Origin of the sequence: Nonomuraea sp. GTA35 (genome assembly GCF_041950525.1) — a bacterium.
Taxonomy (GTDB): domain Bacteria; phylum Actinomycetota; class Actinomycetes; order Streptosporangiales; family Streptosporangiaceae; genus Nonomuraea.
Map to the genome: position 1 here is coordinate 1 of NZ_JBGNUV010000028.1, position 56,336 is coordinate 56,336.

The following is a 56,336-nucleotide window of genomic DNA, read 5'->3' on the forward strand; positions in this document are numbered from 1 at the left end:
CCCACCGCTCATCGGATAAGTCCGTCGCGTACGGCTTGCGTTCACTCACCCGGCCATCTCAACACGTCCACGCCCACCAGGCAGGCATAACGCTACAGATTCACTCGATCACACTATGACATCAGGGGCATCGACCCGCAGACCGCCCTCTCAGGGCGGCGGAGGTATCGCCTTTGATCGCTGCTCGCTTTGGGTTTGCAGATTGGCAATATGCGCATCTGAACGGCGCCGACCTGAACGGCGCGAACCTGCGCTACGCGGAGCTGTTCGGCGTGGACTTGGGTGGCGCGGACCTGAGACGTGCAGACCTGTCCCACGCGGAGCTGACCTACACGGACCTGTTCGGCGCGGACCTGAGAGGCGCGAACCTGAACGGCGCGCAGTCGGGACTCGCGGACCTGAGAGGCACGGACCTGAGAGGCGCGGACCTGAGAAACGTCAGGGGTATCACGCCGGAAGAGATTCGCAAAGTCGCAAAGATAGACAAAACAACCAAGTTCTGAGTCGCAATCAGGTCGCTCGCAGAGCTTCGGCCACATCTTCGGATAGACGTTCATGGCCGAGGCGGCGACCTGCGGTACGCAGCCACTTTAGCTCCGGCGTAAGCCGAATTGAGTCGATCGGCAGGCACTGCACGCTTCGGGCGTGCGGACCACTTCGCGCGTCCATGCAGACGACTTCCGAAAACGACACTGGAGCTCGGGCTGAAGTTACGGTCACTGACCGATAGAAGTCGGTCGGCCGGTTCGGTGCGCGTCGGCCAGGGTGCGGCCACGCTGCGGGCCGAGCACGCAGGCCGGTACGAGCTGTATGTGCGTGCGCCCGTTGCCCAGCCCGGCGTGTCAGGCGCCCGCATGAAGGTAGGAGGCCCACAGTGAGGGGGCGGCCCGGAGCCGGTCGCGCAGCGTATGGACGGCACGGTGGAGGGCGTGGGCGGAGCGGCCGGTGTCGAGAGCGCCGGTCTCCGTGCGCAAAGCGGTGTAGAAGGCGTCGGCCACGTCCACCGCGATGGCGTCGTTGATCTCCCACAGAGTGCCCACCACATGCCGGAACCCGGCGAGCTGGAAGGCGGAGGCGAGGTGGATGGCTTCGTCGCGCAGCGTGGGATGGCTGGTGAGTGAGGTGCTGCAGGCCGACAGGTAGGCCAGTTCGGCACGGTCGAGATTGACGGGGGCGAGGCTGGCCACCGTCAGCGGGGCGGTGGCGTGGTCGTGAAGCAGGAGCCGGCTGAGGGAGGGCTCGGCGGGGTCGCTCATGGCGTGGCAGGCGAAGTGCGCGATCGAGCATTCGGAAAGGCCGGAGAGCACCTCGGCCCGGACGGGGGCTCGGTCACCGTGGCGTGCCGGGGAGCGCTCGTGCGGGTCCGGCTCGACGAACCGGAGGGCGCCGGGAAGCCGGGTGCTCAGCAGCGCGGCCTCGTTGGCGGCGTACGGCAGTGGGTTCTCGCCGGGGGTGGTGGGCATCGCGACGATCAGGCTTCTTGCGGGCGTGGAGGAGGTGGGCGCCGACGTCCGGGCATGCCGCAGAGCGCGGACGGTGGGAGTGTAGGAGGAGATGACGCGGTCCATGACCGTACGGTCACCTCGCTTCCCCGCCGTCGGACGGTGGTGGCCGGCGGCGTGCAGGGGCAGCAGGCCGAGTGTCCCGCCGGGGATCCACCACACCCGTGGCCATGGCGTTCCCTGGACGTGCGGCCCGTCATGGCCGAGCGCGAGCAGGACTGGTTCGGCGGCGGCGTCCCACAGCCATTCCAGGATGTCGTGGAGAACGGCCTGAGCCTCCATCCGCCGCCTTCCGGTGACGCGCGGGTTCCGGGTGACCGTCAGCGCGTGGTGGAAGGCGTTGACCTTGTCGATCAGGGGACGGACGGCGAGCTCGGGAAGGTGGAGGTGGGTGATGCCCTGCGTGGTCAGCAGCAGGGCGTCGCTGCGCAGGTCAGAGGTGTTGAACGCGACGATCGGCCCCTGCCTCGCCTCCTCGGTGAGTTCCTCGGTCGTCGGCGGGAGCAAGAACGAGGCGAAACCGTCACACGTGCGGATCTCCCTGACGGTCGCCTCCAGTTCGGAGACCAGGCGGTGACGGTCGCTGCCGTCCTGGTGGTCGAGCGGCGTCGTGGTCGCGCTCATGGGGACGAGGGCGGGGTCGGCGGTGTCGAGCCGGTCGCGCAGTTCGACGAACCGAGCCGCCAACCGGGGTTGGCGCGTCCGGAGCTCGGTGAGGTCGCTGCGCGTCTCCAGCGCCTGGGTGAGCAGGAGGGCACGGCCGGCTTCCAGCAGTCGCAGCGCCCGAGCCGCGCTGTTCCGTTCCGGTCCCGCCTGGCCATCTGCGGCGAGGATCTGGGCTGCGGCATCGCTGGCGAGGCCGGCGAATCCCCCCAGGGCGTGCTGCTGGTCACTGCGACGGAGTTGGCGCGGCGCGACCTGCGGCAGCAAGCGTACCGCGGTCTCCATCAGGTCCGCTGCGCGGCCGGGCTGCGCCATCAGGACAGCCAGCCTCGCGGCTGCCCTGGCCGCGCGGATCCGGGTCGACGGCTCGCCCGCGGTCACCTCCACTGCGCCTTCAAGGGCATCTGATGCCGCAGTCAAGCCCTCTCCGGTGCGCTCCAACCGCATCATCAGCGCGATCCCGAGATTGTGCAGGAAGGTCACCCGGTCGGGGTGGTCGGCCAGGCTCGTGTCCACCGCCTGCTGCCGGGCGGAGATGGCCGCATCGAGGTCCGCCTGCTGTCCGGAGCGTTCGAACCGGGTCTCCCGGGCCGCACCCAAGTTGTGCAGGTATTTGGGCCGGGTGGGGAGGTCGGCCGGAGCGATGGCCACGGCCTGTTCGAGGGTCTTGATGGCGGCGTCGAGGTCTGCCGGTACCTCGGTGTGCTCGTACCTCTGAAGCAGGACACCACCGAGGTTGGACAGGGACATCGCCCGGTCGGGATGAGCGGTCGGGGTGGCGGCGGCGGCCTGTTCGAGAGCTTCGACGGCGGCGTCCAGATCGGCTGGTGCGCCGGTGCGGCTGAACCGGGTGGACAGGGCGCTGCCGAGGCCGGTCAGATAGAGGGCCCGGTCGGGGTGGCCGGCGGGCGTGGCGTTGACGGCCTGCCGCCCGATCTTGATGGCGGAGTTGAGGTCCGTCAGCGCGCCGCCGTGCATGAACCGTACGTACAGCGCGAAGCCGAGGTTGAACAGGAATATCACCCGCCGGGGATGGCCCGCGGGAGTGACGTCCACGGCCTGTTCGATGGTCTCGATCGCAGAGTTGAGGTCCGCCAGCGCGCCGGTGCGCCCGAACCGTGCCTGCAGGGCGATGCCGAGATTGGACAGGGAAAGCGCCAGATTGCGCTTGTCTGCCGCGGTGACGTCCGCCACGGCCTGCCGCCCGATGTCGATGGCGGCATCCAGATCCGGCTGCTTGGCAAGGCGCTCGAATCGTTGCCAGAACGCGAGGCCGAGCAGCGACAGGTAACCCGGCCGATCGGGATCATCGGCAGGCGCGGCGGACACGGCCTGCTGCCCCGCCTCGATCGCGGCGTTCAGATCGTGCATCGAACCCGTGCTGGCGAACCGTGTGGACAATGCGCTGCTCAGGAGGGACAGGTGCTTGGCGGAGGCGGGACGGCCGGCGGGAGTGGCGGCCAACGCCTGCTCGATCAGGCGGATGGCGGTGTCCAGATCGGGCAGCGAACCCGCGAACGCGAACCTGGTGCGCAGGGCGGCGCCGAGGTCGGCCAGGTAATCAGCTCGGTGAGGGTGGTCGGCGGCCACGGTGGCCACGGCCTGTCGCCCGGCCTTGATGGCGGCGTCCAGATCGGGCAGCGAACCGGTGCGCGCGGACCGGAACTGAAGGGCGGAGCAGAGGCTCGCCAGGCCTGCGGCGCCGTCCGGCTGCCCGGCCGGAGTGGCGGCCACGATCTGCTGTTTGGCCTCGATCAGGGCGTCCAGGTCTTCGGGGGCGTCGCTGTGCTCGAATCGTGCCTGCAAGGCGGAGGCGAAATTGGTCAGGTAACCCGGTCTGTCAGGATGACCGGCAGGCGTGGTGTCGACGGCCTGCCGTCCCATCTCGATCGCGGCGTCCAGGTCCTCGGGCGTTCCTGTTCGCTCGAAGCGCGTCAGCAGGCTGCCGCAAAGGTTGGACAGCGTCCCGGCCCGGCCTGGATCGCCGGCGGGAGTGGCATCCACGGCTCCCCGCCCGGTCTGGATGGAGGCGTCCAGATCCTCTACCGCTCCGGTGAGCTCGTATCGGTCGCGTAAGGCGAGACCGAGGTTGCACAGGGCCTCGGCCTGTACGGCGTGGTCGGCGCCGGCGTCGACGGCTTGTTCGGTCGTGGCGATGGCCGCGTCCAGATCGGCCGGTGAACCCGTGTGGTGGAACCGCACCAACAGGGCTGCGCCGAGATTGACCAGATGGCTCGCCCGGGCCGGATCTGCGGAGGCAGTGGCGGCCATGGCCTGCTCGAGCAGGCCCACGGCGAGATCCAGGTCGGGCATCCGGCCGGTTGCCTGGAAGCGCAGCCGCAGCGCGTGGCCGAGGTTCGACTGGTAATTCGCCCGGTCGGCATCCGTCGCACCATCCACCGCCTGCCAGCCGGCCCGGATGGCCGTCTCCAGGTCTTCGAGCGCTCCCGTGCGCTCGAACAGCGCCAGCAGCGCGCCGCAGAGCCGTGACAACATTGACGGCCGGCGCGGATCCTCATCATCGACGGCGTCCACGGTCTCCCCCCAGGCAAGGGCCACAGCGCTCAGGTCCGCGGGCGAGCCGGACGCGGCCCGTGCCTGGAGAGCGGCGCAGAGATGGACCAGCATCATCACCCGATCGGGGCCGTCGATGCCGGCGGCCTGCCGCCAGAATCTGATGGCGCTGTCCAGATCCGCCGGGTCCTCGCTGAGACCGAACCGCGCGAGCAGGGCGGTGCCGAGGTTGAACGCGATGGCGGCCAGGTTGTCGTAGTCCGCCGGCGCGACGTCCATGGCCTGCTGCCCGGCCGTGATGGCGGCGTCCAAGTCGGCCGGGACGGCCGTGCGCTCGAACCGTCTGCGCAGGATGGCGCTGAGGTTGGAGAGCGCGCCGGCTCGCATGTGCTGATCGTTCGAGGAGAGATCGACCGCCTGCTCCGCGGCGTGGAAGGCGGCATCCAGATCCGCCGGCACGTCGGTAAGTTCGTACCGCTTGAGCAGTGCGGCGCTGAGGTTCACCTGGATGCCGGGCCTATCGGGGTGATCGTCGCAGGCGAGGTCCAGAGCCTGCTGCGCGGCCTCGACCGCCAGATCCACGTCCTCTTGGGTACCGGTCTTCTCGAACTGGTCCTGCGACGCGGCGGCGAGCCCGTAGAGGGCCGTCACCAGATGCGATTCGTCGGGCTCCGCCCCGTCCGTCCATGCGGTCGCGTCCGTGTCGGCCGGCTCGTCGAGTTCCGCACGTAGCGCCAGCGACACCCCCAGGTTCGCCAGGAACGTCGCTCGATCGGGATGATCGGCGGGGGCCACGGTCACAGCTTGCTTGAGGGCGTCGATCGAGGCGTTCAGGTCCTGCGCTGCCCCCGTACGCTGGAAGCGCCGCCTCAGCGCGACGCCAAGATTGGACAGGCCGCCGGCACGTCCAGGATCGTCGGCCGCGGTGCTCTTCTCGGCCTCCCCCCAGCTGAGGATCACGCCATCCAGGTCGGCTGCGGCGTCGGCGGTCTTGAACCGTCTCCACAGCGCGGTGCCGAGATCGAGCAGCAGGCCCGCCCGTTCAGGGGTATCGGTCCGCAGGGCTGCCAGCGTGCGGTGCCCGGCATCGATCGCGGTGTCCAACTCGGCGTCCGTCCCTGTGAACTGGAGCCTTCTGCGTACGGCGAAGCTGAGGTTGGCCAGGAAGCTCGCGCGGTCCGGGTGGTTGTCGGGCAGGGCCGCGGCGGCCTGCTGTCCCGCGTCGATGGCGGCGTCGAGGTCGGCCGGGTCCCCTGTGCGTTCGAACCGGCTGCGCAAGGCGGTGCTCAGATTGGACAGTGCCCCGGGCCGGTCGGGATGCCTGGCGGGGTAGTTCGCCACGGCCTGCTCCAGCGCGTCGAGCGCGGCTTCGAGATCTCGGCGGTCGGTGTCGAGTTCGTATCGCGTGAGCAGGCGGGAGCCGAGCCCCGCCAAGTGACCTGCCGGCCGCGGATGGTTCGCGGGGGCCAGACCCAGGGCCTGCTCGGTGAGGTCGATGGCCGCGTCCAGATCGGCGCGTACGCCGCCGTGCCGGTAGCGCTCGTGCAGGGAGTCGCCGAGGTTGGCCAGGCACATGGCCCGATCCGGGCCGTGCGCCGTGAGGTCCACGGACAGCCGCCCGGCATCGAGCGCCGCTTCCAGGTCGGCCGGCACGCCCGTACGCTCGAAGCGGCTGCGCAGCGCGAGACCCAGGCTCGACGCGTACATGCCCTGGACATCATGCCCTTCAGCGGCGGTGACGGCGCGCTCCAGGCAGTCCACGGAGGCCGCCAGGTCGTCGGCCGAGCCGTCGCGCGCGAACCGGAGGTGCAGCGCGACGCCGAGATGGAACAGGGCACCCGGCCGGGCGGGATCGTCACCGGGAGCGAGCGCGACGGCCCGCCTGCCCGCCTCGACGGCGTCGTCCAGATCCTGCCTCGCGCCGGTAAGGTCGTAGCGGTTGCGCAGGGCGCCGGTGAGGTTCGCCAGGAGGGCGACGACCTCCGGGTCGTCCCTGGCGATGCTCGCGGCGGCGTCGCGGCCGGCGTCGACGGCGATGTCGAGGTGAGCCGGCGACCCGGAGACCAGGAACCCTTGGAAGGCGGCCGTTGCGAGTGCCGTCTGCATCGCGTTCCGGTACGGGGCGTCCACCGAGGTCCAGGCAACGGATCGGCTGATCCCTCCGATAGCGTCGTCCAGGTCCTCGAAGGCCCTGTTGAGCTCGAAACGTTGGTACAGCAGGGATGCGAGGTGAAACTGCCGGACGCCCCGATCCGGGTCATCGACAGAAGTGGCCGAGAGGGCCTGCCCCGTCACCTCAATCGCCTCGTCGAGGTCCGCCGGATCGCCGGCGCGGTCGTACCGCTCCCGCAGTCCCGCGCCGATGCCGAGCAGCCACTCCGGCCGTTCGGGATCGCCGGCCGCCATGGCGGCGACGGCCAGCCGCTGCACTTCGATGAGCGCGTCGAGATCGTCAGGCGAGCCGGTGAGCTCGAACAGCGCTGCTCTCACGGTCGCCATGGCCTGCGGCCAGTGCGGCGGGATGGCTTCGTCCTCCGGCAAGGAGTCGAGGGCCTGCCGCATCGCGTCGGCGGCGCCGTGCAGATCTTCCAGGGCACCGTACTGATGGAATCGGGTGTGCAGCGCGTGGCCGAGATGGAAGTAGTGGTCCGCCGGTTCGAGATCGTTCTCCATGGCGGCGTCAACGGCCTCGCGGTACGCCTCGACGGCGGCCTCCAGAGGCTCGTGCTCCCCGGTCGTCTCGAACAGGCGATGCAGGGTGATGCCGTACATGGTCAGGCGGTACGCCCGGTACAAGTCGTCGCGCGGGGTGGCGTCGGCGACGCGCCGCCAGGCGTCGGCGGCCGCCCGGGCGACGCCGGGGTCGGGCGCGGCCGCCTGCTCCAGCAGCGCGGTCGCCGCGGGGTCCGCCGCCTGCGCGAGGCGGGCAAGGAGTGGTTCGGGAAGCGGTTCGAGACCTGCGAGCAGGCATTGGGCGAGCAGCGCGATCGCCCTGTCGAGGATCTCCTCGCCCTCCTTCTCCGGCAGGGCCAGATGCTGGTACCAGTACAACCAGCCGAGCGCGTGCACGGCGGCGATCCCGCCGTCCGGTACGTCCGCCAATATGGCGGCGTCGGAGAGGACGTTGGGTGACAGCGCGTGGGCCGGATCCTGGGTCTCGGCGATGCGTTGGAGATGCGCCTGTACCGCAGCGACCTGTTCCATGGCCACAACGTCCCCTCTGGCGTACTGCGAGTGACTTTAGCCGGGCATCTGCCGCCTCGATAGAGCAGACAGCGGATACGGTGATCCGATGGAGGAGAACCAGGCAGCGGCAGGCGCAGACCCGCTGAGCGAGGCGATCGAGTACGTGTGCGAACACCTCGCCGACATCCGCTGGCAGCTGGAGCAGGCCGGCGACACCGGCCCGCTGGACCGGCTGCTTGCCGCGGTGCGCGCCGACGCCGAGGTGAACGACCTCATCCGTACGTTGCACGACGCACTCCAGTCCGGCGGCGACGCGCTGGGCGTGTACGGCCACGTACGCAGCGCCCTCCCGAAGGCCCTCAGCGACTTCGGCCTCGCCCGCCCGAAGCACACCCTCTACCTTTGCCCGGGCCGCCGGTGCACCCGCTACGCCTGGTTCGATCCGGCCGCCTCGCCGCCGGTCTGCGCCATCGACAGCGCGCCCATGGTGCCGGAGCGGCTGTGAAATGGGCGGACTGCTGGCAGAACTCGGGAAGAAGATCGCGGAACGCTGGCTGACGTTACTCGTTCTACCGGGCGCCCTCTACCTGGCGGTCCTGGCCGCCGCGCGGACGATGGGCCACGCGCACCCCTTCGCCATGGACCTGCTGAGCCGCCGAATCGACGGACTCGCCGGCGCGGCCCAGTCGGGCTCCGCCGGCCGGACGGCGATCGTCCTGCTTGCCCTGCTGCTGGCCTCAGCGGCCGCCGGCGTGATCGCGCAGGCCGCCGGGTCCCTGATCGAACGGCTGTGGCTGGCGGCCGACTGGCAGCGGTGGCCCCTACCCGGCCGCCGCCTCGCCGGGTCGCTCGTCGCGCGCCGCCGCGCTAGCTGGCAGGCCGCGAGCGACCGCTACGCCCAGCGCCGCGAGGAGAGCGCCGCCGCCCTGGCCCGCGCCCACCGCGCAGGCGGCAGGCCGCCCCAGACAGGGGACGGCTTGGAGGCCGCGTATGGCTCCCTCGTCCGGATCGCCCACGAACTGCCCGAGCGCCCGACCTGGATGGGCGACCGTCTGGCCGCCGTCGCCATCAGGCTCGACCGTGACTTCGCCCTGGATCTGGCCACCTTATGGCCGTACGTGTGGCTCTACGTCCCGGACGTCATCCGCACCGAGGTGACCGCCACCCGCGACGCCCTCAGCCGCGCCACCACCCTCGCCGGCTGGGGCCTGCTCTACCTCGCCGTCGGCGCCCTGTGGTGGCCGGGACTGCCACTCGCCGCCGTCATCCTCCTCACCGCCTGGCGCCGCGCCCGGACGGCCACGAACGCCTACGCCACGCTAGTGGAGGCCGCCGCCCGGCTCCACACCCCGGACCTGGCCCGTCACCTCGGCCTCGACCTATCAGGTCCGCTGACCCGGCAGGTAGGCGCGCAGCTGACGCACCTCCTGCAGACAGGACAGATCACCGCCGCACCGGGCCGCTGATGCTCCGTCGCGACCGGCTTCAGCGACGGCCCCCTGACGTCCACCGCTCATGTCGACGTCACGAGCTGCTCGCCGTGCCCGGGCCACCCAGGTGCCGGGCGAAGAATCGGATTTAGCAATGCGTCAGGGCGTCATTGGCTACGCCCTGACGTATCATCATGTCATCAGTGGGTAGTGCGACGAGGAAATAACTGTGAAGCAGTATCACAGCATGGACGAGAATGCCTTCTGGACGATGATCGAGGTGTCCGGTATCGAAGAGCAGACAAAGGCTGATCGGGTGAAATGGTTGGAGATCAGCTAGTCGTTAGGCCTTTGGAAGAGATTATCGATTTCCATATGTGGATGTTCTTGTGTGAGAAGCGTGCCGAGACATGGGAGTTGTTCGGTGCGGCAGGACTTCTGTTCGGCATCACCTCCGGCAATCGCTTCCAATATTTCGTCAGGCGGCTCATAAGCCTGGGTAGGCAAGTATATGAAGCTGCCATGGAGAATCCCGACAACCTCATTGAGGTGTCGGCAGTTCGCGAGCGCGTCCAGTATCGTCACTCGGTAGGTGTGCTTCCGGAAGAACTATCTGTTAATTTCGAAACGCTAGGATATGTCTCGATCGACGCGTATAAGCGGGCGACCAGCAAAGAGGCGATCACTCTCTGGGAGGCAGTCGAGGCAAGGGGTGTAGAAATTCGGGAGCCGTTCCGCCCCAGAGGTGAGTATTGGGACGATAACGAGGATGCGCAGTGGCGCCTACCGCGCATCTACAGGTATCTAAGCGACCTGAATGCCTGATTCGCCGCAACTTTTTAGCTGTTATAAGTTTCGACGGTGTGCCGCTCGAATATTGAGTTACGTGGTCTGAGCTGCGGTTACGCGGCGTGGTGGTATTCGTTGATTGTGCCTGTAGCGATGTGGCTTTCGGCGAATGAATTGTAGGTCGTTGAGGCCGGTCATGTGCCGGGCAGGTCGCGTTGTGACATCCGGATGGCGTTGGTTTCGGGACTGGTGCGGTAGGTGCCCGTTGTAGTGGATCTGATACTTCTGGAGCACGACGGTCAGGTGGCGCTCGTTGAGGATCAGGATGCGGTCCAGGAACTCGCGGCGCAGGGTGCCGATAACCCGCTCGCAGATGGCGTTCATCCTCGGCGTCCGCGGCAGCGTGGTGATGGTCCGTAGCCCTTCAGCTGTGAAGACCTCACGAAAGGCAGAGGTGAAGAGCGGGTCCCGATCGTGGATCAAGAACCGCAACTCGACAACGCGGCCACCCAGGTCCATGACCAGGTGGCGGGCCTGTTGCACCGTCCATGCCTGCGCCTGCCGATAATTCCATCCGTGCAGGTCAAGCGGCATGTGAGTATTCGTGGAGGATGCCGCCGAGCCGGTCTCGTCGTCGTATGCTCAGGTCGACAATTTGCTCGGGATCCGTGATCGGATCAGGGACGGCGCGTTGCGGAGCCGCTTGGCCCAGGGCTTGGTGGGCTCGGTGCCGGTTGTAGAAGTGATCGTACTCGCGAAGAGCGTGCCGCAGGTGGTGTTCGTTCCACAGGAGGCAGCGATCGAGGAGTTCGTGGCGGCAGGATTGCACCCACCGCTCCATATGGAATTCATGCGTGGCATCCGGATGCCGGTGAGTACGCTCTGGATGCCTGCATCGGCAAGGATTCCGTCCATGAGGATGGGGAATTTCCCATCCCGGTCTCGGATCAGAAAACGTGCTTGGCAGCCTGCGTCTTCCAGGTCCATCACGAGGGTTCCTGATCGTCTGGATCACCCAGTCGGCGGTCGGGTGAGCGGTGGTGCCCAGTACGCGAACGCGCCTGCTGGGGTGCTGGATCAATGCCTTCTTGCTTGAGGATCTCCCAGACTGTGGACGGCGCGACCTTGATGCCGAGTGTGGCGAGCTCACCGTGTACCCGCCGATAGCCCCAGGCGGGTTCTCCCGAACCAGACACAGGATGAGGGCGCGGATGGAGCGGACCGTGGGTCGGCGCCCACGTCGGTTCGGCTGGCAGGTACGGGCGTGACGACGTCTCATCAGGTCGCGGTGCCAGCGCAGGACGGTGTCCGGCCGGACGAGAAGCCGCAGCCGGCGCAGAACCTCACGCGGCAGTGAGGTCAGAAGCGCGGAGAGAAAGGCCCGGTCCTCGGACGCGAATCTGGCTCTGGTGTCGGCGCCGAGTTGGCGTTCAAGGACGGCGATCTGGTGGCGCAGGGCGAGTACCTCCACGTCCTTGTCCCGATCGCTCAGGGGCAGCAACCGCAGCGCGGCGAACGTGTTCGTGACGGTGAGGTAAGCCAGGCGAAGGAGCACGACTGATCATCCTGTCGCACGCGTTTCCATCCCCCGGGTGGCCCTGAGTTCGCGCCGCCACGTGAAGGCCTCACAGGGTCATGAGCTGGGCGGATGTAATTTTCGGCAGGCGCAGAGATGCTGGAGTTCGTGTACGGCGCCGACGCCCAGGACCTGCCCCGCCGCACCTGCCTGGAGCGCGCCGTCGCCGACTGCATCACCGCCGGCGGCACCCCCCACGGCCGCGTCGGCTGGCTCCCCTTCACCGGCTGATCCGGCTGGGCATCCCGCTGCTGGCCTTCGTGGTGCTGCTCCGGCTACTGATCAACTTCGGCGGGTACCCCGGCGGGCCGTACCTGGAGTTCTCCTTCGCCTCCTGGGACCCGGGTCCCATGTGGTTCGCCGAGGTGCTGATCGTGTTCGCGCTCGGCTGCGTCGCCCACCGGCGCGGCTGGTTCGACCTGCTGCCGGCCCGGGCGTGGCTTCCCGCCTTCTGCGCCGCATTCGTGTCGAGCGTGGTGCTGCTGCCGGCGTCGCTTCCTGACCCACCGGGCTGGTCTCCTCGTCGCTGATGGCGCTCCGGGAGTCGGTCTTCGCGGTCAGCATGATCATCGGGCTGACGGTGACCTTCCGGGAGCGGCACAACGCGCAAGGGCCGCGCGGGCGGTTCCTCGCCGAGCACGCCTTCACCGTGTACGTCATCCACCCCGTCGTGCTGGTCGCGGTCGGCTGAGGGCTGCGGTGGCTGGAGGCGCCGGCGATCGCCAAGTTCGCGCTGGCGATGGCGCTGGCTCTCCCGCTCTGCTGGTCGGTGGCCTATCTGGTGCGGCGGCTGCCGTACGCGAATGCGAGTCCTCTGATCTCGCCTGGGCGTACGGCATTCGGTACGGGCTCACCGGTGGTGAGCCCGTACCGGCCGGTCATGACGCGATGGTGTACGCGTCGTGAATGATCTGTTCGACCTTGTTACCGGTGGTGTCCCAGGTCTCCAGCTTCAGGGTGATGGTGCCGGACTTCGGGTTGTGGACCTTCACCTGGAACGTGTTCTCCGCGGACTTCTTGACCTTGGCCTCCGACCAGGTGCTGCCGTCGTCCGGCGAGATCCAGGCGCGGGCGCCGGCGAGGCCGGCCGCGGTCACGCCGGACTGGGCGCCGACGGTGAACTCGTGCGAGCCGGACGGAGCGGTGTTCGTCGGCGACAGGCCGAGCTGGTAGGTCGGCATGAGCATCGGCTGCCAGGCGCACGGCTCGGAGGTGCCGCTGACGATGTGCTCCAGGCAGCCGATCGGGGCGGCGACAGTCGAGGCGCTCGGGCGTTCCGAGCGGAACGTCCAGGTGGTGTCGATCCTCGTGCCGTGCGTCCGTCCCACGTCGGCGGTGCGGAACGTGCTGGTCGCCCGGTACGTCGCCGCCTCGGCCGGCAGCACGTAGGAGGCCAGGCCGAACGCGTCCCGCACCGGCTGGATCTCCGTCCCGTCAGGACCGTAGAGGTGGGTCTCCTCCACGTCCGGCAGCGGGAACTCCTGGACGATGTGGCCAGGGATGTCGGCCTCGCGGTACTGGCCGAAACTGATGTCGTCCAGCGAACGGAACCGCAGCACGTCGCCGGCCCGGCAGCTGTCGCACGGGAGGGACTCGCCTCGGTAGACCTCGGGACTCGTCCCCGCCTCGGGCTGGCGGGCGCCCGGCACCTTCAGCCCGTTCCAGGACTCCGTGCCCGTGCTGGAAGCGGCGAACGAGCCGTGGTAGGCCCACGCGACCGACGACCAGTTCTCGGCCGAGTTGGTGAAGATGTACTCGCGGAGCCAGAACATGTCCGGGCCCAAGTCGCTGTAGTACTCCGTGCGGCTCGTCCGGCTCGGGAACCCGTGCATCAACCTCGCGCTGATCCACTCCCACGGCAGGTAAACGTGGCTGACCTCCTTGGCGTCGTCCATCGGGCCGTACGTCCCGGTGACGGCGGGGTAGTCGGCGTGGTAGGTGACCTCCCGCCGGGCCAGATCGGCGTCCTGTGACGCGATGGTCAGCGATTCGGGGACGCCGTCGGGGAAGACGTGAAAGAGCTTGTACTCGTACGGCGCCTCCGCCTGGGCGCGGACCGTGACCTGACCGGCCTTCGCCAGCCGGTCGGCCTCCTCGCGAGTGACCTGGAGCGCCGGGATGGAGATCTCCTCCCAGGATTCGCCCAGACCGATGAAGCGCGAGTCGGTGACCAGTCCCGCCGCCCTCGCGGCCGTGGCCGCCCGCGCGTCGGCCATCAGTTCCTGCCACGTGTCCGGCCGGGTGAGCACGAGCCGGTCGCGGACGTCGCCGCCGGAGCGCAGCACGTCCTGCCCCACCAAGGTCAGCCGCCGGTCGCTCGCGAACTTCGGGTGGTCGTCGTGGCGTTCCCCCATGTAGCGGGGGTAGAGGGTCTCCTTGCCCGCCTCAAGGGTCGCCTGCGGCGCGATCAGGGTCTGGTCGATCGCGAACCACGCCTTCCCGACCGCCGGCGCCTGCGTCGGCGTGACCCAGATGGTGTTCGCCGCGGCACTGTCGTAGCCGAAGATGGACGCGCCCTCGTAGACGGTGCCGCTCGCGGTGACGCGGCCGTAGTCGAGGTTCGCTGTGACCGGCACGCTGGGCCGCTCGGTCTCGAGCGCGATGGGGATCGTGTCCGCGAGGTCGAGCGTCAGCGTGGTGTCACCGTTGACCTGGAACTCGGGCTCGATGAGGAGGGCGGAGTGGTTGCGTCCCGCGGGCCCGGGCTCGGTGAAGCTCGGGTCGGCCGTGATGTAGTAGACGCCGCCGTCCGACACCGGCAGGGACAGCTCCCAGCTGTCCGGCTGAGAACCGGGCCGCCACTGGTTGCTGACGTGGGTGCGGGGCCCGTGCGCCATGTTCGGGTCGGTGTCGTTGACCAGAATGGCGGTGAACGTGCCCTGGGAAGCTTCATAGATCGGCAGACCGGGGCGGCTGAGCAGGCGGACCGTCAGCGTGGCCTCCTTGACCCCCTTGGTCGCGCTGACCGGCACCACCACGCGGTGCGCCGCGCCGGTCGCCTCGAGTCGGCCGCTGTAGGTGGCCGGAACGCCCATCGTCGGGTCGAACGTGAGCGTCACGCTCGCCGTGCCGCCCGCCGGCACGGTGACCGAGTTCCTGTCGAGGGTGGCGAATCCGGGCTCGGCCGCGCCGCCGCCCACCACGTTCATCGACAGGTTCAGCGCCAGATCGACGGGCTCGGTCCCGGTGTTGGTGTACGTGACCGTCTTCGTCAGGCCCTGGCCGGTGTACGGGTACGTGAAGGCACCGGAGATCGACGGCGTGTCGGAGAAGACCTGCTGGGTCACCGCGCGGGCCACGTCGAGGCGGCCGGAGCCGTACTCGAAGACCGTGCCGGCGACGGGGGCGGTGCTTCCGATCAGGGTGTTCTTGAGCCGCTCGGGCGTCCAGTCCGGGTGCTGCTGCGCCAGGATCGCCGCCGCGGCGGCCACGTGCGGAGTGGCCATCGAGGTGCCCGACGCCGCCGTGTACCGGTCGTCCACCGGCGAGCCCATCGAGGTGCCCGCCGCGCGGGCCGCCACGATGCCCACGCCCGGAGCGGTGATCTCGGGCTTTATCGCCTTGTCGCCCCACCGCGGTCCGCGGCCGGAGAATTCGGCGATCTGGTCCTGCGCGTCGACCGCGCCGACGGTCAGCGCCGCGTCGGCCGCTCCCGGACTGGACACGGTGCCCGGGCTGGGGCCGTCGTTGCCCGCGGCGATGACGAAGAGCGTGCCGTGCTCCTCCGTCAGGTCGTTGACCGCCTGGCTGAGCGGGTCCTTGCCGTCGCTCCACGCGCCGCCGAGGCTCATGCTGACGATCGTGGCGTCCTCGGTGGCCGCCGCCCACTCCATGGCCTCGATGATGCTCGAGGTCGGGCCGCTGCCCTCGTCGTCCAGCGCCTTCGCGATGGCGAGCTCGGCGCCGGGCGCGACGCCCTTGTGCCGCCCCTCCGAGGCGGCACCGGAGCCGGCGATGGTGGAGGCCACGTGGGTGCCGTGGCCGTGCCCGTCGGTGACGTCGTCCGGTGCTCCGCCGCCGGGCTCACCTTCAGGGACGAAGTTCCGCGAACTCACGATCTTGCCTGCGAGGTCCGGATGGGCGGCGTCGACGCCGGTGTCGATGACGGCGACCTTGACGCCCTTGCCGTCGAGCCCGGCGGCCCAGGCCGCCGGGGCGCCGATCTGCGCGTTGCTGACGTCGTCGAGCGCCTCGACCTTGGCGTCCAGCCAGATCTTCTCCAGGCCGGCGTCCGGGCCGGTGGCGTCCGCCCAGAAGGCGCCGGCCTTCTTCTTGGTCACCTCCACCGCGGCGGCGTTGATGCTGGCCAGCCGCTTCGGGTCGCCGGCGCCGTCGAACTCCTTCGCCTTCTTGATGCCGGCCTTCTGCTCGTACTGGAGGATCACCGGCAGTTCGCCGGTCGCGCTGTCGGCGTAGTCGTTCTCGGCCAGGTACGTGAGGTCGAACAGGCGCTCGTCGAGCAGGCCCGAGGAGATCGCGCGCTGGGCGTCGGCCGGGATCGTGAAGTGATGACCGTCCTCGCCGGTGCGCGAGTGGAAGATCATGTTTTCGCGGCCGGGCGCAGGGGTCACGGCCGTGGCGACGCGGCCGTCGCCGTGCCGGGTGTAGCGGATCGAGTCGCCGGTGATCAGCGTGATCGTCGTCGTGACGGGTTGGCCGAGAGCCTTCCCGGGGTTCTTCGGGGCCGCGGCGTGCGCTGCTTGAGTGGTGGCCGTCACGGCGAGTGCCAGCAGCGGTGTCAGCACCGCCGCGGTCATCCGTCTCCGTAAGGCTGGTTTATGCGCCACCCTCGAGCTCCTAACTACTCGTGAGGGAATGTCACGTTTTATTGCGACCTGAGTGAATCGGTTCAAGGTCGGCTTCGTCTAGAGTTCGCCGTGACCGGAAGTGGCAGGTGCCATATATGGACAGGTCTTGTGGCGACAGGGAGGTCCGGCGTTGCTCGAGGAACTGGGGATCAGGCCCTTCGAGGAGAGGGTCTACCGCGCCGTGCTGCGCCGTGCCGCGACCACCCGCGCGGAACTCGCCGGGGTTCTGGACGCGGGACCGCGGAAACTGGGCCGGGCGCTGGCCGAGCTGGAGGAGCTGGGGTTGATCCGCCGGTCGGGCGACGCGTACGCGCCGGTCCACCCGGACTCCTCGATCAACATGCTCATCCACCGCCGCCGCGCCGGCCTCGACGAGGTGCGCGGATCGCTCGGCGAACTGGTCGACGAGTTCCGCCTGGGCAACCTGAAGGCGCACCCAGCGGGGCCGTTCGAGATCTTGGTCGGCGTCGAAGCGATCTATGAGAGCGCCCATCTGGATCAGCTCCCGACCAGCTCCATCATGACCTTCGACAGGCCGCCGTACGCCGCGCCGCTGGGGCAGCCGGGCTTCGACGAGATCGGCGTGGAGGCGCCGATGCTCCAGCGGGGCGTGGAGATCCGGGCCGTCTACTCCGCCGCCGCGCTGCAGCCTCCCGGCCGGCTGGCCACCATCATGGAGCTGGCCCGCCTGGGAGAGCAGGCCCGCACCCTGCCTGACCTCCCGGTCAAATTCAAGATCATCGACCGCAGGATCGCCATCATGATGCTCGCCGACGACGACAACGAGATCATGGTCGCCACGGTCATCCAGCGCTCACCCATGCTGGACGTTCTGATCGCGCTCTTCGAGGCGTACTGGGTGACGGCCCGCCCCGTGCTGCCCGGCCCCGAGGAGTCCGGCGACGGCGAACTCAACGAGGACGAGACACTCGTCGTCGGCATGCTCGGCGCCGGCCTCACCGACCAGGCCATCGCCCGCAACCTGAACGTCAGCCTGCGCACCGCCCGCCGCCGCATCTCCTCCGTCATGGAGAAACTGAACGTCACCAGCCGCTTCCAGGCCGGCGCCGCCGCCGCCCGCCGCGGCTGGATCTGAACTCCGGCTTCGAGGCGCGGTGCTCTGAGGCGGCCGCGGGGAAGGGCTCCCATCGGACTCGAGCTGCGTCGAAGAGCTGCAGCTGCTGGCGGCCGCACCCGGCGACACGGTGCACAACACCATCGCCGGGCGGGTCCAGGCCGCCTTGCTCATCCAAGCCGGACGCATCGAGCGATCCACCTTCCACACGCTGCCTGAGCAGACGGCCTGAAGCGTCTCACGCGGTGGGCTTAAGCCCAATTCGCCATTGGCGGAATCGGGTGTACAGCCGGCGCAGCTATCCGTTCGGCGCGCGTCAGCGACGCCGAAGGATTAGAAGTGGCGGGGTTCGGCCCAGAGATCCACCACGGAGCTGATCTGGGCCGCCATGAAGTCGGCCGTGGCGCTGGGACTGGTGAAGGGTGCCTCGCGGTGGTCGTCGGTCACTGGGGTGAACGGCGGCAGGCAGACGGCTGTTGACGGCATCGTGGGCGGTAGTGCGTCGGCGTCATTCAGGATGAGCATGTCCGCCACGAACGAGGTGACTTCCCCGTCAGCGTTGCGGCCTATCCACACCGGGTAGCTGCCGTCGCCCAAGCCGCTCTGGTAGGCGATCAGATTGGTGCCGGTCTGCGGGGCGTGAACCTCCGAGGCCAAGAGGTCCACTTCCTGGTCGGACTCCTCTTCCCACTCTTCGATGAGCTTCTCGAACTCGTCGCGGCCCGAGGCGTCGAGGAAGCAGCCCATCCCCGCATCCACGCCGAACCCGAAGAACTCGTCGGCGTCGAGCAACCGGACGTCTTGTCCTGGCAGCAACGCGAGCTCCCAGCTGGCGGTCGGCTTGTCGAGGATCCGCACCATCGCGGCCGGGGTTTCGCCTTCCCAGTTCGTCCCCTCCCAGCGCATCGAGGCGATCAGCACGGCGTAGTCGCCAGGTGCCACGGTGACGGTGAAGGGACCGGAGTCACCCAGAACGTAGGGATCGGCCGCGATCAGCGAGCCGGTGGGCAGGTGGAGCCATCCCGCGTGCGAGGGCTCAGTGATCAACGCGACGCGCCCATCGTCGGAGACCAGGCGGCTTCCGGGAGTGAAGAGCGCTTCAAGATTCCGGGGGCGCATCGGCAGCGGGGCCGACCAGGGAGGCGTCGTGCCTGAAACTGGTGCTTCCACGGGCTCCTGGGCCGGCACCAGGGTGATCGGGCCACTCAGCCCGAGCATCCGTGCATCGACGTAAGCCGTCCACGCGCCGAACTCCGCCTTAGCCACCGAACGGTGCTCAACCGGGACGCTCGCGCTGGTGTGAAGCGAACCGCCGACATCGCTCAGAGCCGGTCTGGCGCGTCCGTCCGGATCGATGGTCATCGTGAAACACCAGCCACGCTCAGGGAACTCCACGTCGGCGTCGGATGCGTGGCGCCACTCCTGGTAGCGCATCAGGTGTAGCCGTCCCGGCTCCAGTTGCCGGTATTCCCACTCCCTGTTACGCCGTTCGCACTCATCGAACAGGAACAACCCGAGATGACCGTGGCCCCAGTCGACCTGGAACAATGCCTTCGGCCTTCCTTGGACGGACAGCAGGACGGCGTACTGCTCACCTGATGCGTCCCTGCCACGGGCCTCCGTCTCCGATATCGGAGCGATGACGGCACGAATCTGTGGATCCCAGCCCTCGCAGTACGTGACGTCAACCGTGCTGACGTTCTCCGTCATCATGCCATCTCCGCCCGTGTTCAGCGTGATCGAATCTTTTCGGGCGTCACGCTAGCAACCGGCACCGACAGCGAACGGCACGCGGCTCGAGCTTCAGGCACTGGTGAACGCGGTCGACCTCACAGAACTGACCGCCCGAACTGACCCGCAGAAGCTGAAGAGTGTCCCGTGGTCTGCCACGGCTCAGGCTGTGCGGGGCGTTTGATGGAGCGTTTGGATGTTGGAGCACGTGCCGAGCGCAGGGATCGTTGTCTATATGTAGTGCCGGCGTGCTCTGCGGCCTTGAATCCGGTGTGTGGCGCCACCCGTAATGACCACATCAGGGTGTTCGACGTGCTCGGTGCGTGCTCGTACGCCCCGTCACGCATGTTCAGGACCTGGCACCGCCTGACACGCAAAAACGCGGTGACGCGGCACGAACGTCACCGAACGGCACGGGGTGGCACTTAAAGATCTTGCTTCTAATCCGACTGTTGTTAGGTGCGGATTTCGCGGGAGGGAGCTGTGAGCACGGGTCTGACCTGCGTGAGTGGGGGATCGGATGCGGTTTTGGAACTCTCGTCTAACGGCTGCGTGCTCCGTGTGTGCTCGGATGCACCGACCCTGGACACTCCATGATCCTCTTCGTCGTTTCCATGCCTCTGTGGCGGGGTTCGCGGCCTCGCAGTTGCCGGCAGAGGACGGCCGGTGCGGGGCCGGATGGTTGATCCGACTGCCAGCCTCGCAGTGGGACGAGCTTCCCTGATTCGGCCCAGTCTTCGTCGTCGCTGACATGGCGGTGACCTTCTTGGCCGCGGCCATGGCCACCTGTGGGTAGACCGAGGTGCACGGGTAAGTGTCCGGGGCGAAGGCGCTGGAGGTGTCCCCGACGTTTCCTGCACCATCATCTTCATCCCGGTCGGCAGCATCAGTGCGGCGGCGCCATGGCGGAGGTCGTGGAGCCTGTGATCTGGCCGGTCCTTTGAATCACTCGGCGATGCCGGCGGTTCGGCGGGGATGGGGCCTTCGTGGGTGCGCTGTGCGCCACCGCCTCGGGCGGTGCACTGATGTTCTCAGGGTTGCGTGCCGACTTCTACGCCCCGCCGTCCTGTGGCGAGTTCCATCCTGAAGTCGCAGGTCATGGGGCTGGTGTGATCGTGTCTGGGCATGCTCGGTCTGCTGGAAGCTGCTGATCATCGCGGGAAATCATCTGTCACGGACAGGCCGGGGTTTCTTGCCGGTTCGGGCGCCGCTGACAGCATGCCCCATCTACGATGCGTATCCGATCGGTTATCTTCGGTAATCGATGGAAGGGGTGAGATGTCACTGCTGGAACGGATCACCACACGCCGTGCGGAACTATCCGACCAGGCACAACATCTGGTCAAGCAACTAGCCGAGGTCGAGGGCGATACGACGAGTGCTGTGACCACATAGGTTCACCGGGTTGCCGCTGTTTGACGACAGTCGTGACCGGCACAACACTTCCTGCTCATGGGATGGAATACCTCAGCACTATTCGTCCGTGATCGCTCGATCGAGGATGTGCTCGGCTTCCTGCCGGATGTCTTCGAGTACAAGCCGACCAGGAAAGAGCTGACCGCCGAGTACGCGTGGTCCTCTTCCCCCGGCCAATGTCTCTACCTCGCCGACGAGGGTGGATGGTGCCAATTGTGGGACCCGGATCAGCGGATACCAACTCGGGTGGGGGACCTCGTCGAGATGGACGGTCCGGGAGTTCTCAAGGACACACAGGCGCTGGCGGTCGTATTCTCAAGCGTCAAAAGCACATATGCGTTGTGGCTCTATGAGGACGCGCACCTGGTTCGCTTCATCTGCTTCATGGACGGCGAGCCCGTAGAAGTCTTCGGCGAACCACTGCCGATCGAGGTGCAGATCGAGGTCCCCTCCTGGGGCCCCGACGAGGACTTCCTGCGGAGCGTGATCCGGGCGGTGACCGGACTGAACGACAATATCGATCAGCCCTTCACCGTGTATGACGTCGTCTGACATCCATGGGCGAATTCCATCCTGAATCCGCAGGTAGAGGGCCTTGTATGAGGTCGGTTGGGGATGCTCGGGCAGGTGGCGGAGGTGAATCATGGCGGGTGATCATTTGTCATCGGGCGGTCTCGATGGTGGTCAGCACCAGCAGCGCGCGCAGCAGCATGGTGGCCAGGGCCGGGTCGAGGCGGAGTTTGCTGAGGATCCGCCAGTTCTTCAGGTCGGCGAAGCCGTGCTCGACGGGAGCGCGTTCACTGGCGATCAGTTGGTTGACCTGCTTTTGCGCGCGGGTGAGGGGCTTGTCTCGGGTGGCTTTGCGGCCGGTGATGACGATCGGATCGTCGGGGTCGTCATCCAGGCCGACGAAGCCGAGGTCGGCGAGGGCGCCCAGGCCCGCGTCCCGTAGTTTCTGGACGATGTGGTTGTGGCGGGCGGTGGTGATCTCGGATGAGCGGCCGGGGCGGGCGGCGGAGATCCACAGCAGGTTCCCCGCGACATCGGTCAGGGCGAGGAACAACAGGCCGTGGGTCTTGTGCTTGCCTGAGTAGTTCTTGCGGTCATCGGCTCCGGTTCGGCGTTCGGTGCGGATCAGGGTGCCGTCGATCAGGACGACCTCTCCGCCCGCCTTCGTGATCTTCTTCAGGGCGCGGTCCAGTCGCGGCGCGCGGGCTGCGAGCAGGGCGATGACCTCGCGGACCCAGCGCAGCACGGTGCCGCGTGAGACGTGGTTGCCGCCGGCCATGTCGGTGATGCGCTGGTCATGGCGCAGGACGGCGAGCACGATGATGGTGATCTTCCCTGTGGGGAGCCTGCGCCAGCGCGAGCCGATCGCCTTCAGGTGCTCGCGCAGCACGCCGGTGACGAAGGTGAGCGTTGTGGTGGACAGCGGCAGACGGCAGGTGTAGACAGCGTGAGTGTCGCTCTCGGCGGGCTCGTTGGTCTTGTTCACACACCGCGATATCCCTGCCGGGGGCGTCCTTGCTCGGGGATCATCGCCCTGGTCAAAACAACCCCGCCAGGGCGAGCGGTGCCCGATCCGTGGCTGAACGGGCTGGCCGCCGCCGAGGAGGAAGATGCGCCGGGCGTGTGGACGCTGGACACGCTGACCGCTGCGGCCCGCGCCGCCGGAATGGAGGTCGGTCGCTCGCAAGTGCGCCGGATCCTGCTGAAGGAGGGGGTGAGATGGCGCCGCCCCCGATCCTGGACCACCAGCAAAGACCCGGAATTCGCCGCAAAAGATCCCGGATCGTGGACCTCTATGCGCGCCCGCCGTCCGGCGCGGTAGTGGTCTGCGCAGATGAACTTGGCCCCGTGGTGCCGCGGGCGTTCCCGCCCGCATTCGGCTGGTCGCCTGATGGGCACCGGATCAAGGCGCCGCTGGACTACTCTCGCGGCCCTGAAAAGACCTGGGTATACGGAGGTCTGCGCATCGCCGACGGGATCGCGGTGACCATGACGGCCCCGGTCCCGCAGCAGCCTCTACTATCAGCAGTTCCTCGCCACGATCGAGGCCGCCAACCCCGGAAGCGGCCTCATCTTCGTCATCACCAACAACTTATCCAGCCACAACAGCTACGCCACCCGGGACTGGCTGGCCGGCCATCCCCGGATTCAGCAGGTCTTCATCCCGGTCGGTGCCTGCTGGCTCAACCTGCAGGAGGCCTGGTGGCGCATCTTCCGGCGGCATGCCATCGCCGGGCAGTGCTTCGTCGGCCCGGACGACATCGGCTACGCCACCCGCATCGCCACCGCCCAGCTCAACGCCCAGGCCAAGCCCTGGATGTGGGGGCGCCCACCACCACCACGGCGGCTACGCCGACGGTTCACCTACACCCTTTGAGGAGCGCAGCACTAACTCGTCCAGGGCGGCGGGCCGCGGGCACGGCGTGCCCGCGGCCCGTTCGTGCGTGCCGCTATCTCGTCGCGATCGCCCGCTGGTCGGACCGGTCGATCACGGTCCTGCCGGCGAGCGGGCGGCTCAAGCGCACGTCGTGCTTGTAGTCGTAGGCCATCATGTTGGTGATTCGGCCTTCCTGCCACGGGAAGAAGGGCTCACAGGTGTCCCTGACCTCTATTCCGATGGTCACCTTTGTCGGCGACTCGGTGACTTCGGTGTCCGTGACCTTCTCGCAGAACGTGCCGTCCGATCCGGGGGGCCCGAACATGAGCGTGGCGGTCAGCGTACGCCCGTCCGGGGCGACGGTGACAGAGTCGATGCTGTACCACTCCGCCTGACCTCCGCACGCGCTCAGCAGGAGGGCTGCCGGAAGCAGCGCGAGGCCGCCGAGAAGGGTGCGGGACTTCGTCACGGATCACCTCCGCATTTCAGTCGAGCTTGCGTTTCTTGATGTCGCCGCCGAAGGCCGCGGGCGCGTACCAGATGTTCGTGGAATAATTCTTGCAGCTGAGCAGTATGTTGCTGTTCTCCTGATCGCGTCCGCCGCTGACGATGCCTTTCGCCATCACGTCGCCAGCGCTCGGATAACCGGACTGGATGATGGTGTAGACAGGGCCTCCGGAATCGCCTGGCTGGCTGCACGCCCCATCCTTGGAGCCTTCGAAGATGTTCTCGATCCGCCCGGCGATCGGCCCACCGGGAGTGTCGACGAACTCGTAGTACGTTCTGGCGTTCTGTACGACCCAGCCGCACAGCTCGCCCTTCTTGTAGCCGCCCGTGCAGTAACGGTCGCCCTTGCGCGGGCTCCGCGTCCATTTGCCGACGACCTCTCGCTTCGTCGTGGACGTGGGCCCGCCGGAGAAGATGGAGGCCGTGTGCACCCGCGTGGTCAGTTTCATGCGCGACAGATCGCCGTATTTCCCGGCGTTCGCCGGGTAGGGGATGGTGCCGACGTTCGTGCGGTAGTTGGAGCCCGCCGCGTCACCGAGCACGCCGGAGTTGTCGGTGAGCCGCACCGCCCCCGAGGGCGTCGTACCCTCTGGCAGGCAGTGGCCGGCGGTGATGAAGTAGTTCTCGGAGGTCGTCCCCCAGGCGAAGCCCGTCGAGCAGGTGCCCGTGGTCGTCCGGTACCTGCTTCCGCCGTTGATGTGCAGGTCGAGCTCGCCGATGGTCTCGCCGGTGACCCCGTCCGACAGTCGGCACTCACGCTCCTTCCCCTTGTCGTCGAGCGGGCACGTGTCCGCCGCCGCAGTCCGTTCGACGAGGGTGATCGGACGCCCCGCGTCGGGCCGCAGCCAGATCGACACGGCGGTGACCCCGTAGCGTTGCGCCAGGGCCAGCCGGAGCTCCGGGCTCACCTCGGTGGCCTGCAGTATGACCTGGTTCCGCTCCGGCCAGAGGCCGGCGGCCATGATCTTGTCCCCTCCGGGGAGCACGGCGTCGAGACCGAGCACCTCGTCCATGATCGAGTCCAGTTTGGCGGCACTCTGGGCGACCACCTGAACGGTGGGGTTGAAGGAGAAGCTCTCCGACACCCCGGGAGCTCCGTCGCCGTCCGCGTCGGACTCCGCCGCGCCCTCGAACTCGCCGGGGACGGTCCAGTCGGAGTCGCCATTGCTGAGGTAGGCCGTACCGGCCACCGCCTGCGCGGCGAGGCTCTGGCCCTCGGCCGTCACCGCCGGTATGTGCACCGCGCCCGTCACCATGTCGACGAGGGGGGTCGCCAGCGCGGAGGAGTGGGCGCTCACGCGCGTGTCAGCCACGTCCAGGGCGTGGGCCTGCGCCTCGGCGATCGGCAGGGAATCACGTTGCCAGCGGTCCGGGGCGGTGAAGACCTCGACCCCGTCGCTTCCCGCCGGGCTCACGATCGTCGGCCCGCCGAAGCCCTGGTACGTCACGGTGAGCTTGGGTGTGGCGTCGGCGATGCCGTACTCGGAGGAGGCGAATCCGCGGTAGTTGTCGTCCGGGCTGCTCTCGTCCGGTGTGCGCAGTTCGAGCCCGTAGTTGGGCGAGTGGTTGGCCCAGCTGCGGGCGATGTCCGTGATCGGCCATTCGAGTCGGCCCTCGCCGCACTCGGCCGAGTATCCCTCCCTCACCGTCACGGCGCCGTCGAGAGTGGAGGACGGGGTGGTGTCCCAGGTGAGATCGTCCTTGTCCCACGTGCTGGTCACCCGGCGGACCTGGATGCCGTCCCCGACGATGTCGCCGCATCCCGGGCCATCGTTGTTCAGCAGCGACAGCTTGGCGTCGACGACGTCCTGGCCGGTGATGGCGGTGGTGTTGAATCGAAGGTATGTCCGGCTGAGGATGCCGAAAATGGATCCGGCGGTGAGCAGCGGGCGGGTGGGGTCGGCGAGCGCGCCGTCGTTGGCCACATCGACGTCGGCGTCCAAGCCCATGGTGAACGCCGAGCTGAGGGTCACCGGATAGGTGGTCGCGGGGTCCTGGAGGAATTTCTCCTCCGGCGTGATGACGAGGGTCTGCCGCCCTTGGGTGTCCTCCACTTCCGCCTTGACCCGCCCGGGCTTCCCGGTCGAGGCCCTGGCCTCCTCACTGCCGGAGGGCGCGGCGATGATATCGGCCTGGAAACCGCCCGCCACCCGGTGCCGCGCCGCGTCGACTAATCGGAGGCGCCCGTCCTTCTGCTCTTCGAGCCGCAGGCCGCTTCCCTGTACCGGGAGAGCCAGTTTCACGGGCTTCGACGGTCTTTCCCTGAACACGATGTCCTGGCGGTAACCGGTGGCCAGGGCGGTGAGGACGATGTCCACGCCGGCTCCCGCGGCATCCCGGTAGGTCGCCCTGTTGCCGGTGACCACGGGGGCGGGCAGGGGCTGCGGCCAGCTCAGGCTGATCGACCTGTCCCGGTGCGGGCTGAACGTGGCCAGAGGTTTCCCGCTGCCGCCCGCCGAGATCTCGAGACCGGCCTTGGCGATCTTCGGCTGCAGGACGCCGTTCCGGGCCACGAGGGTGGGGTCGATCCAGGCCCACGTGCCGGCCGGCTGCTTCACGCGTACGGGCTGCGACCATGTCTCGATGGTCATGCGCCCATCGGGATGCCGGGTCGCACGCATTGTTTCCGTCGCGGCGCCGAGCATTTCCACGGGACGATCGGATTTCTCGTTGACGAGGCTGGTCGTTTTCGGTGGGTCCGCGGCAGCTGCTGGCGGCTGAACCGCGATGAGACCACTAACGACGAGCACGGATCCGGTGGCGATTCGTAACCGCCGATTTCGACGCGCGGGTTGGGAATTGTACACGTGGCCGTCCTCTCGACAAGATCAAGTAGACGGCCGTCATGTTACTTCGTCCGATGACAGGACAACAAGAATTGTGTCAGCCGAAAGTTGATGATATCGGCGACACCTTTACGCTTTTCTGCAGCGCCGTCTGGTTCCAAGTGAGTGTTTGAGATCGACGATCTTGCTTACTTGCAGACGATTTTGGCCTGTCGCCGAGCGGGGCCACCTCGCGTGAGGCGGCGGGTCATGCCGGCGATGGCAGCCCAGCGGATGATCGCCTCGGAGATGGCGGGGTCGCGTTCATAGTCACGGGCAAGCCGTCGGCAGGCGGTCAGCCACGCGAGCGTTCTCTCTACCACCCAACGGCGGGAGATGACGCTGAAGCCGCGCTGATCAGCGGGCTTTCGCACGATCTCCAGGGTGGTGCGCAGCGTGTCACGGGCCCAGTCCACCAGCCGACCGGCGAAGCCCTGGTCGGCGAAGACGTGCCGAATTGGGGTGGTCAGGTAGGCCGACAACAGGGCGGTCTTGGCGCCATCGCGGTCCTGCCAGCTCGCGGCCAGCACCGCGACCGTCACGAGCAGGCCGGTGGTGTCGGTGACGATGAACCGCTTGCGACCGTTGACCTTCTTGCCCGCGTCGTAGCCGCGGCTGTCGCGGCCGACGGTGTCGGCGCCCTTGACGCTCTGGGAGTTGATGATGCCCGCTGTCGGCTCATCGGCGCGATCGGCCTGGCGGCGGGCCTTGACACGCAGCTCGGTCAGCATCGCTTCGGTGACGCCGGCCTGTTCCCACTGCTGGAAGTACCAGTACACGGTCTGCCAGGGCGGCAGGTCGGTGGGCAGGTAGCGCCACGGGCAGCCCGAGCGGACCACGTGCAGGATGGCGTTGACGATCTCCCGGCGTGGGTGCTTCTCCGGACGCCCGCCGCTGTTCGGCTCAGGCAATATCGGCTCGATCAGCTCCCATTGCGCATCGGTCAGGTCCGAGGGGTAGCGATCCGGGGGCATCGGGCCACCTTTGCAGCGTCAGCGCTCGTCGTCACGCTGCCACGCCGAACATGAATGATCTTCTCAAACACGCACTTAGTGGGCGTTTAGGCCTAACTGGTGGCATATGAAGCTTTTGCTCCGCAGGTTGATCACCGGATCGGCGCACTCTTTGACCCGTTACGGTACTCAATCGGCGATTCAGGCCTACGCATCGCGCCCGTCTGGCCCCGAAAGCTCCTGTCTCGTCCCAACTTGCGGTACCTCGCCCGGGTTTGATCGACGGCCGGATAGCCGTCTGGCCAGCCACTTCACGCAGCAGTACGCCGAAGACATGACCGAACCGCGACCGTACCCCAGCGACCTGTCCGACGCCCGCTGGGCGCTCGTCGAGCCCGTGCTGACCGCCTGGCGAGCCCAACGCCGCGCAGGCGCCCTGGACATCGGACGCCCTCCCGAACACGACCTGCGCACCGTCCTCAACGCGATCCTCTACGTCAACCGCACCGGCATCCCCTGGCGCTACCTCCCGCACGAGTACCCGCCCTGGCAGACCACCTACGCCTACTTCCGCGATTGGCAGCAAGACGGCATCTTCGAGCAACTCACCAGCCTGCTCCGCCGCTCCGTCCGCACCGCCGCAGGTCACGGTCCCGATCCCACCGCCTGCGTGATCGACGCCCAAAGCATCAAGACCTCCACCAACGTCCCCGCCACCAGCCAGGGCTACGACGCCGGCAAGAAGATCGCCGGCCGCAAACGCAGCATCATCACCGACACCCTCGGCCTCCTGCTCGCCGTGCTGGTCACCGCCGCCGGCCTCTCCGACAGTGCTGCCGGCCTGCCCCTGTTGAGACAGGTCGCCGCAGCTCAGCCCACGATCACCAAGGCCTGGGCCGACAGCGCCTACCGCACCACCGTCATCGAGGGCGCCGCAGCCCTCGGCATCGACGTCGAAGTCGTCCGCCGCGACCCCGCGACCAGGGGATTCACCCCGCTACCCCGACGCTGGGTGGCCGAACGCACCATCGGCTGGCTGATGTTACGCCGCCGCCTGGTGCGCGACTACGAGGCCCGCCCCGACCGTTCCGAAGCCATGATCCACGTCGCCATGATCGACCTCATGACCCGCCGCCTCACCGGTGAGAACACCCCCACCTGGCGCGGCACCTGAATCTGGAATCAGACAGGACTAAACGCCCACTAATCCCGACAGGCTGCCTTGCACGGGTTGTCTGGCCGTGCGGAGGCGAGGCGGGGCGCAGAACTCGGGGTGCCGTAAACCACCGATGTCATCGGCCGCCAAACCTCGAAGATCCCAACGCGGGTGTTGTGCTTCAGCCGGCGTGGTGTCGGTAGCTGCCGGGCGGTGACCCGTACTGGCGCTTGAAGGCATGGGTGAAGGTGTATTGCGAGCTGTAGCCGACCTGTTGGGCAATCGTGTTGACGGGGGCGTCGGAGGTGCGCAGGAGTCGAGCGGCGGTGGTCATCCGCCACCATGTCAGGTAGGTGAGCGGTGGCTGGCCAACCAGGTGGGTGAACCGCCGGGCGAAGGCGGCGCGGGACAGGCGTGCCTGTGCGCCCAACTCCTCGACGGTCCATGGCCGGCTGGGGTCCTCATGGATGGCGCGGAGGGCGGCGGCGACGGCGGGGTCGTGCAGGGCCGCGGCCCAGCCGGTGGCGGAGTGGCCGGAGACGCGCTGTTGTTCGAACCACGCGCGCAGGATGTAGAGCAGGAGAAGATCCAGCAGGATGAGCAGGATGGTGTCGGAGCCTGGGCGGGCGTCGCTGTCCAGTTCCACGCCGAGGAGTTCGACCGCGGCGTGGAGTTCCCTGTGACGCCCTACCCGCGTCGGTAGGTGGATGACTTCGGGCAGGTCGTTCAGGAGCGGATGCGGCGCGGATTCGTCCAGGAGGTAGGCGCCGCAGAGCATGACCACCGTCGGCGGCCGGTCGTCGCGGTCGCCATGGACTCCGGTGAGCGTTGTGGGCGGCTCGCTTATGGGGGTGGACGGTTCGTCGGCCAGACCGTGTGCGGATCCGCGCGGCAGGAACGCCACGTCACCCGGCCCGAGCGCGATCGGCTCACCCTGTGAGGGGAGAAGCCAGCAGGTTCCCTGGAGAACGATGTGGAACCCGGCGGACGGCACCGGCGCGAACCACTCGGCGAAGGGAGCGGACTTGGTCACCCGGCCCGAGTGGGGTCGACCGGTACGCGCCGCGCTCACCACATCAGACAGAACATCCACGCAGCCAGTGTAACCAACGATGACCTCGGCGAAGACGATGACGCAAATGCTAGAGCGGATCATGCATTCAATCGTCTTGTGTCGGCGCCTTACTGTGCTGGTGACTGAGCAACCGTGCAGCTCCATCATGAGGAGACGACATGAAGATCGCCGTTTATGGCGCTAGTGGATACCAGGGAAAGCTCGTGCTCACCGAACTGGCACGACGTGACATCGAGACGGTCCTGGCCGGACGTGATCTCGCGCGCCTGGAGGAGGCGGCCTCGGCGGTCGGCCTCCTCCACGCGGAACGACGCGTGGCCGACACCAGCGACCATGAGGCGCTGGTGCGCGCGTTCCGCGGCTGCGACGGTGTCATCAACTGCGCCGGGCCCTTCACCTCCTCAGGTGAGGCCGTGGTCCGCGCCGCGATCGCCGCCGGCTGTCACTACGTCGACACCTCAGGCGAGCAGCTCTACATCAAGACGATCTTCGACACCTTCACCACGGAGGCGGAGAACGCCGGGGTCACCGTCGTACCCGCCGCCAACGACGGCTGCGTCCCGGTAGACCTCATAGCCCACATCCTGGCCGACCACCTTGAAGCGATCGAAGAGATCATCACCACCCACGTGATCATCGGGGGCGGCGGCATGTCGCGCGGTTCGCTGCGCTCGCTGGTCGAAACGATTGACGCCATCAAGGCGGGAGGTCTGACCTACGACGACGGCGACTGGCGCCCCGGCATGCCCGCCCGCCACACCGCGATCAGGCTGCCCGGACAGTCGGAGGCAACCCCGGTGATGGCCTTCCCGGTGCCGGAGGTGGTGACCATTCCCCGTCACATCCCCGTCCGGCATGTCGAGGGCCTGACCGAGGCGGCGTTGGGCGACCGGCTGAACATCCCGCTCACACCGGAGATCATCGAAAGCCTGCCGGAAGGACCCGATGAGGACAGCCGCCGCACCCAGCGCTTCACCTACGTGCTCGACGCCACTAGCACTGACGGCCGCCGCGCCCGCGGCATCGTCCAGGGCCCCGACACCTACGGCACGACCGCGGTGATCGCCGTCGAAAGCGCCCGTCGTCTCATCGCCGACCCTGCCAAGCCGGGAGTGCTCGCACCCGCCCAGGCTTACCACCCGACCGCCTTCCTCGACTTCCTCATCCCACATGGGATTCACTGGATCACCGAGGACGCGCCGGCGACCTGACAATGAGCCTTCTCCGGTAACGATCAGCCACGGTGTGTGATCGCCTGGGCAGGATCGCCGGATCCCGATCAGGTCCAGCTCACTCCCGCCCCTCTTCGGGTGAGCCCTCGAAGATCTGTCGATCAGCTACCTGGCGGCTGAGGACACGTTCGGGAGCTGAAGGCCTTCTTGCAGGAGCTGAAGGAGGACCCGGGGCCGCTGCAGCTGGAGACGCTGCTGGCCGAGATCGTGAAGCTGGAGCGGGTCAAGGCGATCGGGCTGCCGGCCGCGTTGTTCGAGAGTTTCTCGGAGAAGGTCGTGGCGGGCTGGCGGGCCCGGGCGATGAAGATGTACCCGTCCGATTTCGAGGCGGCGGCACCGCCGGTGCGCCTCACCCTGCTGGCCGCGTTGTGCCAGGTGCGGCAGGCGGAGCTGATCGACGGGCTGGTGGAGCTGCTGATCCAGCTCGTGCACAAGATCAGCGTGCGGGCGGAGAAGAAGGTCGAGCGAGAGCTCAACGCCGAGTTCCGGCGGGTGCAGGGCAAGAACGGGATCTTGGTGAAGCTCGCCACGGCGGCGCCGGAGCTGCCGGAGGAGATCGTCCGCAAGGCGCTGTATCCGGTGGTGGGTGAGCGGACGCTGGCCGACATCATCGCTGAGGCCAAGGCGAACGAGAAGGAGCTGCGTACCCGGGTGCGGACCAAGCTGCGCGGCTCCTACTCCCACCACTATCGGCGCGGCCTGCCCAAGCTGCTCAAGGCGGTGCGGTTCCGCTCCAGCAACGACACCTTCAAGCCGGTGATGGATGCCCTGGACCTGCTGAAACGCTACGACGGTTCCGACGCCGACTTTTACGCCGCCGCCGAGGCGGTGCCGTTGGAGCACGTGGTGCCCGACGATTGGCGTGATGCGGTCCTCGACCCGGACAGCGGCCTGGTGGAGAGGGTCCCGTACGAGCTGTGTGTGCTGGTGGCGCTGCGCAAGGCCATCCGGCGCCGTGAGATCTGGGTGGAGGGCGCCAACACCTGGCGCAGCCCCGATGAGGATCTGCCCGCTGACTTTGAGGACAACCGGGATGTGCACTACGAAGCCCTCTCCAAGCCACGCGACCCGGCCGACTTCATCGCCGACCTGCAAAAGCTGCACGTGGCGGCGCTGGACCGGCTGAACAAGGGGCTGAAGAAGGCCACGACGGGCGGGGTGAGCATCACCAGGAGGAAGGGTGAGCCGTGGATCAGCGTGCCGCCCCTGGGCAAGCAGGTCGAGCCGGAGAACCTGGAGGCGAAGGAGGAGATCGCTCGCCGCTGGGGCGTGATCGACCTGCTGGACCTGATCAAGAATGTCGACCACACCACGAAGTTCACCGGCGAGTTCACCTCGGTGGCCTCCCGCACGGTGACCGATGCGAAGGTGCTGCGCCGCCGGCTGCTGCTGTGCACCTTCGGGCTTGGCACGAACATGGGGATCAAACGGGTCGCCGACGGCACCGCGGCGATCGAGGGGATGGAGGCCGACACCGAGGCCGCGCTGCGCCGGACCCGCCGGCTGTTCGTCAACCGCGACAACCTGCGGGCCGCGATCCGCACGGTGGTCAACAAGACGCTGGAGGTGCGCGACGTCTCGCTGTGGGGGCCGGGCACGGCGTGCGCGTCGGACTCGCGCAAGTTCGGTTCCTGGTCGGCGAACTTCATGACCGAGTGGCACCAGCGCTACGGCGGTGCCGGGATCATGGTGTATTGGCACGTGGAGCGCAAGAACGTGTGCATCTACAGCCAGGTGCGCTCCACCACGGACTCCGAGGTGGCCTCGATGATCGAGGGCCTGCTGCGCCATCTGACCAGCGCGGAGATCGATCGCCAGTACACCGATGCGCACGGCGCTTCGGTCGTTGGTTTTGCGTTCTCGCACTTGCTGGACTTCAAGCTGCTGCCCCGGCTGAAGAACATCGGCTCGGCCCGCTTGTACCGGCCGGGCCTGACCGAAGGCGAGGCCTGGCCGCAGCTGGAGGGCGTCCTGTCGGGCAAGACCCCCGACTGGGAGCTGATCGCCAACCAGTACGACCAGATGATCAAGTACGCGACGGCGCTACGGCTGGGCATCGCCGAGGCCCACCAGATGCTGCGCCGCTTCACCCGCGGCGGCCCCAAGCACCCCACCTATCGGACCATCGAGGAACTCGGCCGGGTGATCCGCACCGTCTTCATCTGCGGCTACCTGGCCGCGGAGGAATTGCGCCGCGAAATCCACGAGGGCCTGAACGTGGTGGAGAACTGGAATTCGGCCAACAAGGACATCTTCTATGGTAGGGCCGGTGATCTGACCGGTGACGACCGTGAGCATGTCGAGGTCTCCGCGCTGGCCCTTCACCTGGTCCAGGCCGCGATCGTCTACCTGAACACCAGGATGGTGCAGATCGTCCTGGCCGAGCCGAGGTGGCGAAAGAAGCTCACCGACGCTGACCGGCGCGCCCTGTCGGCTCTGTTCTGGTCCCATCTGAACCTGTACGGCAGGTTCGAGCTCGACATGAGCAAACAGCTCGACCTCGGGCCGGGGCCGGGCGCTGAGGGTCAACCGTCAGCTGGTCCGCTCTGAGCGACAAACGATCTCGGGGATGGCCCGCGCCGGACGCGGGCCACCCCTTGGTGCTTACGGGTCGGTCTGGGTGAGCGCGACGATGACGTGGAGCATGCCAATGACGGTTCTTGGGGGGCCGGATAAGGTTCCGGCTCTGGCCGAACGTCGCGCCGCCATGTGCGTGGGCTTGGAGGAGCGAGGCGGGGAGAGAAGTGGTCCGGCGTTCAACTGCCGAGGGCGCGCTTTTGTGGGTGGATCGTCTCGCCGCGGGCGAGCATGTCAACGAACTGGGTGATACGGCGGGCTCGGGTCTCGGCGCGTTTGGCGTTCGTGATCCGATAGAGAATGGCGTAGCGGTTTTGGGAGGTGAGGATGTCGAACATCGCTTGTGCCTGGGGTTTCGCGGCCAATGCGGCGGCCAGGTCGGCTGGTACCTCGATGCCGGCTTGTCCCGCGTAGGCCGTGTCCCAGCGGCCGTCGGCCTTGGCGCGTTGGACCTCGGCCATTCCGGCCGGATGCATCCGGCCCTCGCCGATCAGACGGGTGACGATGGAAACGTTCCGCGCTGACCAGGGACTTTGCCTTCCGCGAGGGGTGAAGCGCCGGCAGAAGGTGATCTCATCCCGCCGTCGTAGCCGGCCATCGATCCAGCCGTGGCACAGGGCTTCGTCGAGCGCCTGGTCATAGGTCAGGCTGGTGGGCCGGGTCGTGTTCTGCTTGGCGAGGACCAGCCACACCCCTGCCGAGCTGTCGTGGTGCCTGCTGAGCCACTCCCGCCAGGCTCGGGCATCGGCAACGGTCAGTTCCAGTAGTTCGTTGCTCATCGTCATTGTGCCCCTGATGATCATCAAAGGGATGGTTGTCGGCGGTCACCCGAAGGTGAGAGCCCAGAACGGGGGCCTGCCGGCAGTGGCGCTGGATCGGCCAGCGGTGGAGCCGGCCGATCACGGCCTGCGCCACCTCGCCACCGCGTCCTCTGGACGGATGACGGCCGCCCGCCTTCACCAGGCCTTGCCAGCCTGCTCCCGGATCGTGTGGTTGATCCGGTTGAAGAAGTTGGTGATGGCGATGTTCAAGATGATCGCCGACATCTGCTTCTCGTCGAAGTGGGTGGCAGCGGCGTCCCAGATCTCGTCGGTCACGCCCGGCGCGCCGTCCTGGATTCGGGTGGCGGCCTCGGTCAGCGCGAGCGCTGCCCGCTCCTCCTCGGTGAAGAACGGGGTCTCGCGCCAGGTGACCACGCTGTGCAGCCGCTCGTCGGTCTCTCCATGCTTCTTCGCCGACTGGACGCCGGCGAACACACACGGGCTGCAGCCGTTGATCTGGCTGGCCCGCAGATGGACCAGCTCGAGCACGAGCGGGTCGACGCCACCGGCGTGAATCGCCTTCTGGAGATGCTGGACCGCTGTGATCACGTCGGAATTCGCCACGCTCTTCATGCGTGCTTCCATCAGTGTTGCTCCTTCATCGGTTACCTCGGCCCGTCCGGTTCCGTCATTCAACGCACCTTGGCGGAGGTCATCGTCGTAATGGACTTTCCGGCCGAGGAGTTCTCGGTCATGCCGGCGACGTTACGGTATGACCCGGTCAGAAACGGTCCTGGTTATCGAGCAGACTGTCAGCCATGGTCAACACCTCGGCGCGGCTGCTGCAGTTGCTGTCTTTGCTGTCAACGCGGCAGTCCTGGACGTGCGCTGATCTGGCCGCCCAACTGGAGATCACCGAACGGACGGTTCGCAGGGACATCGCCCGGCTACGTGAACTCGGCTACGGCATCGAATCGGAGATGGGCCCATGGGGCGGCTACCACCTCGGGCCCGGAACCAGCATTCCGCCACTGATCCTTGACGAGGAGGAGGCCCTCGCGGTCGCTGTCGGGCTGCGCGCTGCCGCCTTCAGCGGAGTCTCCGGCAGCGACCAAGCAGCCCTGTCGGCGCTGCTGAAACTACGCCAGGTGCTGCCGGCCAGGATCGCCGACCGGCTCGGCGAGCTGGACGCCGCGTTCGCCCACACCGCACGACCCGACGACAGCCAGATCTCTCCCGCGCTGCTCCTCGACCTGGCCACCGCGTGCCGGCGAGGCGAACGTACCCAGTTGACCTACCGCGACGGGGCCGGAACGACGTCCACTCGCCGAGTAGACCCCCACCGGCTCATCTACACCGGCCGCCGCTGGTATCTCCTCGCCTACGACCTGACGCGGCAGGACTGGCGCACCTTCCGTACCGATCGCATCATCGATGCCACAGCCACCGGGCAGGCCACCGCCCTGCCCGACCCGCCAGATCCAGCACAGATGGTCAGCACGGGCATCGCGCTGAGGCCCTACCCGGTGCGGGTGACCATCCGCCTGGCCGTACCGGCCGATGAGGCCCGCAGGCTGGTGCCACCAACGGTCGGCGTCCACCACCCGGACGGCGATGACGCAACGATCATCGACATCGGCGGGCCAGACGCCGACGGCCTGGCCCGCTACCTGCTCAGCCTCGGCCGACCACTCCAGATACTGCACCCAGAAGAGGTCCGCCAGGCATTTCTCACCCGCACACAACAGCTCCTCAACGACAACCAGTAACACAAACACCCGCCGATCGCTGACACGGCTACCTGCAGTGACGGATGTTGCCGGCCACCATGAAGTGCGAATTCGATCTTGACTGTCTCAATCGAGGTCCGCTCAACGAGACACGCCGCACTGCCGGTCCGCGAAGACGCGACCTGCGGAAACGCTGTCTCAGATAGGTGGTCCGCAAAACTGTCCGGTGATGGGGGGCTAAACGGTACGCTTTCGGCGGGTGGGAGAACTGATCGGCTACGCCAGATGCTCGACCGTCCTGCAAGACTGTTGCTACCCAGTACACGCGACTGTGTTAGCGGTGCTGAGGGCGGCGCCGGCCGACCGGCGGCTGGATCATGGCAGCCGAGCGGTCGGCGCGGCCCGCCTGTCGTCCGGTGGACGCGGGGTTCAGAGGCAGCCTGTCCGCTTCACGGACTTGGACCAGGCCGGGAGTACGTCCGTGATCTGCGGGCGGGTGATGGACCAGAGTTCACGCCCTTGCCCCGGCACGAGTTCCTGGCCGCCCAGGAGGACGTAGGAGGTCTTGTCGAAGATGAGGGATTCGCGGGAGATGGCGCCCCCGGGGCCTCGGTTGTCCACCCGGGTCACGGCGATGCCTGATTTGCCAGTGGCGTCCTTGAGTTCTTCCGTCTCGATGCCCGGCAGGGTTGCGGCGATCTTGAAGATGGCCGCCTGCAGCTGGGGCGGGACCGGGCTGGCGAGGACGCTGACGACGCCGTTCCAGGTCTGGGTCGCGGCGTCCTTCCCTGCGACCCTCTGGTTCCCGCGTTCGGCCAGCTTGTGCCGGAGCTGCTCCTGGTCGGTCGGCCACTCTCGGAGGTCGGCGTAGGCGGGGCGGCCCGCGCCGCGTTCGGGGCACCGGGTCAGGAGTTCCTTGTACTCGCGGTCTTGTGGCCTGGATTTCGACGGCTTGTGCCAGAGGAGTCCTGGGCGGGAGCCGTCGACGGACTGCCAGACCTGGCCCGTGATGTGGCGCGGACCGACGTGGGGAACCCCGTTCTCGCTGCGTGTCTCCGCGATCCGCTCGTAGTGGAGGTACTGGTCGTCGCGGGGTTGCGGCCACGGGGTGGCGGTCGCGGCGTCGGCCGCCAGCCTCAGGACCTCGGCGGCGCTCGCGGGCGCGGAAGGGTTGAACGTCTGGACGGCGATCACTCCTGCGGTCATCGCCGCGACCAGGCCGCCCGCCAGCACCAGACGCCGCAGGCCGACCGGCCGCATCCGCATCCGCATCCGCATCCGGGTTCGGGGCCGGCGCTTCGTGCCGGCTTCGGCCAGGAGGGCGGCACGGGCGGGGGCGAGGCGGTCCGCCGTGGGGTGCGGCTTGTCGGCGAACAGGTCGCGCAGTTCGGCCAGTTCGGTCAGGTCGGTCCGTTCGTTCATGAGGTCTGCTCCGTCGTGGGGTCGGTGCTGCCGAGGGCGTCGCGGACGATGGCCCGCGCACGGTTGAGGCGGGAACGGACTGTTCCGATCGGGATGGACAGGGCGTTGCCGACCTCCTCGTAGGTGAGGTCGGCCCAGGCCACGAGTAAGAGGACGTCACGGTCGCGGGCCTTCAGCGAGGCGAGCGCCTGGGCGAGAGGGCGGCGTACGGCATGCGCGCTCGCCCGCTCAAGAGCTTGTTCCGCGGCGTCGGCGGCGTCGGGAAGCACGCCCACCTTCGAGTACGCCTTGTAGCGGTGTATCTCGGCGCGCTGATGCCGGCGGATGAAGTTGGTCGCGAAGCCGTACAACCAGGGGAGGGCCTGCGGACGGGCGGTGTCGTAGTCGCGGCGCTGCCTGAACGCCGCGAGGAACGTCTCGGAGACGACGTCGTCGGCCGTGTCGTCGCCGAGCCGGCGGGCCACATAGCGGTGGATGTGTCCTGCGTGCCTGTCGAACAGCAAGGCGAAATCCTCGGGATCTCGCCACGACCGTTCGATCAGGTCGGCGTCAGACAGGGTCGTACTGAACGGCATGTGGTTGGGCCTTTTCAAGGAAGTAGTGTCGCCCGTCTTTCACACGAGTCAGGAATCGAGTTCACGGGACGCTGCCGACCGCCCGGCAGGCTCGCAGGGCTCGAGCGTTCTCGGCTGGTGAGACCAGAGCGAGTCGGAGGAGGGGCGGCGCTGGGGTGCGGGTTCAGCTGCAGAGCCATGTACATATGAAGTGCAAAGATGATCAAAGCACCTTCGCGCTCAGTGTCGCGTTCAAGCGCCGGCTTGGTGCCACCCCAAGCCAATACCGGGCCGCCATTACGTCGAGCTGGTGTTCCTGCCCACCTACGGCTCGTGGCTGAACTGGATCGAATCCGAGTTCGCCGCGCTGCGCTACTACGCCCGCAACGGCACCGACCACCGCACCCACGACGAGCAGAACGCGGCGATCGGCGGCTACGTCCGCTGGCGCGACGCCCGTGCGCAACCGAAAACCAGCTTCGCCGCCAGCTCACCCATCCGAAGCTGGACCAGTTACCCGGCCAGGGCTGCGTGACAGGCCACTAGCATGAAGATCATGACAGAACATGCTGGCGGGCCGGGCGTCTATCCGCTTCCCTCACGCCCGATCCGCATGGCCGTTGCCCAAGCTCAGGCGCAAGCCGGTGACATCGAGGCCAACACCGCCACCGCGGCGGGCATGATCCGCGAGGCTGCCCGGTCCGGCGCCCGGCTCGTGGTCTTCCCGGAGAAGTTTCTCAGCGGCTACGGGCCCGATCTCATCCAGACCGACCCACGGGGCCACGCCGTACAGCCGGACGACCCGCGACTGGCCCCCATCACCGACGCGTGCCGAGAGACCAGTGTCGCCGCCGTCGTCGGCGCGCATTTCACGATCAGGGTGATCTCTACGTCTCGGCGCTCGTCATCGGTACGAACGGGGAGTTTGTCACCCGCTACGACAAGCAGCACCTGTTCAAGTCGGAACGCAAGATCTACCGCGCGGGCGCGGCTGGCTGCACCCTCGAACTCGACGGCTGGCGCCTGGGACTGGGCATCTGCTACGACTCCGGCTTCCCCGAACACGCTCGCACGGCGGCGCTGGACGGCTGCCACGCCTACGTCGTCAGCGCGCTGTTCAGCGTCGGCAACGGCTACCACGAATCACGCACCTGGTTCCCGGCCCGGGCCCTGGACAACACCTGCTACGCCGTCATGGCCAACCACATCGGCACCACCGGCGGCTGGAACACCTGCGGGGCCAGCGCCATCTGGGGCCCGGACGGACGGCTACTCGCCGAGGCGGGCCCAGACCAGCCCCAGCTGATCACAGCAGACCTCGACCCTCGGACGTTGCACGCCACCCGCGATGCCGAACCGATGCTGCGCGACCTGCCCCACACGACCACCCGCACTAGACTTAAACCCGCCGCCGCGACCTTCCGCCGCACCGTGAACCTCATCAGCTAAGCCGAGGCCTCTGTAGGCCTCCGCCGTTCGGTTGCTGCTCAAGCCCCGGCCCTCCGCAAGCCGGGCACGGCTTGCGCGTAAACCTGGGAGTGTGCTCCAAGGTCAAGCCCCGCGAAAGGTCGCCGTCTAGCGGGTCTGCGCGAGCAGGAGGGTCAAGGTGTCGGTGACCCGCAGCATGTCCTCGCCGGGCAGGTCCACGGCCAGCGCCTCCAGCCTGCTGACGATCTCCCCGTGCACCCGCACGGCGAGGTCCTCGCCCTCAGGCGTCAGCTCGACCCGGCACGCGCGCCGGTCGGTGTCGTCGCGCACGCGTCGTACCAGCCCTCGCCGCTCCGCCCGGTCCACCAGCCCGGTGAGGCTCGGCTTCTCCAGGTGCAGGAGCCTGCTGAGGTCCGTCATCCCGATCCCTTCACCGCTCGTCAGCACGCACAGCAGTTGCGCCTGCTGCGGGGTGACGTCGCGTTCGCGGCTGACGTCGGTGAAGACGTGCTGCACCAGGTGCGACATCCGCACCAGCGCCGCGGCGAAGCCCAGCCCGGGCCGCGCCCCGGCGTCCGTCGCGCTGTTCATCCGCACCTCCTGCCGCCGAGTGTAGTTGCGAACAGTTCGTACTCCAAACTATGTTGTTAGCGTTACGAACTATTCGTTGTACGAATCAATTCGGAGGTGAACCCATGCCGGCGTCCCCCCGGCAGGTCGTGACGGCGCTCGTCACGACGGTCTTCGGCTACTCCCTGATGCAGACGGTCGTGGTGCCCGCGCTCGGCCTGCTCACCCGCGAGCTGCACACCACCCCGGCCTGGTCGGCCTGGATCCTCAGCGCGTTCCTGCTGTCCAGCGCGGTGCTCACCCCGCTGCTCGGACGGCTCGGCGACCTGTACGGCAAGCGCCGCGTGATGGTCGGCGTGCTCGCGGCGTACGCCATCGGCATGGCCGGCGCCGCGCTCGCCCAGGACATCGCCCAGCTCATCGCCGCCCGTGTTGTGCAGGGCGCGGCGCTGGCGGTTGTGCCGCTGTCCATGGCGATCCTGCGCGAGGCGCTGCCCGGAGAACGGCTGGCGTCCGCGATGGGCCTGGTGTCCGGCATCGTCGGCGCGGGGGCCGGAGCCGGGCTGGTGGTAGGCGGGCTGCTCGCCGACCGGCTGTCCTGGCGCTACCTGTTCGTCCTCGGCGGGCTGCTGGCCCTGATCAGCCTGGGCATGGTCGCGCGGTGGGTGCCTCGCGGCGAGCGCGTGGCCTCCGGCAGGCTCGACGTGCCCGGCTCGCTGCTGCTCGGCGCCGGCCTGGTCGCGGTGCTGCTCGCCCTCACCCAGGGACCCTCGTGGGGATGGTCCTCGGCACCGGTGCTGGGTCTGTTCGCGCTCGGGGTGCTGCTCGCGGGCGCGCTGCTGGTCGTGGAGCGGCGCAGGAGTGACGCGCTCATCGACGTCGCGGAGCTGACCGACCGGCCGATGCTGGCCACGCACCTGGCCGCGCTGCTGTTCGGCGCGGGATCGTACTTCTTCTACGTGGCGATCCCGCTGTTCGCCCAGCAGCAGCCCGGCCCGGACGGAGCAGGATTCGGCGCCTCGGTCACGGTCGCCGGCCTGCTGATGCTGCCCGGCATGCTGGCCATCATCCCGGCGGGCATGGCGGTCGGCCGGATCTCGCAGGCGTTCAGCTCCCGCTGGCCGCTGGCGATCGGGTTCCTGGCGATGGCCGCAGGATCAGCACTGATCGCCATGGCGCACGAAGCGTACTGGCATCACCTGGTGTTCTACGGGATGGTCGGCGCGGGGTCCGGACTCGTCATGGGGGCACTGCCCAAGCTGATCGCCGACATCGTGCCACCGGCCAGGACCGGCACCGCGAACGGGCTCAACAACATCGCCCGTACCGTCGGCGGCGTCGTCGGCAGCCAGCTCGCCGCCGCCGTGATCGCCTCCGGCAGCGGCGGGCGCGCCGTGGCCGTCCCCGACTCGGCCTTCACCGCCCTGTTCTGGCTTGCGGGAGGCGTGGCGGTCCTCGGGGTCGCGGTCTCACCGTACGCCGTGCGTGTCCTGCGGACGGTGACGGCATGACCATTTTCAGCGAACGCGAGCTGGCCTACCTGCGCTCCGAGCGGCTGCTGGGGCGCCTGGCCACCGTCAGCGCCGACGGCATGCCGCACGTCGTCCCCGTCGGGTGGTCCTTAGACGAGACCGACACACTCATCGAGATCGGCGGGCGCAACCTCGCCCACTCCAGGAAGTTCCGCGACGTCGCGCGCAACGGCCGCGCCGCGCTGGTCATCGACGACGTGCTGCCGCCGTGGCGGCCACGCGGCGTGGAGATCCGCGGCAGAGCCGAGGCGATCGACGGCGACCGGCCGCTGATCCTTCTGCGCCCGACACGGATCGTCAGCTGGGGCCTGCACAGCGGCGCCACTATCGAGGACACCTACCGCGTCCACGCCGCGGGACAAGCCGTCGACACCTGACTCATGGCCACGATCCGTGTCCATCAGCCGATGACCGGCGATCACCGCCCGCCACCGGCACAACATGCCCTCACCGGCTACCGCGCCTGCCTCCAGTGAGTGAATTCGAACGGAATCCGGCGCGAGCGCGTTCGGCAGAGGGAGAGCAGCGGCGGCTCGCTGATCTGCGGAACCTCATCAACGCTGGCTTACGTTCCAATCAGTAGCCAGTACTGACCCCCGACACCCATCAATGGCGGGAACGCCAGCGCGCCGCGGATGCCGAGGAGCAGGAGGCCGGGGAACGCGCGGACCCGTCGGTGTCCGACCCCACGCTGGCCATCCGCAGGAAGGCGACCGGGATCAGGGCGAAACCCGCCGCCATCAACCGGGAGGCCGAAGCGCGAGCAGCACCAGGCCGACCACCAGCGTGGTCAGCGCCGGGCTGGGATGAGCCAGAGCTCTGTCCGGGACCGGCGGTCAGGGCGTAGTTGAGTGCGAAGAGCATGGCGACGGCCAGCACGGCGCCGACCGTGTCGATCCCGCCCGCGGCGGCCCGGGCGTAGTACTACGTCACATGTAAGGCGGTGATCCCAGCGCCGGCCCGTACGTACACCCGGTTATCCGCGGGTAGCACGGCCAGTCCTTCCTCCTCGAAGACGAACTCGCGCGATTCCAGGCGGTCGATGAAGAAGAGCTCGCGGAGTTCGATCGACTCACCGAGGCCGAGGGTCCAGCGCCGTTGTCCCGTGATGGCATCGACCGCATGCAGCATGCCCTCCGAGGTGAGGGTGTAGACCACGTCGGCAGCGAGCACCGGTGTCCCGATCGCGTGGGAGTCGAGCCCATAGGTCCACCGGGTCTTCCCGGTGGCGGCCTCCATAGCATTGAGTGTGCGGCCCAGCACCGGTGGCGCACCGTGATCTGAGTGGTCCGCCTCATCCACGAAGTACAGCGTGCCGCCGGCTACCGCCACCGGTCCCGCGGGCCAGCGGTGATCGAGAAGGTGACGGATCCGTAGTTGGCCGTTGCGTGGGTCGAAGCCGGCCACACCGCCGCCGGAGGGGAATCCTGCCTCGGGCTCTCTCCAGGTGACGGGGAGCCACAGCAGGTTTTCTCCGAAGGCAGGATGGGCGCACCGGTCCAGATCCAGGACGCATTCGGTGCCGCACTCCAGCATTCCTGGGACGGTGAACGTCTGCCTGCCGGTACGGAGGTTCAGCGCTTCCAAACCGCCGTTCAACAAGGGGGCGTAGAGACCGCGGGCCGCGTAGGCCACGCCGCCTGCGATGGTCGGGGGCGTGGACAGCCATGTCTCGCCGGCTTTCCTGCTGGCCTTGCGTCGAGTGAGATCGGGCAGGTTCAGCAGGCGGGCGCCGGGACCGTGTAGCAGGAGCATGTCACCGGTCACCGTCGGGTGTCCGGTGACGTCGATGGACGGCAGGAGTTCACCGGTGCGCAGGTCATGGACGCGGAGCCGATCGCCGACCTCACCAATGAAGACCATTCCGTGCCCGGCGCCGATCGGTGCTTCGATCCCTCCAGGCCTGATCTCCTCAGCGTCGATGTCCTTGCTGTGGTCGTGCCGCCAGCGTTCCGCCCCGGTGGCCGCGTCGAAGGCGTAGACCAGGCCGCCAGTATCACTGACGACCAGCGTGCCGTCCACGAGCACCGGCGACTCCAGCACGGGATACTCCGTGGCGGCCCTCCAGGCGATCTCGGCCTGGTCCGGGAGCCCCGTCGCCTGGTAGACGCCGCTGCGCTGGTCGTCACCGAAATGCGCAAGGGCCATCTTCGCTACTGTTCTCGATCTGAGCTGCCGAAGGATCGGCCATCAACTTACCGTGAAGTTGCCCCCGGTTTGGTGGACACCTTGGTATCCCGAGAAGGACGAGCTGGCCCGGCTGCGCCGCGAGAACAAGATTCTCCGCCAGGAGAAGGAGATCTTGCGGCCTGCGGAAGCGTCTGTTGCCGATCAGGAGGCTCACCCCCGTGACAAGGGGTGCCGGTAAGAATCGTGTCTCACGGCCCAAACGAGCAGGTTCGCCGCAGCCACAGCGGCTGCGACACGGTGGCGGTCACTGCGGGGTCGTAGTCCAATGCGACCAGATGGCCGCGCTCGACCCATGACTCGTAGCCGACGTGCCGCCCCCGTGGTCGCTGACCAATACCAGCCAGGATAGTTGCGCTGCCCCTTGTACGACGGGAACGAGCGAACCGGCCGCGCCAGCGTCTCAACCTCCTCCGCCGGGCGACCCAACGGCACCCGTCGCTCGGTGCCGTCGCCGCTCAGATACACCGCCTCAAAGCCCTCAACTGGGGCGATAGCAGCCGTCATGATCAATACCCGGCGAGCTTCTCTGATGGCTGCAATACACAGAACTCGTTGTCGTCGGGGTCAGTGAGCACATACCAAGTCCAGCCGTCTTCCTCGACGGGATCGTCGGTGATGCGCCGCGCTCCCAAGGCCACCAGCCTGGCCATCTCTGCCTCCAGGTCAGGTACCCGCAGATCCAAATGCACCCGGTTCTTGGTCACCTTCGGCTCCGGAACCTGCTGCAACAGCAGCTCAACGCCGTTCCCTCCTGGGGGTAGGAGTCGCCGATAGCGCCCCGTCGAGCTTGACTCGGCGGTGTAGCCAAGTGCTCCGCACCAGAACGCTGCAGACCGGTCCAGATCGACACAGTCCAGGACCACCACCAGGACAACATCATCTCGCCCGCCAAAACGAGCCGGCCCACCAGTCATAGCGGCGCGCCACGCCAGTGCCGAACCTGGACGTAGTGAGTACGGATAGTCACCCGATCATCCTCGCCACATCAGATGAGAACTCGCCACCTGCTTCGCCAGATCGCCTGAGAACTCGCCACTTCGGCGGAGAACCCACACGCCCCACGGGACTGACGAGTAGCGGGACCGGCCTCTTTTCCGGGGCGGTTGCCGTGTCAATAAGCGATACCGCAGTTCAAGGCATGGTGTCGGCGCCGAGCTCGTTGCCGGCGAGGCCTTCGCGGCCGCCGCGGCGCACGACGTCGCCGCAGGTCAGCGAAACGGTTCGGAGCGCGCCGGACGCGGCTCCGCTATTGACAGTGCCGCACAGGCACCTCCTCAGTTGTCAGCGTTTAGCTGACATTCGTGTTTGTCAGCAATGGGCTGACAGCGAGAAGGGGAGGTGTCCATGGAGGACAAGACCGAGCCGACGTACGAGGACGCCCCGTACACCGAACAGTCCCTCGCCCAGCTGGCCCTGGCCGCCACCGCGCAAGACCTGGCCGACTCCCTGATCGGCTTCGTGGCGGTCTGGTCGGACTACAACCCGCGTCCGGTCGAGGACGCGGCCCGGTTCGTCCGGCGGGTCCAGGAACTGCTGGACCGCGCGGTGATCCTGGAGAAGGTCGGCGGCGCCTCGTGGGAGGACATCGGGGACACCCTGGCGATCACCAAGCAGTCCGCCCACACCAAGTTCCGCCAGGTTGTCGAGGAGTGGGAAGAGGCGGTCAAGCCCCCGATCGTCACCGATGAGATGCACGGGATCAGCGGCGGGCTGGAGACGCGCACCTACAACCGGATGCCGGCGGGCACCTCGACGCCGGATGAGACGGCCGCCTACCTGGACAAGTGGGCGCTCGCGCACGCCCAGGCCGACGGTCGCGACGTCGGCGAGCGTCTGGTGTCCGGCGGGCTGGCCCGGATGACGCCCCTGGTCGAGATGATGAGCTTGTCGAGCGGCCCGCTGTTCGACGAGTTCGCCTCTCCGCCCCCGCACCTCCTGGCAGAGATCAGCGAGCGGGAAGCCGTCCTGTGGGAGCGCCTCGCAGCGGGCCCGCGCCCCTCGCGGGACGTCAAGAAGCACGCCGCCGAGGCACGCCAGAAGGCCGCCACCTACCGGGCCCAGGACGCCCACACCAAGTCGATCGCCGAGACCCAGACCCCGGACCAGCACGCCGCCGAGCACGAACGGCGCTGGCCCAAGAAGATCTGGGGCCCGTACCGGACCTTTCCCGACCTGGCCACCGCGCGCGACTGGTGCGCCCACTGCAACGTCTGGATCGGCACTGTCACCACCGAAGCCGATGGCCCGTCGTCATGACCGCGATCGGCCACTGAGTACGACGGGGATGGATTAACAATCGCGTTGTTCTGCTCTGCGGGCGGCGACCTGGTCGTTGACTGCTGCCTCCATGCTGGTCAAACGCGTCTGGACCTCGCCGAACTGTTCGTCCAGGCGCGTACGCAGCTGTTCCAGCGCGGTGGTGGGAGGCGGAGCCAGGTAGACGTGCGTGGTGGGCCGTCGGTGGATGCCTCGCAGGGCGAACACCGACAGCAGGCAGACGCCCACTCATCAGTCGTTGGCGGCGGTGAAAAGGATGATGAAATCGACCAGCTTGGAGACCTCGTTGGCGATCACTGGCAGTCGCTCCGCGGAGTCGCGCCAGCGGGGCATGTCACCGCGCACCCAGTAGCGGCGCGCCAGATGCAGGTGGTCGGTATAGCGGGAGTTGAGCGTGACGATCTCCCGCCGGTGATGACGGAGTCCTTCGTCCAGGCCACCGCCGATCGGAGCTCTTTGATGGAGCACCGCAAGAGCGTGCATCGCCTTGCCCGTGGTCATGACCTCGTTGACCAGGTCGTCCGGGATCGGTATACCGACGGTGCCATCCAGCAGCCGGATGTCGTCACGGGCTCGCCTCGCGATGCCGTAGAGGATCACGCAGGCCAGGGCACAGACGACTGTGCCCAGCGCGGCGATCCACCAGAAGCCGGTGCCGATGCAGACCGCGATCAGGATCGGCGGTGGCAGCCACAGCGGGCGGGCCGCGGCCATCGCCCGGGTATGACGGGACGTCAGACGGACCGCCCTGCACTGTTCGTCGCGATCCGTGTCCGGTGCGTCGCGAATGATGCGGTCGGCGTCCGGGCCGGTGCGGAACGGGAAGTAGCGGGCGGCCCGCTCGGTGCGCCCGGTGCTCGGCGTCATAATGGTCATTGTCCTGCCCGCGTCCGCGAAACGACAGGGATTTCCCGTACCTCGGCGATCATATGGAGCAGGTCATGGCGAGTCCGGCATGGTGGGCGTATGCGGCGACATGAGCAGCGGGCACACGCGGCGAGCGAGCTGACGCTCCTCGGTAACACTCTGTACACCCAAGGTGACATGCTCGGCGCGGTCATCGCCTACCGCAGGGCGGCTCGCCTGGCTCCGCCTGCCATGCGTGCGGCGGTCGGGCTTATGCTCGGGCTGGTGCTGGCCGAGCTGGGCGACTTACGTGCCGCGCAGCGAGTTCTGCGCCGGGCCGCGAGGGCAGAGGACCAGATCATCGCTGGCAGAGCACGAAGGACGCTGACGCTGATCACCAGCGACCACCTCCTCAGCCCGCCGGAGAACCTCGTACGGGCGCCCGACATCGAACTCCTCGATCGGCTGGCTCGTGAGACGACGCTGGCGGACGACCGGCCGGAACCTGGAACCCCACGGAATGGCCGCTCGTGACCCTGCCTGCCGCCATCCGACCGTGACCCGCCTCCCGCCAGCGTCCGGGGCCGACCGTCAGCTCAAGCGGCCCGATGGCCGCCTGCGGTCAGCAGGTGGCGCAGGGCGCGGGCAGTCGGGGAGCCCTCGTCCGCAGTGATGAAGACGACCTGCTGCTCGTCGTCGGGCACCCAGATCCCGAACCAGCATGCCAACGAGCACGAACGGCGCTGGCCCAAGAAGATCTGGGGGCCGTACCGGGTGTTCTGACCTGGCCACCGCGCGCGACTGGTGCGCCCACTGCAGGTACGGCCGGAGTACGTCAGAACCACACCGTCTGTAGGCGTCTTGCCTGGCGTCAGCGCGTGCGTCGTCGGGCTGCGGGGTCGTGTTCGGCAGTGATGCGGGCGGAGGTCTCCTCGCCGAGACGGACGTAGTGGCCGAGGCTGGATAGGTGCTGGTGGCGAGACTTGGCCTGCAGTTCGGGGGCGGTGCGGCCGGCTGCGGCCAGGTGGGCCAGCGCGCTGTGCCGGAGCTGGTGCAGGGTCCAGCCGTCGCCGTGCGGGTCGAGCTCGGCGGAGGCGGTCTTGAACAGGTGCTCCGCGCGCGGGTAGGACAGCCGGCCGCGGCCGGTGATGGGGCAGATGTCGGCGGCTGCGGGAGCCCTTCGTCCGGAGGCGAGGGCGCGTTGGTCGGTCAGGAAGACCGGCCCGGTCCGCCGTCCTTTCAGCAGGCGGGGCAGGAGGAGGGCGGTGGCGGTGGCCCAGTGCACGTACTCGAGCGCGCCGCCTTTGGAGACGACGCGGGCGCGCCGGTACTCCAGGTCGAGGTCCCCGACGTCGAGGGAGAGGATCTCCTCGGCCTAGCTGCCGTTTCGTAGAGGAGCCGCCAGAGCACACGCTCACGAAGTGCGTGCCGGTCGTCGGCGAACAGCGCCTCCAGCCGGGCGGCCGGGAGGGCCCGGTCGCCGCGGCGTACGGCGGTGCGCTGGGTCAGGCGGCGGGCGGGGTTGGTCTCCAGGAGGTCCTGGTGCTGGGCCCAGGTGGTGAAGGAGACCAGCGCGGACAGGTGCCGGTTCCAGGTGGCGGGCGCCACCTCGCTCCAGCGATCCATGACCGCGGCGTAGTCCTCGCAGGTCAGCTCGGCGACCGGCCGGCCGCCGAGCAGGGCGGCCAGGCGGGTGAGGGTTCTGGCGTAGGTGTGGCGGGTGGTCGCCGTCCGCAGGGAGGCGAGGAAGCGCTCGACGGCGACCGCGATTCTGATGTCCGGCCCGGCGGGCTCGCTCGGCCCGGCGGGGTTGTTGGGCGGGCCGGGCGGGTGTGACTGGGAAGGATCATTCCCTGTCACTCGCAGATGCCGCGATGCGCCGGCGTGAGCGGCGGTACGCCACCCCTTCCCTGCGCAGCCTTCCAGATTGACATCGCTAGCTATTTCAGTCATGTTTGAAATTACTAGCTATCTTGTAGGGAGCGGGCCATGGAACACGTGACCTTCAACAGCGTCGGCACCCGCTGCGCGGGTGATCTCTACCTGCCTGAGGCGAGCGACCCGGTCCCCGGGCTGGTGCTCGGGCACAGCGGGGTGATGGTCAAAGAGGCGCTGGCGTTCTTCGCGCCGCACTTCGTGAAGGCCGGCTTCGCGGTGCTGGCCATCGACTACCGCACGGTCGGTTCCAGCGAAGGCGAGCCGCGCGGCCTGGACTACCCGGAGCGGCAGGTGGAGGACTTCCGCAGCGCCGTGTCCTACCTGCAGACCCGCCCCGAAGTGCAGCCGGAGCGGATCGGGGTGTGGGGGGTGAGCATCGGCGGCTCGGTGGCGGCCCAGGCCGCCGTACTCGATCGGCGCATCAAGTGCGTCGTCGTGCAGAGTCCGAGCGTGTGGAACGGATGGCGGTACCTGGAACGCCTCCTGGGCCGCGCCGGTGTCCACGCGCTGCGCGACCAACTGCAGCAGGACTGGCAGCGGCGCTACGAAGGCGGGCAGAGCGCCCGCGTGCCGCACCTGACGCTGGAGGGCGACAGCGTGAAGGACACCCCGGACATGTCCACCCGCCTGTTTCCCACCTACCGCAACGAGAAGACCCTCGACTCAGCCGAGCACCTGCTCACCTTCGCACCGGAGAACCTCATCCACCGGCTCGCGCCGACACCGCTGCTGATGATCGCCAACGGCGGCTGGGACCCGTACCACATGCTCGAAGAGGCGCAAAGCGCCTTCGCCAAGGCGGGCGAGCCCAAGCGGCTCGCGGTGCTGCCCTACGACGTGCTCGGCCTCTACACCGGCCCGGGCCTGGAAGAGGCGACGGCGCTCGCGATCGACTGGTTCGACCTCTACCTGCGCAGGACCCGGCTCGCGGACATCACCCCGACACCCACCTACGAGTCGGTGGCCGCCATGACACAGTGAACCGGCACACGATCAACAACGGAGGACGCGACCATGAGCACTGAGGAACAGCAGGACCGGCTGCTCCGCTGGGTGGAACGGGTGGCAGCATTCTGCGTCGAGGAGTGGGGGCTGCCGCCCATCACCGGACGCATCCTCGGCTGGCTCATGATCTGCGATCCGGCCGAGCAGTCCGCCGGCCAGATCGCGGACGTGATCCAGGCCAGCCGGGCCTCACTCACCTCGAACATGCGCTTCCTCACGGCCATCGGCCTGGTCAAGAAGGTGAGAAGGCCCGGCGATCGCGTCTCCTACTACCGCATCGAAGACGACGCCTGGCAGAAGGTCATCCAGCGCAAGCTCGAAAGCCTGAGCGCGTTCGGCGAGATCGCCGACGAAGGGCTCGACATCGCGGGCGGCGAGGGACACCGCACCGAGCGCATCAAAGCCGCCCACGACTCCCTGACGTGGCTGCAGAACCTCGCGGCCCGTCATCCGCTACGCCGTTAAGGAACCCCCATGCACCACTGGCAACCCAAGCTCGGGCTGATCCAGGAAACGCTGCTGCTCACTCTCCACGCCAGAGCCCTGGACGCCGGGCGGCCCAGCCCCATCCTCGGCGACACGCTCTCCGCCGAACTGGCCCGCAGAATCGATTACGACTTCGGCAAGCTGAAGGTCAAGCCCAACCTCGTCCTCACCACGGCACTGCGCGCCAAGAAGCTCGACGGCGTCGTCCGCGCCTACGTCGCCGCTCATCCCGGATGTGTGGTGCTCGACCTGGGCTGCGGCCTGGACACCAGGATGTTCCGCTGTGATCCCCCGCCCGGCGTCGACTGGTACGACATCGACTTCCCGGAAGTGGTGGACCTGCGATCCGAATGCCTGCCCGGCCGCTCCCACCTGGTCGGAGCCGACCTCACCGGCTCCGACTGGCTCTCCGCCATCCCCGGTGACCGGCCGGCGATGATCGTCGCCGAAGGGCTGCTCCCCTTCATGCCCGGCGACTCCTTCCAAACGATGACCCACGCGCTGACCGGCCATTTCCCTTCGGGCGAACTCGCACTCAACGGCTACACCCGCTTCGCCGCCTGGGCCATGAAGTACCACCCGACCATCAAGGCACTCGGCATCAAAGCCGCCCAGGGCTTCGACGACCCACACGAACCCGAGTCCTGGGACGCCGGCCTCCAACTGATCGAGGAGCAGATCCTCACCCGCGCTCCGGAAACAGCCCGGTTCCCGCAACCCCTGCGCGCGCTGACCCGTCTCACCGCCCACAGCACGGCCTTGTCCCGGCAAGGGGCACGCATTCTCCGCTACCGGTTCTGAGCGCGTGCGGGCGGCGGTGGCGACAAGCGGCGTTCCTTCAGCATGTGGACGTGCCGCCGTGATGAAACGGAAACGTACGCGAGAGCGCCCGCTGAGATCGCGCGTTATCAGTGACCTGGGCGAACGGGCCTTGACGTACGTTCCCATCGCTATCTTGGGTTATTGATCTCTTCTCGCAGGTCAGAGCGATATGATCTTGTCTGGCACGTAAGGCACGTTGACCGGCCCCGGCCTGGCCACCGCACGTGACTGGAGGTCCGATCTTCCAGCGCCGCATGCATGACCATGGAGCCTGGGCCGCTCGATCGGCCCGGCGGTTTCGTCGCGCCCCGCGGTGTTCGCCGGGGCGCGGGCAGCGCCTGCCGGACCCAGGGTGGGAAGGTCGCCCCGAAGTACCACACACCGCGCTTCATGCTGGTGCCGCAACTGCGGGCCGAGCTGGAGGTGCGCACGCCTGTCGATCGCGGGCCGGGCCGGGCCTGATGGCGGGCCCGGCACGTGAGGCCGCTGTCGCCGGTGCCGGGGCCAGGCCGACCAGGGTCGGCTATGCCCGGTGCAGCACCGTGCAACAGGAACTGCAGAGCCATCTGGACGCCCTGGAGGCGGCGGGATGCGAGCCGATCTTCTCCGAGAAGATCAGCACGCGCGTGAAGATACGGCCTGAGTCGCTAAGGCCATGGAATACGCCCGCACGATCAAGACCGCCGTCCCGCACCAGCGGGTGATCTTCACGGTGCATGAGATGAAGCGCCTGGGCCGCGGCGCGGCCGAGCTGCTCACTATCGCCGAAGAGCTGCGTCGGGCCGATATCCAGCTGGAGCTGCTGACTGGCCCGTTGCAGGGGGTGTACGACCCGTCCGGGCACGGCGCGGCGTTGTTCGCGTTCTTCGCCGGGATGGCCGAGTCCGAACGTGTATACATCCGGGAGAAGTCTCTCGAGGGCCAGGCTTCAGCCCGCGAGCGCGGCCGCCACGGCGGCCGGCCGAAGGTGTTCAACGACGACATGGTCGCTTTTGCACGCAGCCTGCGTGAGCGCGGGGTCCCGGTGCCGGAGATCGCCTCCAAACTGGTCATCTCCACGGGCAAGAACAAGGGGCGTCACCCGTCGTTGGCCAGCGTCTGCCGAGCGCTGGCCGAGGGCGCCGGGCCCGGCGCCTGGCTGCGTAGCCTCAGGCCTCAGCTGCTTGGAGAGGCCGCTGTCCTTGGTCAAGGTGTCCCGGCGCGGCGCACCATGGCCCAGCTGCCCCAGCCGGCTTCGGACTGCACCGCGCTCCAGGCGCCACCCAGCGCGGTGATGACGGTGGGCGTGTCCAGGAACAGCGGCCCGTCGGCGCTCAGTTGGTTGGCCCAGATCAGCACGCCGCCGGGGCCATCACCCGGGTGATCTCAGCGGGGAACAGCAACGCGTCGACCAGGGCGACGGCGGCGATCGACCCGGTGGCCAGCGGGAGCTGGGCGGCGTCGGCCTGCAGGTAGGACACGGCGCTGCGGAAGTCCTCCACCTGCCGCTGCGGGTAGTCCAGGCCGCGCGGCTCGCCTTCGCTGGAACCGACCGTGCGGTAGTCGATGGCCAGCACCGCGAAGCCGGCCTTCACGAAGTGCGGCGCGAAGAACGCCAGCGCCTCTTTGACCATCACCCCGCTGTGCCCGAGCACCAGCCCGGGGACCGGGTCGCTCGTCTCAGGCAGGTAGAGATCACCCGCGCAGCGGGTGCCGACGCTGTTGAATGGGGGCAGCCCAAGTACGAGAGAAAGGGATAGTCATGTCGCTGACCAGGGAGTTCGGGGCGAGAAACCGGCGGACAGCCGTTGGCGCCGAGAACGATCTTGATTGCAGGGAGCTGAGGCTGTTCTTGGTTGCGAAGCTTCCTTAGCTCGTTGCCCGGTCCCGGCGGCGGCGTGCGGCGCGGATCTCGGTGTCGGCGACCTTGTCGTCGAGCAACGCGTACAGCTGCGTCGTCTCAGTGGAGGTGTGGCCGAGGCGGCGGCGGACGGCCTCGATGGAGACGCCAGCGTTGAGTTCGGTGGCGTGGGCGTGGCGCAGCTGGTGGATGTCGATCTCGACGCCAGCCTGCGCGCAGTAGCTCTGCCAGCGGTGGTGGGCGGCGTCGTAGGACAGCGGGCCGCCGCGGCCGTTGATGGAGGCGCGAAACAGCGGCCCGGCGGTGTAGCCGGCGCGGGTCAGGTAGAGCTTGAGCAGGGTGACGTAGCCGCGGTCGTCCAGCAGCACGGTGCGGACGCTGCCGCCCTTGCCGTGGATGCGGACGTGTTCGTCGTCCAGGCGCAGGTCCAGATCCTCAACGTACAGCCCGCACACCTCCGAGGCGCGGGCGCCGCACACGTAGGCGGTCTCAAACAGCACCCGATCCCGCAGCCGGTCCAACGGCAGGTCGTTACGCGGCCGCCGCGAGCAGATCAGCGCCAGCACCTTGGCCACGTCGGCGGCCGCGGCCGGACGGGGCAGGGCTTTCGGGACCTTGACGGTGTCGATGCGGTCCATCGGGTTGGCGGCCAGCAGGTCGTGGCGGACGGCCCACTTGGCGAAGGAGGCGATGGCGGCGCGCTTGCGCTTGCGGCTGGCCGGCGACAAGTCGGCGAGCCCGGCCAGATAGGCGCGGACGGGCGCGGCGGTCAGCTCGGCGAGGTCCTCGCCGTGGTGGGCGGCGAAGGCGATCAGGTCGCCGCGGTAGGCCCGCCGGGTATGCGGGGAGGCGCCGGCGTTGGCCAGGTCGGTGAGGAAGTCGTCGAGATGGCGGGCGAGCGGGTGTGTGCAGCCGAGCTGCTCAGTGATGACCGGATCCACCGTGCCGACCTCCACCGTCCGCCGAGTTGCCAGATAACCGGGAAATGAAGCCTGCGCGCCGGACGACAACAGGGGTCGACTTCGACCCGCACTGGTACCGGCACACCACCGCCACCAGACTTTGCGCGATGGGGTGCCCGTCGAGGTCGTCTCCAAGATTCTCGGGCACGCCTCGGTGACCACAACTGTCACCACATATGGCCACCTCACCGCAGAGGATGCCCGCAAGGCCCTGGAGGCCGCAGGTGTCGGCGTACAGCTAGACATGCACAGGTACGTACACGTAGACGTGCAAGGCGGAGGTAGGCGGGCCAAGCGGCCGTTGTGATAGATGAGGCCACCACTCAGACCCGATCAACGGGTGTTTGTGTCACCGATCCAGCAGGCGCTGAATGTCCTCAAGGAGTTTCGTGTCAGCGGCCAGATGCGCCTCGGCGTTGTCGAACAGCGCGTCGGCCAGCGGCGACAGCCCCGCCTTCGCCTCTCGACCCACGGTGATCCCCGCGCGCAGACCCTCCAGCGCCCGGGCGGACTCCGCCACCAACTCCCGCGCCTCGCCCGAATCCAGCAACGCATGCCAGCGCAGCGCCAGCGCGAAGTCAGACTTGGTGGAGTGCGGAGGTGCGGACAGCGCCTTGCGCAGCAGGTCACGTAGTGTGCGCCGGCCCTCGGGCGTGATCGCGTACACACGGCGCAGCCGGTCGCCGGTCCGCTCCTCCGCATGCGTCTCGGCCAGCCCTTCGGCCTCCAGCTTGGCCAGGGCGTGATAGACCGACCCGGGCTTCACATCGGTCCACTGCTCCAGCGCCCCGGTCGTGACGAGCTGATTGATCTCGTATCCGTGGCGCGGCCCCTCATCGAGTAGCCCCAGGACGAGCATCCGGGTCGACGACACACAAACCCCTCTCCACGATAGTCAAGCTTGACCATATCAGTCGTCCCATGCTCAGATAGTCAAACTAAATTATTCAATCTGGAGGATAAGCATGTTCTTCCTCTCATGGCGGATGGACGCGCTCGTTCGCGCGTACACGCGGCTCAGCAGATTCAGCGGCGCGGTGCTCGTCGCCCGCGGGAACCGGCGGATCTTCGCCAAGGGGTACGGCAGCGCCGACCACGAGCGTGCCGTGCCCAACACGACGCGCACGGCGTTCAGGATCGGCTCCCAGACCAAGACCTTCACCGCGATCGCGATCCTGCTCCTGCAGGAGCAGGGCAGGCTGCGGATCGCCGACCCGATCAGCCACCATCTGCCCGGTTACCCGCACGGCGACGCGATCACGCTGCACCACCTGCTGACCAACACCTCCGGTATCCCCGACTACGTCACGGCCGAGGGCTTCACCCGCATCATGGGAACGCCACGCACCAGAACGGCGCTCATCGCCGACTTCAAGGACCAGCCCCTGCTGTTCGAACCGGGGGCGCGGATGAGTTACAGCAACTCGGGATGGATCCTGCTCGGGGAGGTGATCGAGCGGGCGTCCAGTCTCACCTACGGCGAGTACGTCCGCAAGCACATCTTCGCCCCGCTGGCCATGGAGCACACCGGCCTGACCGACGACCCTTCTGTCGAAGGACACGCCATCGGCTACAAGGCTGGCGACGGCCGGCTCAGCCGCACCCCGTACCTGCACAACTCCAACCAAGACGCCGCTGGGGCCCTGCACTCGTCAGCCGAAGACCTGCACCGCTGGAACCGCGGCCTGCCCCGCCTGCTACGTCCCGACTCGCTCGAGGAACTCACCAAGCCGCACGTCATGGCCGACGGGATCGGCTACGGCTACGGCTGTGCGGTACGCGACGACCGCGTCGAGAGCTCCGGCGGCACCATCGGCTTCGTCAGCATCTCGGCACACCACCGGCGCGACGACCTCTTCGTTACCGTGCTGGCCAACATCGAGAACGCCGCGTTCACCGAGCTCGAGACCGCCCTCGCGGCGATCGCCCGCGGCGAGGCGTACGAGCCGCCCAGCCGCCGGGCCTTCGTCACCCTCGACCCGGCCGCCCTCGACCGGTACACCGGCCGTTACACGATGCGGCACATGGGGCGCATCTCCACAATGGACATCACGCGCGAGGATCACCGGCTGATGGTGGAGGTACACGGGCTGACCAAGACCGAACTGCGACCCATGTCCGAAACCCGTTTCTTCGCCAGGATGAAGGGCGAGGTCGAGTTGGACTTCCTCGCGTCCGGCGAGGTCGCACTGAACTGGGCGGGCCACGACGTCATCGCCCACCCCACCGCCTGATCTTTGCTCACCTCGCAGGGGACACGCCGTCCTCCGGCAAGGCTGGGACAACGGTGACAACGCTCGTGCGCAAACTGAACGCCCGGGCACCTCCAGCCGCGTCACCGCAGGTGCCCTGCGCGCAACGCTTGTACTTCTGCCCGTACCCGGTTCTGTGCTTCTACCTGTACGCCGACAGCAGGCTGGTTCACGGATCGGGAAGTTCGGCTGCGACCTTCCCGACTCCCTCCGATGGCACTGTCTCTCCCACACGTCGCCGGCCGAGGGCGAGGGCTCTCCAGGAGCAGCCGAGACCGCAGTGGGACCGCGAGCATGGACACGATCTCTGGCGCATGCGC

Annotated in this window: 49 protein-coding genes and 1 pseudogene; 27 read left to right on the forward strand and 23 right to left on the reverse strand. The window is 68.0% G+C overall.

The genetic code is table 11. From position 1 onward, the window contains the following. Positions 1 to 173 precede the first annotated feature (173 nt). Complete coding sequence (locus ACBJ32_RS56860) at positions 174 to 503, forward strand: pentapeptide repeat-containing protein (protein ID WP_375133954.1); 330 nt, start codon at positions 174 to 176, stop codon at positions 501 to 503. A gap of 339 nt (positions 504 to 842) precedes the next feature. Here ACBJ32_RS56860 and ACBJ32_RS56865 read toward each other — a convergent pair whose 3' ends face one another. Further along, entirely contained in the window at positions 843 to 7,883 is a 7,041-nt protein-coding gene (locus tag ACBJ32_RS56865; protein ID WP_375133955.1) for a CHAT domain-containing protein, read from the reverse strand. A gap of 88 nt (positions 7,884 to 7,971) precedes the next feature. Between ACBJ32_RS56865 and ACBJ32_RS56870 the strand changes: the two genes are divergently transcribed. The 3 genes from ACBJ32_RS56870 to ACBJ32_RS56880 all read left to right on the forward strand — a co-directional run bounded on the left by ACBJ32_RS56870 (position 7,972) and on the right by ACBJ32_RS56880 (position 10,120). Next, the gene (locus tag ACBJ32_RS56870; RefSeq protein WP_375133956.1) at positions 7,972 to 8,370 is read left to right on the forward strand and encodes a hypothetical protein; all 399 of its coding nucleotides are present in this window, start codon (positions 7,972 to 7,974) and stop codon (positions 8,368 to 8,370) included. Between the two features lies 1 nt (position 8,371). Further along, positions 8,372 to 9,331 carry a hypothetical protein gene (locus ACBJ32_RS56875; protein WP_375133957.1) on the forward strand — a complete coding sequence of 320 codons (960 nt, stop codon included), beginning with the start codon at positions 8,372 to 8,374 and terminating at the stop codon, positions 9,329 to 9,331. 315 nt (positions 9,332 to 9,646) lie between these two features. After that, positions 9,647 to 10,120 carry a DUF4240 domain-containing protein gene (locus ACBJ32_RS56880; protein ID WP_375133958.1) on the forward strand — a complete coding sequence of 158 codons (474 nt, stop codon included), beginning with the start codon at positions 9,647 to 9,649 and terminating at the stop codon, positions 10,118 to 10,120. Between the two features lie 57 nt (positions 10,121 to 10,177). Here ACBJ32_RS56880 and ACBJ32_RS56885 read toward each other — a convergent pair whose 3' ends face one another. Further along, positions 10,178 to 10,678 (reverse strand): integrase core domain-containing protein, encoded by a 501-nt coding sequence (locus ACBJ32_RS56885; RefSeq protein ID WP_375133959.1) that lies wholly within the window; start codon positions 10,676 to 10,678, stop codon positions 10,178 to 10,180. A 48-nt stretch (positions 10,679 to 10,726) separates the two neighbouring features. Then, entirely contained in the window at positions 10,727 to 11,071 is a 345-nt protein-coding gene (locus tag ACBJ32_RS56890; protein ID WP_375133960.1) for a hypothetical protein, read from the reverse strand. A gap of 436 nt (positions 11,072 to 11,507) precedes the next feature. On the opposite strand from ACBJ32_RS56890, the gene ACBJ32_RS56895 reads away from it, so the two are divergent. The 4 genes from ACBJ32_RS56895 (at position 11,508) to ACBJ32_RS56910 (ending at position 12,351) form a co-directional block, all read left to right on the forward strand. After that, a complete protein-coding gene (locus tag ACBJ32_RS56895; protein WP_375133961.1) occupies positions 11,508 to 11,645 on the forward strand; it encodes a hypothetical protein in 138 nt (45 codons plus the stop codon). 111 nt (positions 11,646 to 11,756) lie between these two features. Further along, positions 11,757 to 11,891: a hypothetical protein gene (locus ACBJ32_RS56900; RefSeq protein WP_375133962.1), complete on the forward strand. Its 135-nt coding sequence runs from the start codon at positions 11,757 to 11,759 to the stop codon at positions 11,889 to 11,891. A gap of 29 nt (positions 11,892 to 11,920) precedes the next feature. After that, positions 11,921 to 12,190 (forward strand): hypothetical protein, encoded by a 270-nt coding sequence (locus ACBJ32_RS56905; RefSeq protein ID WP_375133963.1) that lies wholly within the window; start codon positions 11,921 to 11,923, stop codon positions 12,188 to 12,190. Next, positions 12,190 to 12,351, forward strand: a complete 162-nt coding sequence (locus ACBJ32_RS56910; RefSeq protein ID WP_375133964.1) for a hypothetical protein — start codon at positions 12,190 to 12,192, stop codon at positions 12,349 to 12,351. Before ACBJ32_RS56905 ends, ACBJ32_RS56910 begins: the two co-directional genes overlap by 1 nt. A gap of 187 nt (positions 12,352 to 12,538) precedes the next feature. Here ACBJ32_RS56910 and ACBJ32_RS56915 read toward each other — a convergent pair whose 3' ends face one another. Next, positions 12,539 to 16,417, reverse strand: coding sequence for a S8 family serine peptidase (locus tag ACBJ32_RS56915; protein WP_375133965.1), 3,879 nt, complete (start codon positions 16,415 to 16,417; stop codon positions 12,539 to 12,541). A 181-nt stretch (positions 16,418 to 16,598) separates the two neighbouring features. On the opposite strand from ACBJ32_RS56915, the gene ACBJ32_RS56920 reads away from it, so the two are divergent. After that, the gene (locus ACBJ32_RS56920) at positions 16,599 to 17,564 is read left to right on the forward strand and encodes a LuxR C-terminal-related transcriptional regulator (protein ID WP_375133966.1); all 966 of its coding nucleotides are present in this window, start codon (positions 16,599 to 16,601) and stop codon (positions 17,562 to 17,564) included. A 312-nt stretch (positions 17,565 to 17,876) separates the two neighbouring features. On the opposite strand, the gene ACBJ32_RS56925 is transcribed toward ACBJ32_RS56920, so the two are convergent. Then, positions 17,877 to 19,256: a DUF4241 domain-containing protein gene (locus ACBJ32_RS56925; RefSeq protein ID WP_375133967.1), complete on the reverse strand. Its 1,380-nt coding sequence runs from the start codon at positions 19,254 to 19,256 to the stop codon at positions 17,877 to 17,879. Positions 19,257 to 20,726: 1,470 nt separating this feature from the next. Here ACBJ32_RS56925 and ACBJ32_RS56930 point away from each other — a divergent pair. Continuing rightward, positions 20,727 to 21,242, forward strand: coding sequence for a hypothetical protein (locus ACBJ32_RS56930; protein ID WP_375133968.1), 516 nt, complete (start codon positions 20,727 to 20,729; stop codon positions 21,240 to 21,242). Between the two features lie 109 nt (positions 21,243 to 21,351). Here the strand turns inward: ACBJ32_RS56930 and ACBJ32_RS56935 are convergent, their stop codons facing one another. The 4 genes from ACBJ32_RS56935 to ACBJ32_RS56950 form a co-directional block, all read right to left on the reverse strand. Next, a complete protein-coding gene (locus ACBJ32_RS56935) occupies positions 21,352 to 22,386 on the reverse strand; it encodes a transposase family protein (protein WP_375133969.1) in 1,035 nt (344 codons plus the stop codon). A 763-nt stretch (positions 22,387 to 23,149) separates the two neighbouring features. After that, positions 23,150 to 23,545: a hypothetical protein gene (locus tag ACBJ32_RS56940; protein ID WP_375133970.1), complete on the reverse strand. Its 396-nt coding sequence runs from the start codon at positions 23,543 to 23,545 to the stop codon at positions 23,150 to 23,152. A gap of 16 nt (positions 23,546 to 23,561) precedes the next feature. Further along, complete coding sequence (locus tag ACBJ32_RS56945) at positions 23,562 to 26,174, reverse strand: DNRLRE domain-containing protein (protein WP_375133971.1); 2,613 nt, start codon at positions 26,172 to 26,174, stop codon at positions 23,562 to 23,564. A 383-nt stretch (positions 26,175 to 26,557) separates the two neighbouring features. Beyond that, complete coding sequence (locus ACBJ32_RS56950; protein ID WP_375133972.1) at positions 26,558 to 27,382, reverse strand: IS5 family transposase; 825 nt, start codon at positions 27,380 to 27,382, stop codon at positions 26,558 to 26,560. 313 nt (positions 27,383 to 27,695) lie between these two features. On the opposite strand from ACBJ32_RS56950, the gene ACBJ32_RS56955 reads away from it, so the two are divergent. Then, a complete protein-coding gene (locus ACBJ32_RS56955; RefSeq protein WP_375133973.1) occupies positions 27,696 to 28,535 on the forward strand; it encodes an IS5 family transposase in 840 nt (279 codons plus the stop codon). 163 nt (positions 28,536 to 28,698) lie between these two features. On the opposite strand, the gene ACBJ32_RS56960 is transcribed toward ACBJ32_RS56955, so the two are convergent. Next, positions 28,699 to 29,739: an AraC family transcriptional regulator gene (locus tag ACBJ32_RS56960; RefSeq protein WP_375133974.1), complete on the reverse strand. Its 1,041-nt coding sequence runs from the start codon at positions 29,737 to 29,739 to the stop codon at positions 28,699 to 28,701. 11 nt (positions 29,740 to 29,750) lie between these two features. Between ACBJ32_RS56960 and ACBJ32_RS56965 the strand changes: the two genes are divergently transcribed. Continuing rightward, positions 29,751 to 30,803 (forward strand): saccharopine dehydrogenase family protein, encoded by a 1,053-nt coding sequence (locus ACBJ32_RS56965; protein WP_375133975.1) that lies wholly within the window; start codon positions 29,751 to 29,753, stop codon positions 30,801 to 30,803. A 168-nt stretch (positions 30,804 to 30,971) separates the two neighbouring features. Further along, the gene (locus ACBJ32_RS56970; protein WP_375133976.1) at positions 30,972 to 33,374 is read left to right on the forward strand and encodes a Tn3 family transposase; all 2,403 of its coding nucleotides are present in this window, start codon (positions 30,972 to 30,974) and stop codon (positions 33,372 to 33,374) included. Positions 33,375 to 33,580: 206 nt separating this feature from the next. Here the strand turns inward: ACBJ32_RS56970 and ACBJ32_RS56975 are convergent, their stop codons facing one another. Continuing rightward, the gene (locus ACBJ32_RS56975; protein ID WP_375133977.1) at positions 33,581 to 34,204 is read right to left on the reverse strand and encodes a YdeI family protein; all 624 of its coding nucleotides are present in this window, start codon (positions 34,202 to 34,204) and stop codon (positions 33,581 to 33,583) included. A gap of 153 nt (positions 34,205 to 34,357) precedes the next feature. Continuing rightward, entirely contained in the window at positions 34,358 to 34,807 is a 450-nt protein-coding gene (locus ACBJ32_RS56980) for a carboxymuconolactone decarboxylase family protein (RefSeq protein WP_106247733.1), read from the reverse strand. 173 nt (positions 34,808 to 34,980) lie between these two features. Between ACBJ32_RS56980 and ACBJ32_RS56985 the strand changes: the two genes are divergently transcribed. Beyond that, on the forward strand, positions 34,981 to 35,931 hold the full coding sequence (locus ACBJ32_RS56985) for a helix-turn-helix transcriptional regulator (RefSeq protein WP_375133978.1): 951 nt from the start codon (positions 34,981 to 34,983) through the stop codon (positions 35,929 to 35,931). A gap of 390 nt (positions 35,932 to 36,321) precedes the next feature. On the opposite strand, the gene ACBJ32_RS56990 is transcribed toward ACBJ32_RS56985, so the two are convergent. Both ACBJ32_RS56990 and ACBJ32_RS56995 read right to left on the reverse strand, forming a co-directional pair. After that, positions 36,322 to 37,314 carry a CU044_5270 family protein gene (locus tag ACBJ32_RS56990; RefSeq protein WP_375133979.1) on the reverse strand — a complete coding sequence of 331 codons (993 nt, stop codon included), beginning with the start codon at positions 37,312 to 37,314 and terminating at the stop codon, positions 36,322 to 36,324. Then, positions 37,311 to 37,889, reverse strand: coding sequence for an RNA polymerase sigma factor (locus ACBJ32_RS56995; protein ID WP_375133980.1), 579 nt, complete (start codon positions 37,887 to 37,889; stop codon positions 37,311 to 37,313). The genes ACBJ32_RS56990 and ACBJ32_RS56995 overlap by 4 nt, the downstream gene beginning before the upstream one ends. A gap of 289 nt (positions 37,890 to 38,178) precedes the next feature. Here ACBJ32_RS56995 and ACBJ32_RS57000 point away from each other — a divergent pair, with 289 nt between their 5' ends. Further along, the gene (locus ACBJ32_RS57000; RefSeq protein WP_375133981.1) at positions 38,179 to 38,403 is read left to right on the forward strand and encodes a hypothetical protein; all 225 of its coding nucleotides are present in this window, start codon (positions 38,179 to 38,181) and stop codon (positions 38,401 to 38,403) included. Positions 38,404 to 38,481: 78 nt separating this feature from the next. Further along, positions 38,482 to 39,317 (forward strand): annotated as a pseudogene (locus ACBJ32_RS57005) (carbon-nitrogen hydrolase family protein). 126 nt (positions 39,318 to 39,443) lie between these two features. Here ACBJ32_RS57005 and ACBJ32_RS57010 read toward each other — a convergent pair. After that, a complete protein-coding gene (locus ACBJ32_RS57010; protein WP_375133982.1) occupies positions 39,444 to 39,887 on the reverse strand; it encodes a MarR family winged helix-turn-helix transcriptional regulator in 444 nt (147 codons plus the stop codon). Between the two features lie 104 nt (positions 39,888 to 39,991). Here ACBJ32_RS57010 and ACBJ32_RS57015 point away from each other — a divergent pair, with 104 nt between their 5' ends. Together ACBJ32_RS57015 and ACBJ32_RS57020 are read left to right on the forward strand one after the other, a co-directional pair. Then, positions 39,992 to 41,377, forward strand: a complete 1,386-nt coding sequence (locus ACBJ32_RS57015) for an MFS transporter (protein WP_375133983.1) — start codon at positions 39,992 to 39,994, stop codon at positions 41,375 to 41,377. Then, positions 41,374 to 41,775 (forward strand): PPOX class F420-dependent oxidoreductase, encoded by a 402-nt coding sequence (locus tag ACBJ32_RS57020; protein ID WP_375133984.1) that lies wholly within the window; start codon positions 41,374 to 41,376, stop codon positions 41,773 to 41,775. Before ACBJ32_RS57015 ends, ACBJ32_RS57020 begins: the two co-directional genes overlap by 4 nt. 547 nt (positions 41,776 to 42,322) lie before the next feature. On the opposite strand, the gene ACBJ32_RS57025 is transcribed toward ACBJ32_RS57020, so the two are convergent. Together ACBJ32_RS57025 and ACBJ32_RS57030 are read right to left on the reverse strand one after the other, a co-directional pair. Continuing rightward, the gene (locus ACBJ32_RS57025; protein ID WP_375133985.1) at positions 42,323 to 43,546 is read right to left on the reverse strand and encodes a PQQ-binding-like beta-propeller repeat protein; all 1,224 of its coding nucleotides are present in this window, start codon (positions 43,544 to 43,546) and stop codon (positions 42,323 to 42,325) included. A 548-nt stretch (positions 43,547 to 44,094) separates the two neighbouring features. After that, positions 44,095 to 44,454: a VOC family protein gene (locus ACBJ32_RS57030; protein WP_375133986.1), complete on the reverse strand. Its 360-nt coding sequence runs from the start codon at positions 44,452 to 44,454 to the stop codon at positions 44,095 to 44,097. A 478-nt stretch (positions 44,455 to 44,932) separates the two neighbouring features. Here ACBJ32_RS57030 and ACBJ32_RS57035 point away from each other — a divergent pair, with 478 nt between their 5' ends. Beyond that, positions 44,933 to 45,844, forward strand: coding sequence for a hypothetical protein (locus ACBJ32_RS57035; protein WP_375133987.1), 912 nt, complete (start codon positions 44,933 to 44,935; stop codon positions 45,842 to 45,844). Between the two features lie 252 nt (positions 45,845 to 46,096). Here the strand turns inward: ACBJ32_RS57035 and ACBJ32_RS57040 are convergent, their stop codons facing one another. After that, positions 46,097 to 46,732, reverse strand: coding sequence for a hypothetical protein (locus ACBJ32_RS57040; RefSeq protein WP_375133988.1), 636 nt, complete (start codon positions 46,730 to 46,732; stop codon positions 46,097 to 46,099). Between the two features lie 99 nt (positions 46,733 to 46,831). Here ACBJ32_RS57040 and ACBJ32_RS57045 point away from each other — a divergent pair, with 99 nt between their 5' ends. Continuing rightward, the gene (locus tag ACBJ32_RS57045) at positions 46,832 to 47,245 is read left to right on the forward strand and encodes a tol-pal system YbgF family protein (protein ID WP_375133989.1); all 414 of its coding nucleotides are present in this window, start codon (positions 46,832 to 46,834) and stop codon (positions 47,243 to 47,245) included. A gap of 337 nt (positions 47,246 to 47,582) precedes the next feature. Here the strand turns inward: ACBJ32_RS57045 and ACBJ32_RS57050 are convergent, their stop codons facing one another. Further along, on the reverse strand, positions 47,583 to 48,047 hold the full coding sequence (locus tag ACBJ32_RS57050; RefSeq protein WP_375134005.1) for a tyrosine-type recombinase/integrase: 465 nt from the start codon (positions 48,045 to 48,047) through the stop codon (positions 47,583 to 47,585). Further along, entirely contained in the window at positions 47,951 to 48,571 is a 621-nt protein-coding gene (xerC, locus tag ACBJ32_RS57055) for a tyrosine recombinase XerC (protein ID WP_375133990.1), read from the reverse strand. The genes ACBJ32_RS57050 and xerC overlap by 97 nt, the downstream gene beginning before the upstream one ends. A 129-nt stretch (positions 48,572 to 48,700) precedes the next feature. Here xerC and ACBJ32_RS57060 point away from each other — a divergent pair, with 129 nt between their 5' ends. From ACBJ32_RS57060 to ACBJ32_RS57085, 6 genes are all read left to right on the forward strand, one after another. Further along, positions 48,701 to 49,630 carry an alpha/beta hydrolase gene (locus ACBJ32_RS57060; RefSeq protein WP_375133991.1) on the forward strand — a complete coding sequence of 310 codons (930 nt, stop codon included), beginning with the start codon at positions 48,701 to 48,703 and terminating at the stop codon, positions 49,628 to 49,630. A 33-nt stretch (positions 49,631 to 49,663) separates the two neighbouring features. Beyond that, the gene (locus tag ACBJ32_RS57065; protein WP_219520053.1) at positions 49,664 to 50,119 is read left to right on the forward strand and encodes a GbsR/MarR family transcriptional regulator; all 456 of its coding nucleotides are present in this window, start codon (positions 49,664 to 49,666) and stop codon (positions 50,117 to 50,119) included. A gap of 9 nt (positions 50,120 to 50,128) precedes the next feature. Then, positions 50,129 to 50,941, forward strand: coding sequence for a class I SAM-dependent methyltransferase (locus ACBJ32_RS57070; protein WP_375133992.1), 813 nt, complete (start codon positions 50,129 to 50,131; stop codon positions 50,939 to 50,941). A gap of 279 nt (positions 50,942 to 51,220) precedes the next feature. Then, the gene (locus ACBJ32_RS57075; protein WP_375133993.1) at positions 51,221 to 51,424 is read left to right on the forward strand and encodes a hypothetical protein; all 204 of its coding nucleotides are present in this window, start codon (positions 51,221 to 51,223) and stop codon (positions 51,422 to 51,424) included. Next, entirely contained in the window at positions 51,424 to 51,666 is a 243-nt protein-coding gene (locus ACBJ32_RS57080; protein ID WP_375133994.1) for a recombinase family protein, read from the forward strand. Before ACBJ32_RS57075 ends, ACBJ32_RS57080 begins: the two co-directional genes overlap by 1 nt. After that, positions 51,618 to 52,325: a recombinase family protein gene (locus ACBJ32_RS57085; RefSeq protein ID WP_375133995.1), complete on the forward strand. Its 708-nt coding sequence runs from the start codon at positions 51,618 to 51,620 to the stop codon at positions 52,323 to 52,325. Before ACBJ32_RS57080 ends, ACBJ32_RS57085 begins: the two co-directional genes overlap by 49 nt. Here the strand turns inward: ACBJ32_RS57085 and ACBJ32_RS57090 are convergent. From ACBJ32_RS57090 to ACBJ32_RS57100, 3 genes are all read right to left on the reverse strand, one after another. Then, positions 52,294 to 52,677, reverse strand: coding sequence for an alpha/beta hydrolase (locus ACBJ32_RS57090; protein WP_375134006.1), 384 nt, complete (start codon positions 52,675 to 52,677; stop codon positions 52,294 to 52,296). The two genes, ACBJ32_RS57085 and ACBJ32_RS57090, sit on opposite strands and share 32 nt — an antisense overlap. A 133-nt stretch (positions 52,678 to 52,810) precedes the next feature. Beyond that, positions 52,811 to 53,743, reverse strand: coding sequence for a tyrosine-type recombinase/integrase (locus ACBJ32_RS57095; protein ID WP_375133996.1), 933 nt, complete (start codon positions 53,741 to 53,743; stop codon positions 52,811 to 52,813). Positions 53,744 to 54,113: 370 nt separating this feature from the next. Continuing rightward, the gene (locus ACBJ32_RS57100) at positions 54,114 to 54,638 is read right to left on the reverse strand and encodes a PadR family transcriptional regulator (RefSeq protein ID WP_375133997.1); all 525 of its coding nucleotides are present in this window, start codon (positions 54,636 to 54,638) and stop codon (positions 54,114 to 54,116) included. A gap of 91 nt (positions 54,639 to 54,729) precedes the next feature. Here ACBJ32_RS57100 and ACBJ32_RS57105 point away from each other — a divergent pair, with 91 nt between their 5' ends. Further along, entirely contained in the window at positions 54,730 to 55,998 is a 1,269-nt protein-coding gene (locus ACBJ32_RS57105) for a serine hydrolase (protein ID WP_375133998.1), read from the forward strand. Positions 55,999 to 56,336 lie beyond the last annotated feature (338 nt).

What these genes read in the sequence shown, in the direction of transcription:
- ACBJ32_RS57075 (WP_375133993.1), top strand. Translation starts at nt 51,221, where the DNA reads ATGACCATGGAGCCTGGGCCGCTCGATCGGCCCGGCGGTTTCGTCGCG.
- ACBJ32_RS57010 (WP_375133982.1), bottom strand. Translation starts at nt 39,887, where the DNA reads ATGAACAGCGCGACGGACGCCGGGGCGCGGCCCGGGCTGGGCTTCGCC.
- ACBJ32_RS57020 (WP_375133984.1), top strand. Translation starts at nt 41,374, where the DNA reads ATGACCATTTTCAGCGAACGCGAGCTGGCCTACCTGCGCTCCGAGCGG.
- ACBJ32_RS56915 (WP_375133965.1), bottom strand. Translation starts at nt 16,417, where the DNA reads ATGACCGCGGCGGTGCTGACACCGCTGCTGGCACTCGCCGTGACGGCC.
- ACBJ32_RS56865 (WP_375133955.1), bottom strand. Translation starts at nt 7,883, where the DNA reads ATGGAACAGGTCGCTGCGGTACAGGCGCATCTCCAACGCATCGCCGAG.
- ACBJ32_RS57065 (WP_219520053.1), top strand. Translation starts at nt 49,664, where the DNA reads ATGAGCACTGAGGAACAGCAGGACCGGCTGCTCCGCTGGGTGGAACGG.
- ACBJ32_RS57015 (WP_375133983.1), top strand. Translation starts at nt 39,992, where the DNA reads ATGCCGGCGTCCCCCCGGCAGGTCGTGACGGCGCTCGTCACGACGGTC.
- ACBJ32_RS56870 (WP_375133956.1), top strand. Translation starts at nt 7,972, where the DNA reads ATGGAGGAGAACCAGGCAGCGGCAGGCGCAGACCCGCTGAGCGAGGCG.
- ACBJ32_RS57070 (WP_375133992.1), top strand. Translation starts at nt 50,129, where the DNA reads ATGCACCACTGGCAACCCAAGCTCGGGCTGATCCAGGAAACGCTGCTG.
- ACBJ32_RS57035 (WP_375133987.1), top strand. Translation starts at nt 44,933, where the DNA reads ATGGAGGACAAGACCGAGCCGACGTACGAGGACGCCCCGTACACCGAA.
- ACBJ32_RS57085 (WP_375133995.1), top strand. Translation starts at nt 51,618, where the DNA reads ATGGAATACGCCCGCACGATCAAGACCGCCGTCCCGCACCAGCGGGTG.
- ACBJ32_RS57025 (WP_375133985.1), bottom strand. Translation starts at nt 43,546, where the DNA reads ATGGCCCTTGCGCATTTCGGTGACGACCAGCGCAGCGGCGTCTACCAG.
- ACBJ32_RS56875 (WP_375133957.1), top strand. Translation starts at nt 8,372, where the DNA reads ATGGGCGGACTGCTGGCAGAACTCGGGAAGAAGATCGCGGAACGCTGG.
- ACBJ32_RS56945 (WP_375133971.1), bottom strand. Translation starts at nt 26,174, where the DNA reads ATGACCATCGAGACATGGTCGCAGCCCGTACGCGTGAAGCAGCCGGCC.
- ACBJ32_RS56925 (WP_375133967.1), bottom strand. Translation starts at nt 19,256, where the DNA reads ATGATGACGGAGAACGTCAGCACGGTTGACGTCACGTACTGCGAGGGC.
- ACBJ32_RS56930 (WP_375133968.1), top strand. Translation starts at nt 20,727, where the DNA reads ATGGGATGGAATACCTCAGCACTATTCGTCCGTGATCGCTCGATCGAG.
- ACBJ32_RS56885 (WP_375133959.1), bottom strand. Translation starts at nt 10,678, where the DNA reads ATGCCGCTTGACCTGCACGGATGGAATTATCGGCAGGCGCAGGCATGG.
- ACBJ32_RS57060 (WP_375133991.1), top strand. Translation starts at nt 48,701, where the DNA reads ATGGAACACGTGACCTTCAACAGCGTCGGCACCCGCTGCGCGGGTGAT.
- ACBJ32_RS56975 (WP_375133977.1), bottom strand. Translation starts at nt 34,204, where the DNA reads ATGATCATCAGGGGCACAATGACGATGAGCAACGAACTACTGGAACTG.
- ACBJ32_RS56990 (WP_375133979.1), bottom strand. Translation starts at nt 37,314, where the DNA reads ATGAACGAACGGACCGACCTGACCGAACTGGCCGAACTGCGCGACCTG.
- ACBJ32_RS56910 (WP_375133964.1), top strand. Translation starts at nt 12,190, where the DNA reads ATGGCGCTCCGGGAGTCGGTCTTCGCGGTCAGCATGATCATCGGGCTG.
- ACBJ32_RS57080 (WP_375133994.1), top strand. Translation starts at nt 51,424, where the DNA reads ATGGCGGGCCCGGCACGTGAGGCCGCTGTCGCCGGTGCCGGGGCCAGG.
- ACBJ32_RS57105 (WP_375133998.1), top strand. Translation starts at nt 54,730, where the DNA reads ATGTTCTTCCTCTCATGGCGGATGGACGCGCTCGTTCGCGCGTACACG.
- ACBJ32_RS56955 (WP_375133973.1), top strand. Translation starts at nt 27,696, where the DNA reads ATGACCGAACCGCGACCGTACCCCAGCGACCTGTCCGACGCCCGCTGG.
- ACBJ32_RS57040 (WP_375133988.1), bottom strand. Translation starts at nt 46,732, where the DNA reads ATGACGCCGAGCACCGGGCGCACCGAGCGGGCCGCCCGCTACTTCCCG.
- ACBJ32_RS56965 (WP_375133975.1), top strand. Translation starts at nt 29,751, where the DNA reads ATGAAGATCGCCGTTTATGGCGCTAGTGGATACCAGGGAAAGCTCGTG.
- ACBJ32_RS56900 (WP_375133962.1), top strand. Translation starts at nt 11,757, where the DNA reads ATGCTGGAGTTCGTGTACGGCGCCGACGCCCAGGACCTGCCCCGCCGC.
- ACBJ32_RS56890 (WP_375133960.1), bottom strand. Translation starts at nt 11,071, where the DNA reads ATGGACCTGGAAGACGCAGGCTGCCAAGCACGTTTTCTGATCCGAGAC.
- ACBJ32_RS56980 (WP_106247733.1), bottom strand. Translation starts at nt 34,807, where the DNA reads ATGGAAGCACGCATGAAGAGCGTGGCGAATTCCGACGTGATCACAGCG.
- ACBJ32_RS57045 (WP_375133989.1), top strand. Translation starts at nt 46,832, where the DNA reads ATGCGGCGACATGAGCAGCGGGCACACGCGGCGAGCGAGCTGACGCTC.
- ACBJ32_RS56960 (WP_375133974.1), bottom strand. Translation starts at nt 29,739, where the DNA reads ATGATGGAGCTGCACGGTTGCTCAGTCACCAGCACAGTAAGGCGCCGA.
- ACBJ32_RS56985 (WP_375133978.1), top strand. Translation starts at nt 34,981, where the DNA reads ATGGTCAACACCTCGGCGCGGCTGCTGCAGTTGCTGTCTTTGCTGTCA.
- ACBJ32_RS56995 (WP_375133980.1), bottom strand. Translation starts at nt 37,889, where the DNA reads ATGCCGTTCAGTACGACCCTGTCTGACGCCGACCTGATCGAACGGTCG.
- ACBJ32_RS56950 (WP_375133972.1), bottom strand. Translation starts at nt 27,382, where the DNA reads ATGCCCCCGGATCGCTACCCCTCGGACCTGACCGATGCGCAATGGGAG.